General features: G+C 51.9%; 50 protein-coding genes and 2 riboswitches (2 of these 52 only partly in view). Of the genes, 31 read left to right on the top strand and 19 right to left on the bottom strand.

Going from position 1 to position 57,671, the window contains the following annotated elements; all coding sequences use genetic code 11:
• Together IB237_RS13650 and IB237_RS13645 are read right to left on the bottom strand one after the other, a co-directional pair.
• Positions 1-315, bottom strand: the 5' end (the start) of a protein-coding gene (locus IB237_RS13650) for a glycosyltransferase family 2 protein (protein ID WP_192489203.1). It extends 666 nt beyond the left edge of the window; the window shows 315 of its 981 coding nt (coding positions 1-315); it begins with the start codon at positions 313-315; its stop codon lies beyond the left edge, outside the window.
• Complete coding sequence (locus tag IB237_RS13645; RefSeq protein WP_192489202.1) at positions 302-838, bottom strand: DapH/DapD/GlmU-related protein; 537 nt, start codon at positions 836-838, stop codon at positions 302-304. Before IB237_RS13645 ends, IB237_RS13650 begins: the two co-directional genes overlap by 14 nt.
• An 834-nt stretch (positions 839-1,672) precedes the next feature.
• On the opposite strand from IB237_RS13645, the gene IB237_RS13640 reads away from it, so the two are divergent.
• The 7 genes from IB237_RS13640 (at position 1,673) to IB237_RS13610 (ending at position 11,600) form a co-directional block, all read left to right on the top strand.
• Positions 1,673-3,412 (top strand): type I secretion system permease/ATPase, encoded by a 1,740-nt coding sequence (locus IB237_RS13640; protein ID WP_371815316.1) that lies wholly within the window; start codon positions 1,673-1,675, stop codon positions 3,410-3,412.
• A gap of 4 nt (positions 3,413-3,416) precedes the next feature.
• Positions 3,417-4,736, top strand: coding sequence for an HlyD family type I secretion periplasmic adaptor subunit (locus IB237_RS13635; protein ID WP_192489201.1), 1,320 nt, complete (start codon positions 3,417-3,419; stop codon positions 4,734-4,736).
• Between the two features lie 299 nt (positions 4,737-5,035).
• On the top strand, positions 5,036-6,175 hold the full coding sequence (locus tag IB237_RS13630; RefSeq protein WP_192489200.1) for a polysaccharide pyruvyl transferase family protein: 1,140 nt from the start codon (positions 5,036-5,038) through the stop codon (positions 6,173-6,175).
• Between the two features lie 14 nt (positions 6,176-6,189).
• The gene (locus IB237_RS13625) at positions 6,190-7,146 is read left to right on the top strand and encodes a nitroreductase family protein (protein WP_192489199.1); all 957 of its coding nucleotides are present in this window, start codon (positions 6,190-6,192) and stop codon (positions 7,144-7,146) included.
• A 511-nt stretch (positions 7,147-7,657) separates the two neighbouring features.
• Positions 7,658-8,992 (top strand): glycosyltransferase, encoded by a 1,335-nt coding sequence (locus tag IB237_RS13620; protein WP_246787903.1) that lies wholly within the window; start codon positions 7,658-7,660, stop codon positions 8,990-8,992.
• Positions 8,993-9,042: 50 nt separating this feature from the next.
• The gene (locus tag IB237_RS13615) at positions 9,043-9,921 is read left to right on the top strand and encodes a glycosyltransferase family 2 protein (RefSeq protein WP_192489198.1); all 879 of its coding nucleotides are present in this window, start codon (positions 9,043-9,045) and stop codon (positions 9,919-9,921) included.
• A 158-nt stretch (positions 9,922-10,079) separates the two neighbouring features.
• Positions 10,080-11,600 (top strand): lipopolysaccharide biosynthesis protein, encoded by a 1,521-nt coding sequence (locus tag IB237_RS13610; RefSeq protein ID WP_246787899.1) that lies wholly within the window; start codon positions 10,080-10,082, stop codon positions 11,598-11,600.
• 78 nt (positions 11,601-11,678) lie between these two features.
• On the opposite strand, the gene IB237_RS13605 is transcribed toward IB237_RS13610, so the two are convergent.
• Positions 11,679-12,773 (bottom strand): endo-1,4-beta-xylanase, encoded by a 1,095-nt coding sequence (locus tag IB237_RS13605; RefSeq protein ID WP_192489197.1) that lies wholly within the window; start codon positions 12,771-12,773, stop codon positions 11,679-11,681.
• Positions 12,774-12,998: 225 nt separating this feature from the next.
• Between IB237_RS13605 and IB237_RS13600 the strand changes: the two genes are divergently transcribed.
• From IB237_RS13600 to IB237_RS13590, 3 genes are all read left to right on the top strand, one after another.
• Positions 12,999-14,177, top strand: a complete 1,179-nt coding sequence (locus tag IB237_RS13600) for a glycosyltransferase (protein ID WP_192489196.1) — start codon at positions 12,999-13,001, stop codon at positions 14,175-14,177.
• A gap of 238 nt (positions 14,178-14,415) precedes the next feature.
• Complete coding sequence (locus IB237_RS13595; protein ID WP_246787897.1) at positions 14,416-15,759, top strand: O-antigen ligase; 1,344 nt, start codon at positions 14,416-14,418, stop codon at positions 15,757-15,759.
• Positions 15,760-15,942: 183 nt separating this feature from the next.
• The gene (locus IB237_RS13590) at positions 15,943-17,502 is read left to right on the top strand and encodes a right-handed parallel beta-helix repeat-containing protein (protein ID WP_192489195.1); all 1,560 of its coding nucleotides are present in this window, start codon (positions 15,943-15,945) and stop codon (positions 17,500-17,502) included.
• A gap of 98 nt (positions 17,503-17,600) precedes the next feature.
• Here IB237_RS13590 and IB237_RS13585 read toward each other — a convergent pair whose 3' ends face one another.
• Positions 17,601-18,344 carry an Ig-like domain-containing protein gene (locus IB237_RS13585; RefSeq protein WP_192489194.1) on the bottom strand — a complete coding sequence of 248 codons (744 nt, stop codon included), beginning with the start codon at positions 18,342-18,344 and terminating at the stop codon, positions 17,601-17,603.
• Between the two features lie 761 nt (positions 18,345-19,105).
• On the opposite strand from IB237_RS13585, the gene IB237_RS13580 reads away from it, so the two are divergent.
• The 6 genes from IB237_RS13580 (at position 19,106) to IB237_RS13555 (ending at position 24,539) form a co-directional block, all read left to right on the top strand.
• Positions 19,106-19,924, top strand: coding sequence for an SDR family oxidoreductase (locus tag IB237_RS13580; RefSeq protein WP_192489193.1), 819 nt, complete (start codon positions 19,106-19,108; stop codon positions 19,922-19,924).
• The gene (locus IB237_RS13575) at positions 19,918-20,673 is read left to right on the top strand and encodes a FadR/GntR family transcriptional regulator (RefSeq protein ID WP_192489192.1); all 756 of its coding nucleotides are present in this window, start codon (positions 19,918-19,920) and stop codon (positions 20,671-20,673) included. The genes IB237_RS13580 and IB237_RS13575 overlap by 7 nt, the downstream gene beginning before the upstream one ends.
• The gene (locus tag IB237_RS13570) at positions 20,670-21,347 is read left to right on the top strand and encodes an RraA family protein (protein ID WP_192489191.1); all 678 of its coding nucleotides are present in this window, start codon (positions 20,670-20,672) and stop codon (positions 21,345-21,347) included. The genes IB237_RS13575 and IB237_RS13570 overlap by 4 nt, the downstream gene beginning before the upstream one ends.
• Positions 21,348-21,434: 87 nt before the next feature.
• On the top strand, positions 21,435-22,403 hold the full coding sequence (locus IB237_RS13565; RefSeq protein ID WP_192489190.1) for a tripartite tricarboxylate transporter substrate binding protein: 969 nt from the start codon (positions 21,435-21,437) through the stop codon (positions 22,401-22,403).
• 135 nt (positions 22,404-22,538) lie between these two features.
• Positions 22,539-23,033 (top strand): tripartite tricarboxylate transporter TctB family protein, encoded by a 495-nt coding sequence (locus tag IB237_RS13560; RefSeq protein ID WP_192489189.1) that lies wholly within the window; start codon positions 22,539-22,541, stop codon positions 23,031-23,033.
• A 3-nt stretch (positions 23,034-23,036) separates the two neighbouring features.
• Entirely contained in the window at positions 23,037-24,539 is a 1,503-nt protein-coding gene (locus IB237_RS13555) for a tripartite tricarboxylate transporter permease (RefSeq protein ID WP_192489188.1), read from the top strand.
• A 12-nt stretch (positions 24,540-24,551) separates the two neighbouring features.
• Here the strand turns inward: IB237_RS13555 and IB237_RS13550 are convergent, their stop codons facing one another.
• Entirely contained in the window at positions 24,552-25,217 is a 666-nt protein-coding gene (locus tag IB237_RS13550; protein WP_246787895.1) for an SGNH/GDSL hydrolase family protein, read from the bottom strand.
• A 258-nt stretch (positions 25,218-25,475) separates the two neighbouring features.
• On the opposite strand from IB237_RS13550, the gene IB237_RS13545 reads away from it, so the two are divergent.
• From IB237_RS13545 to IB237_RS13515, 7 genes are all read left to right on the top strand, one after another.
• A complete protein-coding gene (locus IB237_RS13545; RefSeq protein WP_192489187.1) occupies positions 25,476-26,360 on the top strand; it encodes a dihydrodipicolinate synthase family protein in 885 nt (294 codons plus the stop codon).
• 24 nt (positions 26,361-26,384) lie between these two features.
• Positions 26,385-27,044 (top strand): GntR family transcriptional regulator, encoded by a 660-nt coding sequence (locus tag IB237_RS13540; RefSeq protein ID WP_192489186.1) that lies wholly within the window; start codon positions 26,385-26,387, stop codon positions 27,042-27,044.
• Positions 27,045-27,122: 78 nt separating this feature from the next.
• Positions 27,123-28,457, top strand: a complete 1,335-nt coding sequence (locus IB237_RS13535; protein WP_192489185.1) for an ABC transporter substrate-binding protein — start codon at positions 27,123-27,125, stop codon at positions 28,455-28,457.
• A complete protein-coding gene (locus tag IB237_RS13530; protein WP_192489184.1) occupies positions 28,454-29,392 on the top strand; it encodes a carbohydrate ABC transporter permease in 939 nt (312 codons plus the stop codon). Before IB237_RS13535 ends, IB237_RS13530 begins: the two co-directional genes overlap by 4 nt.
• Positions 29,392-30,213, top strand: a complete 822-nt coding sequence (locus IB237_RS13525; protein WP_192489183.1) for a carbohydrate ABC transporter permease — start codon at positions 29,392-29,394, stop codon at positions 30,211-30,213. Before IB237_RS13530 ends, IB237_RS13525 begins: the two co-directional genes overlap by 1 nt.
• 50 nt (positions 30,214-30,263) lie before the next feature.
• On the top strand, positions 30,264-31,319 hold the full coding sequence (locus tag IB237_RS13520; protein ID WP_192489182.1) for an ABC transporter ATP-binding protein: 1,056 nt from the start codon (positions 30,264-30,266) through the stop codon (positions 31,317-31,319).
• The gene (locus IB237_RS13515) at positions 31,316-32,233 is read left to right on the top strand and encodes a sugar kinase (RefSeq protein ID WP_192489181.1); all 918 of its coding nucleotides are present in this window, start codon (positions 31,316-31,318) and stop codon (positions 32,231-32,233) included. Before IB237_RS13520 ends, IB237_RS13515 begins: the two co-directional genes overlap by 4 nt.
• Positions 32,234-32,254: 21 nt before the next feature.
• On the opposite strand, the gene IB237_RS13510 is transcribed toward IB237_RS13515, so the two are convergent.
• The 4 genes from IB237_RS13510 to IB237_RS13495 all read right to left on the bottom strand — a co-directional run bounded on the left by IB237_RS13510 (position 32,255) and on the right by IB237_RS13495 (position 36,332).
• Positions 32,255-33,565, bottom strand: a complete 1,311-nt coding sequence (locus tag IB237_RS13510; RefSeq protein WP_246787893.1) for a HAMP domain-containing sensor histidine kinase — start codon at positions 33,563-33,565, stop codon at positions 32,255-32,257.
• A 19-nt stretch (positions 33,566-33,584) separates the two neighbouring features.
• Entirely contained in the window at positions 33,585-34,238 is a 654-nt protein-coding gene (locus tag IB237_RS13505; RefSeq protein WP_192489437.1) for a response regulator, read from the bottom strand.
• 94 nt (positions 34,239-34,332) lie between these two features.
• Positions 34,333-34,716: a diacylglycerol kinase gene (locus IB237_RS13500; RefSeq protein ID WP_192489180.1), complete on the bottom strand. Its 384-nt coding sequence runs from the start codon at positions 34,714-34,716 to the stop codon at positions 34,333-34,335.
• Positions 34,713-36,332, bottom strand: a complete 1,620-nt coding sequence (locus IB237_RS13495) for a phosphoethanolamine transferase (protein WP_192489179.1) — start codon at positions 36,330-36,332, stop codon at positions 34,713-34,715. The genes IB237_RS13500 and IB237_RS13495 overlap by 4 nt, the downstream gene beginning before the upstream one ends.
• 328 nt (positions 36,333-36,660) lie before the next feature.
• Here IB237_RS13495 and IB237_RS13490 point away from each other — a divergent pair, with 328 nt between their 5' ends.
• Positions 36,661-37,377, top strand: coding sequence for a FadR/GntR family transcriptional regulator (locus tag IB237_RS13490; protein ID WP_192489178.1), 717 nt, complete (start codon positions 36,661-36,663; stop codon positions 37,375-37,377).
• Here IB237_RS13490 and IB237_RS13485 read toward each other — a convergent pair.
• Positions 37,346-38,773, bottom strand: a complete 1,428-nt coding sequence (locus IB237_RS13485) for an aspartate ammonia-lyase (protein ID WP_192489177.1) — start codon at positions 38,771-38,773, stop codon at positions 37,346-37,348. The genes IB237_RS13490 and IB237_RS13485 overlap by 32 nt on opposite strands.
• A 274-nt stretch (positions 38,774-39,047) precedes the next feature.
• On the opposite strand from IB237_RS13485, the gene IB237_RS13480 reads away from it, so the two are divergent.
• Both IB237_RS13480 and IB237_RS13475 read left to right on the top strand, forming a co-directional pair.
• Positions 39,048-40,526: an amino acid permease gene (locus tag IB237_RS13480; RefSeq protein ID WP_192489176.1), complete on the top strand. Its 1,479-nt coding sequence runs from the start codon at positions 39,048-39,050 to the stop codon at positions 40,524-40,526.
• Positions 40,523-41,467, top strand: coding sequence for an asparaginase (locus tag IB237_RS13475; protein WP_192489175.1), 945 nt, complete (start codon positions 40,523-40,525; stop codon positions 41,465-41,467). Before IB237_RS13480 ends, IB237_RS13475 begins: the two co-directional genes overlap by 4 nt.
• Before the next feature lie 97 nt (positions 41,468-41,564).
• Here the strand turns inward: IB237_RS13475 and IB237_RS13470 are convergent, their stop codons facing one another.
• Genes IB237_RS13470 through IB237_RS13440 form a run of 7 tightly spaced genes read right to left on the bottom strand, consistent with a single transcriptional unit; the run spans position 41,565 to position 48,297 of the window.
• Positions 41,565-42,563, bottom strand: a complete 999-nt coding sequence (locus tag IB237_RS13470; protein WP_192489174.1) for a TRAP transporter substrate-binding protein — start codon at positions 42,561-42,563, stop codon at positions 41,565-41,567.
• 13 nt (positions 42,564-42,576) lie between these two features.
• On the bottom strand, positions 42,577-44,388 hold the full coding sequence (locus IB237_RS13465) for a TRAP transporter large permease subunit (RefSeq protein WP_192489173.1): 1,812 nt from the start codon (positions 44,386-44,388) through the stop codon (positions 42,577-42,579).
• 2 nt (positions 44,389-44,390) lie between these two features.
• Positions 44,391-45,185, bottom strand: a complete 795-nt coding sequence (thiD, locus tag IB237_RS13460; RefSeq protein ID WP_192489172.1) for a bifunctional hydroxymethylpyrimidine kinase/phosphomethylpyrimidine kinase — start codon at positions 45,183-45,185, stop codon at positions 44,391-44,393.
• Entirely contained in the window at positions 45,185-45,844 is a 660-nt protein-coding gene (gene thiE / locus IB237_RS13455) for a thiamine phosphate synthase (protein ID WP_192489171.1), read from the bottom strand. Before thiE ends, thiD begins: the two co-directional genes overlap by 1 nt.
• Positions 45,831-46,574 carry a hydroxyethylthiazole kinase gene (locus IB237_RS13450; protein WP_192489170.1) on the bottom strand — a complete coding sequence of 248 codons (744 nt, stop codon included), beginning with the start codon at positions 46,572-46,574 and terminating at the stop codon, positions 45,831-45,833. Before IB237_RS13450 ends, thiE begins: the two co-directional genes overlap by 14 nt.
• On the bottom strand, positions 46,571-47,515 hold the full coding sequence (locus IB237_RS13445; protein ID WP_192489169.1) for an ABC transporter substrate-binding protein: 945 nt from the start codon (positions 47,513-47,515) through the stop codon (positions 46,571-46,573). The genes IB237_RS13450 and IB237_RS13445 overlap by 4 nt, the downstream gene beginning before the upstream one ends.
• Positions 47,515-48,297: an ABC transporter permease gene (locus IB237_RS13440; protein ID WP_192489168.1), complete on the bottom strand. Its 783-nt coding sequence runs from the start codon at positions 48,295-48,297 to the stop codon at positions 47,515-47,517. The genes IB237_RS13445 and IB237_RS13440 overlap by 1 nt, the downstream gene beginning before the upstream one ends.
• A gap of 139 nt (positions 48,298-48,436) precedes the next feature.
• Positions 48,437-48,539: riboswitch (TPP riboswitch) on the bottom strand.
• 297 nt (positions 48,540-48,836) lie between these two features.
• Between IB237_RS13440 and IB237_RS13435 the strand changes: the two genes are divergently transcribed.
• The 5 genes from IB237_RS13435 to IB237_RS13415 all read left to right on the top strand — a co-directional run bounded on the left by IB237_RS13435 (position 48,837) and on the right by IB237_RS13415 (position 54,955).
• Positions 48,837-50,834, top strand: a complete 1,998-nt coding sequence (locus IB237_RS13435) for a methyl-accepting chemotaxis protein (protein ID WP_192489167.1) — start codon at positions 48,837-48,839, stop codon at positions 50,832-50,834.
• A 107-nt stretch (positions 50,835-50,941) separates the two neighbouring features.
• Positions 50,942-51,180: riboswitch (cobalamin riboswitch) on the top strand.
• Between the two features lie 181 nt (positions 51,181-51,361).
• Positions 51,362-52,381 (top strand): ABC transporter substrate-binding protein, encoded by a 1,020-nt coding sequence (locus IB237_RS13430; RefSeq protein WP_192489166.1) that lies wholly within the window; start codon positions 51,362-51,364, stop codon positions 52,379-52,381.
• 5 nt (positions 52,382-52,386) lie between these two features.
• On the top strand, positions 52,387-53,418 hold the full coding sequence (locus IB237_RS13425) for an iron ABC transporter permease (RefSeq protein WP_192489436.1): 1,032 nt from the start codon (positions 52,387-52,389) through the stop codon (positions 53,416-53,418).
• Entirely contained in the window at positions 53,415-54,179 is a 765-nt protein-coding gene (locus IB237_RS13420; protein ID WP_192489165.1) for an ABC transporter ATP-binding protein, read from the top strand. Before IB237_RS13425 ends, IB237_RS13420 begins: the two co-directional genes overlap by 4 nt.
• A gap of 2 nt (positions 54,180-54,181) precedes the next feature.
• Positions 54,182-54,955: a class I SAM-dependent methyltransferase gene (locus IB237_RS13415; RefSeq protein WP_192489164.1), complete on the top strand. Its 774-nt coding sequence runs from the start codon at positions 54,182-54,184 to the stop codon at positions 54,953-54,955.
• 3 nt (positions 54,956-54,958) lie between these two features.
• Here IB237_RS13415 and IB237_RS13410 read toward each other — a convergent pair whose 3' ends face one another.
• Both IB237_RS13410 and IB237_RS13405 read right to left on the bottom strand, forming a co-directional pair.
• Positions 54,959-56,212, bottom strand: coding sequence for an FAD-binding oxidoreductase (locus tag IB237_RS13410; protein ID WP_192489163.1), 1,254 nt, complete (start codon positions 56,210-56,212; stop codon positions 54,959-54,961).
• 131 nt (positions 56,213-56,343) lie between these two features.
• Positions 56,344-57,671 carry the 3' portion of a deoxyribodipyrimidine photo-lyase gene (locus IB237_RS13405; protein ID WP_192489162.1) on the bottom strand. Its footprint extends 103 nt past the window's final position, so only the last 1,328 of its 1,431 coding nucleotides appear in the window; its start codon lies beyond the right edge, outside the window; the stop codon is at positions 56,344-56,346.

Below are 57,671 nucleotides of genomic sequence, written 5' to 3'. Positions count from 1 at the left end.
TACTTCGTCACTGGACGCAAACTCTGCATCATTATCGAGTGCGACGATATAAGGAGCCGAGCCCAATGAACTAGCCTGGTTGCGCCCGCCGGGGACGCCGCGGTTCTTATCGTTGCAGACAAGTGTCACGCTTGGATTTTGCGCAACATGTGCTTTTAAAATAGAAAGCTCGTCGTCCGGAGTGCCTTGGTCGACAACAATCACATTCGGTACAATACCTTTTTGTGACAAAGCGCTATCAATCGCCGCACAAGTATCTGGTATGCGCCCCCAGGACAGAATGATGATGTCGACAGCAGTATCAGGATTGTCCATCAATATTCTCCGTGCTGCGAGTTACGTCGTTATTTTGTAGTTTCGTTTCGTCGTCGTCACATACTTCGTCATCACGTTGCATACGCCCGTAACGCGCTATGATTTTGATGTTGCTTCTTATTATTCGTGCTGGATTTCCCGCGACCAGTGACCGTGGAGGTATGCTTTTGGTGACTACTGCACCCGACCCAATCACGCACTCGTCACCAATTTCGATGCCAGGTAAGATGATGCTGCGAGCGCCGATAAAACAACGCTTGCCAATGCGGGTATCAAGATAAAGGCCACGTGTTAGATCGTGCGTTAGAATAGCTGCGTCGAAGGCGACGTAGCTTTCTTCACCGATATGCACCCCCTTCGGATTTGTGCGATCCAACTTCGCACTCAGCGAAAAGCTAGCGGTTGGATGGATATCCATGCCCCAAATCTTCGTGAAATATAGCCACTTAACTTTCACGATAAAATTTCTGATGGGCCGTAGAGCGTTGAGACTCCGTTTTGGCTTGCGGACAGGTGTTTTCATGACTTGCGTCCCAATTCCATGCGTTTTTTTGGAGTTAAACCGCTGCCAAGCCTTGGCAATAGGGGACCTAGCCGTCGCACCGGGCGACTGCGCTTTGAGTGTTCAACGCCGTCCACTAAGGTAAGGTCCATGACTTGGAGATCGGTGTTGCGACAATGTTGCGCTGCAACCCTGTTGGTTTCACTCTTTAGATCTCTGGCTATACGCGCCACAACGTCGGCGCGGCCTACTCGCGAAAGCAGCGCATCGAAGAACCTGGTGGTAGGCAAGCTATGGCCAGTCAACGCTTTGGTAGACAGGGAATTCTTGAGATAAATATTTTGCACGCAATATTCCACGGAGACCGGTAAGTCGGCAGAGAGATGCCGTGTCGATGAATAACGTCAATAAGACTATATGAAGTGCGCCTTTTTGTGTTCGCAGGTGCCGAGTCAACATAAAGAACACGCTGACAAACTTACCTTGGTTTTAAAAAATGTAACGCAGAAATTATTTTTTAAAGAGCACTCTGATATCATCAGGGTGGCGTAAAATAAAGCAGATTTTACCACTCTTCCGGATTCTCATGGCGCTAAATGCCGATGCCGACCAATTTCTTGAGGTCAGCTTATGGTCGATATCGTGGTTATTTTCTGATTTCCGAGTTGTTGACCATAATATAAGTATTGTTGTGGCTTTAGTTATGCGTTAGGTCAAAATCCATAGAGTATTTCTCATGCAGAAGCATGTTGATTTATTTGAATAAACATATGCTTTGATGGAATTAGGCGGGTTGGCCGCCAGTATCAGGTTTATAAAAATATTTTTGTACCTTCACAGACGGGGTAGCGCATCGTGTCAAAGATCAGCCCAAAAGCTTCAAATGTTACTACGGGAGAAGCGTTGCGACGATCATGGTGGTCATTTGTGGCCGTTGGTGTCGCAAGTGCGCTGATTAATATACTTTATCTGACTGGCTCATTTTTTATGTTGCAGGTCTATGATCGGGTGCTGCCGAGTAAAAGCATCCCTACGCTTGTCTCGTTGTGCCTTCTTGCGCTCATTCTTTATCTATTCCAGGGCTGGTTCGAGGTCATACGCAGCCGCATGCTCGTGCGTATTGCCGCATCGCTTGATGAAGTGTTGAACGGTCGCGTCTTTCAGGCGATGCTCCAGATGCCGTTTAAGGCGCGCATGCCTGGTGACGGAATGCAGCCGCTTCGCGATTTTGATCACATCCGTAATTTCTTGTCAGGTATGGGGCCGCCGGCATTTTTTGACCTTCCCTGGATGCCCTTTTATGTCGCCATTTGTTTTCTCTTTCACCCATTGGTCGGCTGGTTGGCTATTTTTGGAGCCGTTGTCCTTGCCTGCCTCACATTCATGACCAATTGGAGTTCACGTAAGCATTCCAAATTGGCGAACGAGTATTCAAACGCGCGAAATGGCTATGCTCTTCTTTCTCTTCGCAATGCTGAAGTGATCCGCGCAATGGGCATGTCGGGCCGTATCACGAAGGCTTGGCAGGAGAAGAACAGTGCTCACCGAGCTCTGATGTGCACAACCTCGGATGTTGGCAATGGATACGCCGCTATATCGAAGATATTTCGTTTGGCGCTGCAATCTGCGGTGCTGGCTGTCGGGGCACTTCTGGTTATGGACGGAAGCGCGTCCGCGGGTATCATGATCGCCGCATCTATCTTAACATCACGTGCACTCGCGCCCGTAGAACTCGCTATTGGCAACTGGAAGGGTTTTATCGGTGCGCGCGATGCGTGGAGACGGACAAGTGAAGTGCTGGCTGCAACGGCTGAACAATCTCCCCCGCTTCAACTTCCTGCCCCCCGCAATGTGCTTGCTGTTGAAAAATTGGCTGGTTCCGCGCCAGCTAGCAAGAACCTTATTTTCGTTGACATCGATTTTAAGGTTCACGCAGGTAGCGCTGTCGGTATTGTTGGTATGAGTGCATCTGGCAAATCTGCACTGGCTCGTGTGCTTTTGCAGTTGTGGCCAACCGTTCGCGGGTCTGTACGCTTGGACGGCGCCGAGTTGAGCCAATGGAGTGCAGAGGATCTGGGGCGATATATTGGATATCTTCCTCAGGACGTCGAACTGTTTAACGGAACGATCGCTGAAAATATCGCACGCTTTGCAGAGGACGCTGATCCTAAAGCGATTATTGCGGCAGCCAAAGCCGCACGAATCCACGAAATGGTCATAAGGCTCGCTAACGGTTATGATACGGAGATAGGGGACGCAGGAACGCTGCTTTCGGCAGGGCAAAGGCAGCGTGTAGCCCTTGCTCGTGCTCTTTATGGAGACCCTTTCCTTGTCATACTTGATGAGCCTAACTCCAACCTTGATGCTGACGGTGAACAAGCCTTGAGTGAAGCAATTTTGGGCGTGCGTGCCCGCGGAGGTATCGTCCTCGTGATCGCTCATCGACCCAGCGTGTTATCAAGCGTTGACCTGGTTATGGTTATGAATGGTGGCAGAATGAATGCTTTCGGTTCGCGAGATGAAGTTCTTGGGCGTGTGGTGAGCAAGCCGGAGCGGCAACTTCAGGTCGTCATCGACACGAAAACTGGAAACTAATGTGATGGCAAAATCCAGAGTTCAGGAGCGCTCGTCTGACGGTTGGGCGCAGAAGTCACTGCGGCGACACTTGGCCGCCGTGTTCTCCGCGTCTTTCCTCTTGGTTGTTGGAATAGGCGGTTGGGCATTCTCGCAACAGATTGCAAGCGCAGTCATTGCGTCAGGTGTCGTCGCCGTCGATGGCAACGTAAAGAAAATTCAACATTTTACTGGCGGTAACATCAGTGAAATTCGAATAAATGAAGGACAAAAAGTCAAAGCAGGCGAAGTCTTGTTTGTTCTTAATGGCAACAAGGCACTTGCTTCTCGCGATATGATAGAGAAACTGCTGGCGCAGCTCTACATGCAGCGCGCCCGTCTTATGGCGGAAATGAAAGGCGAAACAACAGTTGTGCCTCCGCCTGAAGCTGAAGGTTTGCCCGGATTAAGTGATTTTGTCACGATGGAGCAAGACCTGTTAACAAGCCGCAGGCTGTCTCTTGCTGCGATGATTGATCAGTTGAATTCAAGACAGGTTCAACTCGACGATGAGATCGGCGGATATGAACCTCAGTTGCAAGCAAGCGACGAAGCCATATCATCGACTGAACAAGAGCTTGCTATCCAAGAAAAGCTTTTTGCGAAGAAAGCTGTTGGCTCACAGCGCATGTTACAACTAAGGCGTGAAAAAGCGAGTTACGAGAGTGATCGTGCCAAGCTTATCGCGGGGCGTGCTTCGGCACTGACACGAAAGGGCGAGGTCAAGGCCCAGTTGATAAATATGACTCAGACACGTTTGACCGAGACGTCGACGAGTTTGGCAGATACGCAACGCCTAATCCTGGAAAACGAGGAAAAACGCAGTCGAGCGCAAGACGAGATCGATCATTTAGAGATTACATCACCTGTAGATGGACGTGCGTTGCAACTCACCGTTCATACGAAAAACGGTGTGATTTCCCCCGGTCAAGATCTTGTCTTGATTGTTCCTGATGACCAGCAACTTGATGTGGAAGCCCGAATTCAAACGCGAGATGTGGACCAGATAAGGGTTGGACAGCAGGTTCGACTACGGTTTGCCGCTTTTAATCAAAGAACGACACCGGAGATTGAAGGCAAAGTCGTTAACGTTGCCGCTGATGCAATCACAGATCCGGCTACACGTCAGTTATATTATGCGGTTAAAATCCAACCGGATCCTGAGAGCATGAAGAAAGTTGCAGGTCTTGATCTGTATCCCGGCATGCCTGTCGAAGTTTTTGCTCATATCGCCGAGCGTACGGTTATTTCTTATTTGATGAAGCCACTTATGGATCAAGTGGAGCATGCATTTCGCGAGGAATGATAAATTCACAAACAGATCATGGTTGTGCGTAGATGTGCTAATTATTGAGCAAGTTCGTAGATTGATATTGCACCTTCATTAGGACTTCCGACATAGTTTCGCCCAATCTTTTTCAGAGACGATAGGGCGATAGATAGCATGTTGGAGGACGTGGACATAATTTGACACTGTTTGTTTTGCCGGGATTGGGTTATATGGTCTCGCCCTGATTAGATTGGTATTGCTCCTTTCAACTGAAGTTGAGCTAATTCGGTTTAAATGACGTATGATTTATTGCATTGATAATAATGGAGAGTTTTGTGAGTATAAAGACGCAAATTAAGTCGATGCTTCCCCATTCGGCCGTCCAAGCAGTGCGAGTCATGATGGGAAAATCCAGGCTGCGAGATCCCCTGGCGCCATTTAAACTGTCTGACGAAAATTCAGCTAACGCCAAGAGTAGGTTTGAATTTATCGACTGGCCTGCCTCTAATAACGGGCGCGTTATCTACGCACTTACTCCAACCGCTAATCTTAGAAATGTTGGCGATCAGGCTCAAGTTGTAGCAATTGAGCAGTGGATCAAGAGACATTATTCGTCCATGCCGGTTATCGAGCTCGATAAAGATGTCGTGATTGCATGCGTCGAGGATTATAAAAAATTAGTTATGCCTAATGATGTGTTTATTTTGCATAGCGGTGGTAACTTAGGGGATAGAGGACGTTGGTCTGAAGCCGCTCGTCGAACGATCATCGAGAATTTCAGAGGTAACCGAATTGTAAGTTTGCCTCAAACCATCCATTTCAGCGACACGTCACTTGGTCGGCACGAAGGAGAAATTTCTTCCAGGATTTACAATTCTCATCCGAGATTAACAGTGATGGGACGAGACGAGGAGAGTGGTAAACTTGCGCGTAGCATGTTCCCAAAATCTCAAGTGTGCATTGCCCCTGACTTTGTGCTTTCATTAAAAGCTAGTGATTTTGGCGTTACGCCGTCTGCAGAGACGCCTCAGAGGCTGATGGCTTGCCTGAGATTGGATGATGAATCAATTTTCACTGCAGAACAGCGGTTAGCAATCAGCGAACGTTTCAATGTTCCTACAACCCTATTTGATACCACTATTGACCGTGATATTCCTCCGCATCAGAGGCGTGAGATCCTAAAAGAGACACTTCAGTTGTTTATGGATCATGAGGCTGTTGTCACTGATCGTTTCCATGGCTTGATATTCTCGGTTTTATGTCGGAAACCCACTGTAGTACTCAGGACAGTTGATCATAAACTTACTTCAGCTGTTGATTGGTTTGTCGATATTCCAAATGTTCAATTTTGTTCATCAATTGACAGAATAGAAGAGACACTTTTAAAAGTAAAAAATACTAAGGTTGAGAACTATCCAGACTTTAATGAGCTATATTTTGATCGATTGCCTAAATTTATTGCTGAGATAGCCTAACCGGAGCATACCTTATGGATATCAGTGCCCGATCTTATGTTAAGAGACCTCGGTTAATTGTAAAAAAAATATCAAGCTTTCTCAGACGATTTACAGGCGTTCCAACTAAATCAGAAAAATTGAAAACCTTTCACGAAGCGAAACAAGAGCGTCTATCTACGTGTGAAGCACTTGCTTTCATGCGGCACGATGCCCACAGAATAGAGAAAGCTTTTTACAACAATATATTCGATGCAAAGCGAGAGTTTTACGAAAAACGTCGAGAGAATGTCTTTAAAGCTATACAGCTTGCTCTGGAAAATGGTGTTTCAGAACACGAACCTACGCTCGTGTGGGCGCGCGAGATTGCGTCAGAATTCGAAAAACTTCCGGAGACTTTTATTAAGAAAAATTCTATCTCAGCAAGAGAAATAGATATTGCGTCAAGTGACGGTTTGCTGAAGTTAATGTCAACTCGTCGAAGTTCGCGTGTGTGGTCGAGTGAACAGCCCTCGAATGAAGAATTAATGAAATTCGCCTTAAAAATGGTTGAGGCTGGCAAGTGGGCTCCTACGTCCGGTGATCGGCAGCCTGTCCGGTTCAAGATTCTACTAGATTTAGAGGAGAAGATCGTCCTTAAAGGCTTGAAGGAAGAGCATTGCTATAATGCTCCGTGCTTGATTTTTATTGGTACAGACAGGCGATTTTATGGGGGACTCGGGAACAATGAGGCCGCGATGCATGTAGATACTGGAGCTGCGGCGATGCAAATGGCATTGTTGGCGCATGGCGCGAATTTCGGCGTTTGCTGGAATCACTTCTCGACTGATTTGATTCAGTCTCGGTCTAGCAATGTCGAAGTGTATAGGAATTTCGTAAAAATGCATTCCATACCGGACCATATTGAGCCAGTTGCCCTTCTTGCTTTCGGTCGGGCTGCATTTTACCCGCCTGCGCCGGCACGTATGAATACGTCAGACTATTTATTGTAACCATAGTGATTGCAGGTCGTCCGACCAAATAACAGAATGTTTGGAAACGGAACGAAACGTTGCGGTTCCCTTTGAATTAAATATTTGAGTTAATGGTGTATTTGACAGAAGGGCAGTGATAGGAAGCCGCATACCTATAATATCTGGATTGTTAGTGGTCCACCGGCAATGAATGGTCATGATTGTTGCCTTGTATGCGTAGAGCGATTTGCAGAATATTGTAACAACGGGAACTATTTACTCTGTTTCCGTATTTTGTAGTGACATTTGAACAAATTAAAAAGACGAACTGCGTTTAATTGGTGCATGTTCTCGGACAAGTTCTCTGTAAAATAAAGTGGGCCAGAAACGTTGATCATTCTAAAAGCTCACTGACGTGGAGCGCCATTCTTTCCCCGGCACGTTCGATGTAAGTCGTATCTCTAATTTGGCTTACTATTTCTCATGTAATGTCATAAGTTCGGAATACATTTTTAGTCCGCTGCGTTTGGGCTCCATAGATCTGATCTGATTGAAAATTAATAAAGATAGTATGCAGGCAACACGCGAGTCTAAGATGTTTTTTTTTCGTAAAGGCGCCGATAATAGCGACGTAGATGTCGTCTATTTCTCTTTGAATTTTCCTGAGTTAAGTCAGACTTTCGTGTTTAATGAGATGCGGTCATTGAGGGATGGGGGAGCCAACCTCAGGATTGTGGCACTGAAACGTGAAATTCAGGCCCCGTCTGATCTTCCGCATCAGTACGGTTTGTCGAAAGATGTCGACTATCTCAATACAAACACAGGAATCAAGGCGAGGTTTTCGAGGCTATTCGATGTCATAAAAAGTCTAATAGTCCTTGAGAGGAGGTCATTGAATGCCCTCCTGTCAATAAGAGATCTTCGGTCCGCTGCCAGGAAGTCATCAACGTCTGTAGCTGTTCTGTTGCGTTTGGCGGCACATCTACAACCGAAAGGTTCAAATGCTGTCATTCATTGCCATTTTGGCACTACAGGGATAGTTGTTGCTGAACTTAAAAAACTTGGACTTGTTACAGCGCCTTTTACGACCGTATTCCACGGGTTCGACATCACTAAGTTTGTGGATGCTAATGGACGCGACATTTATACAAGCCTATTTGAAGTATCGGATTTTCTTTTGCCCGTGAGCGAATTGTGGCGAGGAAAATTGATTCAATTAAACGCACCGCGAGATCGCATACGTGTTCAAAGATTGGGTGTTGATTGTAGTGCTTTCGAATTTCAAGAGCGATTTCTAACGCCGACGTCAGAAATTCGCTTCGTTGTCGTTGGCCGAATGACGGAGAAGAAGGGGCATAGATATGCAATACAAGCATTTGCGGATCTCGTAGCACGTCGACCGGATCTGGAAGTCAGACTCGACGTAATTGGTGCTGGGCCCTTACTAGAGGAGCTGAATGCTTTAGCTGAAAGCTCCCCGTCAGCTGACAAAATCTGCCTGCATGGCGCGATGCCCAATTCAATGGTTAGGCAATTTTTGGACCGTTCACACGTTTTTGTCCTTCCAAGTGTCACAGCCGCAGATGGAGATATGGAAGGTATTCCGGTGGCAATAATGGAGGCAATGGCGATGGGGTTGCCAATTGTTAGCACGCTGCACAGTGGTATTCCTGAAATTGTTGCAGATGGAGTATCTGGACTTCTGGTTCCCGAAAAAGACATCGGCGCTTTAAGTGCAGCAATGGAGAATTTGGCTAGTAATCGGCACTTAATTTCCCAAATGGGTAAACAAGGTCGAGATATTGTTGAGCGAGACTATAATGAAGTGTCACAGGGAAAATCTTTGATCTCTTTAATGTCTGAGCTGCAATCACGACCTGTTTGAAGCTAGAACATTAATGCGAGTTTATAGACATCTACGTTCAGGAGACTGCATTGCCCCCCCTAATTTCGGTCGTAATACCAGCATTCAACAGAAGTAGTCTCATCGTGGGCTGTTTGGAATCCGTTTTCCAGCAGACATATAAAAACATTGAGGTGTTGGTAGTAGATGATAAGTCGACAGACGATACTTTGAATGTGCTTCACTCAATTTCTGACAAGCGCTTGAGGATTATTTCATTAACGAAAAATGGTGGCGGTAGTGTTGCCAGAAATAGCGGGATTGAAGCCGCCAGAGGCGAGTACATCGCATTTTTGGACTCCGACGATCGTTGGCTGCCAAATAAGCTTGAAGTTCAATTAAGTAAATTGATCTCATATGGTGATCGCTTGTCGGTTTCTTACACGAATGTTATAATCGATGACGGGGTAAGCTCTCAAGCATTATATAATAAGCCAAATAAAAGCAATCGTAATATTTTAGAATACTTGTTTTTGAATTGGTCAGAGGCGCATATACAGACAAGTTCTTGGCTAATGAGAACTGAGATTGCCCGGACTGTGAAGTTTGATGAAACTTTGAGGCTTCATCAAGATTGGGATTTTTTGGTTCGTGCGGAGATTCTCGGATACAATTTTTTGGAAATTCGGGAGCCTCTAACAGTTTGGCTTATGGATCACCGCCCAGATCGGGTGAGTTTGGCCTCTAATCGCTTTTCTAGATCAATGATTTGGCTTCAGAAATGGGAAGGTCATATTGGGCGCAAAGGAGTTTTGGCCTTTAAAGCCCGACGTGCACCTGAGAATGCACATGAGAATTTTCCGAGATCATTGTACTGGGTATTACAGGGTTTAGTTTCTAGGGCGGTTTCTCCGCGTCCATCACTTAAATTGTTGAGGGCTTGCTTTGGTTCCAAATTCCGCCAAAACTAGCTGGTTCAAGAGGTTGTGACCTGTACTATACACTGTCCTAATTTCGTACTGTTTGAGGAACAATTGGCGGTCATGACCGTAATGTGTTCCTATTATAGACTGTTTTGTGCATTCCATACGTGTTCTGCTGAAGGCAAATCCACGCAGGAATTTACACATTGAATTTCCCCAATGGTGAATTAGTGAAAAAAGAACATACGTCGTCAGTTGGCAGCAAGACTGTTAAATCTACCATGCTACTACTGCTTGGGGTTTTTTACAGCAGAATCATAAATTTAATAATGACCATTTTATTGGCGAGGATTTTGGTTCCGGAAGATTTCGGGCTCGTCGCTCTCGGTACAACATTGTTACTTATTGTTAATTCTATTACTGATATCTCTCTGGCAAGTGCGCTGATCCATCATAAAGAGGTCACGGAAGAAGATTTTGATACCGCTTTCACATTAAGTTTAATGCGGGGACTAATTGTTTCTGTAGTAGTTATACTTGGTGGCGCTTATATGGCTGAGATTTATAGTGATTCTCGCCTAGTCGCGATATGCTTTGGTCTGTCTCTTCGACCGCTTGTTGCCAGCCTCAGCAGTCCGCGTTATGTTTTGTATTCAAAAGAACTCCGTTTTGGTACTGTCGCGCTGCAGGAATCAATCAACTATACTGCCCAGTTCTTGATATCCGTTAGCATCGCTATTTATACTCAAAGCTATTGGGCCATTGTTTCTGGCGCTGTTTTTTCTTCTGTCATCGGTACGACATTTACATATTTTGTAGCGCCATATCGGCCAACATTTTCTCTTGCCTCGTGGCGCAGATTGTTAGGTTTTTCGTTTTGGCTGACGTTGAATGAATTTCTAACTATTGTTGGAAATCGGTTTGATAATTTTCTCGCGGGGAGTTGGTTGGGGCTGAGTGTGTTTGGCGCAATGAATGTTGGCAATAATATCGCAGGTGTTGTGACGCAATCGGCCGTTGCGCCAATGCAGAGAGTTTTATTCCCTAGCTTCGCTCAAATTGCTCATAACCGTGATCGGTTGAAAGTAGCCTTTCAAAAGAGCCAAGCTTCGCTATTTACGTTAGGACTCGCTGTGGGTGTTGGAACTGCACTCGTAGCAGAGCCCTTTGTGTACCTGACTTTAGGGCCGAATTGGCCGGTTGCTGTATTGGTAATCCAGTGCATTGCACCTGTGCTCGGCGCACAAGTAGTATTTGGCCCGGTCAACGCAATTTGCAATGCAGTCGGTGCGACCAAGGTATTGTTTTACAGGGGATTAATCCTGGTACTTTTCAGGGTTCCGATTGTTCTTGCGGGGCTGTATTTTTATGGGCTTCCCGGTATCCTTCTAGCGCGCATCGTAAGTGGGGGCGTTGTAACTTCCGCTGCAAACTTTTACTTGGTCCGTAGACTGATTAACCTAACAGTTTTCGAACAGATTTTTGTTACATGGCGTTCTTGGATTGCAGGTTTGTGCATGACGATATTCTGCCTACTTTTGGGTAGATATTTAGGCCCTATTAATAACAACACTGATGCGATCGTTCTGATTTCAATTCAAGCCTCAGCCGGCTCTATGGTGTACTGCTTGGTTCACTTTGGACTTTGGTGGGGGGCAGGGCGCACTGATATCGGGTTAGAGACTGAAGTTGTAAAAATGTTGAGCAAACTTAAGTCAAAACGATAATTCTAGTTTGTTTGATAAATGTGATTTCTCGAATTTCTACGAATACTTCGACGGCGACACTAGGTGTTTGGGCGTTATTCATGTATTGGGCAGCGCTTCAAATGCGCGAACGATCGCAGCCTGAGTGCTTCTTGCTGTATCGTTTTCGTCATATAAATTGATGCGCTTGTTGCACGAATTCGTTTTTTCGCTTGGAACAACTTGCGCGTAGCGTTCGGACAAGCCCCATACAGTTACTGCCTTTAGATGCGAGTTCTCTGCGGCAGATAGAATTAATCTTTCAAAAATAGTGCCATAGTCCTCTGATGAGAAATTTTTGTCTCTTGCGACGAACTTGCATGAAGCATCCAGTTCGGTGATGTGGACCTGCAGATTACGTTGCTTCAACTCGCGGCAAAATTTTCCAAATGCCGTTACATCCAGCGAGTCAAATCCCGGACGGAAGTGTCCCTGTATCCCAATGCCATCGAGAGGAGCCCCTTTTGCAAGTTGGCGATCAATCAATGATAGAAATGCTGCTCGTTTCTTATCGAAATTTGCACCTTGTTTTTCCAGATGGGTTTCGTTGATGAGTAGTGTGGCGTCGGGGTCTGTTGACCGAGTAATTCGTAATGCTGAGTTGATATATTCCTCACCAAGTAGTTTATGAAATATTGATGTGCGTATGAGTTCGCTATCGTATTCGAATGGTTCGTTGACTACGTCCCACGCATGCACCTTGCCAGCGAAGTGGCGAACTTGCGTCTGGATATGGCGACGCATCACGGCCTCAAGCTCTTGAGGTTTAGTGATTGCATTCATGTTGCCTGGTAAATTATGCCAGACAAGCGTGTGGCCATGTACACGAATGTTGTTGGCCTTGGCGAAGTCGACTATTTTATCCGCATCCGTAAAATCAAACTTGGCGCGCCTCTTCTCGGTCGCGGCCCATTTCATCGCATTTCTCGGCGTCAATGATGTGCAGTGATCAACATATAAAGCTTTGAGATCGTCGTGTTGCAAGTCACTGGAATCAATCGCCGAGCCGAAAAAAACACCCTTCTGTTGCGCAAGCGGTGCTATACGGTTTGCTGCTGGCACTGAAAATGCATTTGCCGGATGAATTGCAGGAGCTGATAATGTTGCCGCAGCCAAGCTCAATAGAAAATTACGTCTAGAGAGGGTAGTTGGCATAATGGTGTTATCCTTACCTGTTGCGGATCGTGGTCGGATATCGACCGAGCACTGCTTTCTACCATACCCATGGAAATAGAAAGCGCGACATGTTTTTGATGGCGTTTAAGAACAGATTTTCGCATTGCAGCAAAGATAAATTGATTTGGCGGAGTTGATAAGTTATCAAATCCTGATTAACGCTGGGTATTTTTTACATTTAGGTTTTAATTATTAGGGTGATAAATGGTTCGATCTGGGCGTAGCGGGCGGTCCGCTCGTGTGCTTTATTATCTGGAACGCTATTTGCCAGCATCTCAAGCTTTTGTTGCGCAACAGTCAAAAGCACTCAGTCGGTATGAGCCAGCGTTTCTCGCAGGGAAAACGGTAGCATCTCCTAGTCGTGAAATTTTCGAAGCTGAGGTTCACGCAATCAATGCTTCCATGAAAATGCGAAGCGCGGAGCTCGCTCTCAAGCTATTTCGTTTTCCACTGGTCGGGGCATTCCCGAGTATTCCGCAGTCAGATTTGTTGCACGCTCATTTTGGGAAAAATGGATACGTTCTCTGGCCACTCGCAGATGCCGCCCAAAAACCACTCATCACTACCTTTCATGGTTTCGATGCCACTTACAATGGCGACCCAAAAACGCCCGGCGGGTTTAATCAAGTCCGTTTTTTCTCAAAAGGGCGGTCTCAGATGGCGAAGGGTAATCTGTGGAATGTTGCTGTCTCGGACTTTGTTCGAGACCGAATGCTCTCTCTGGGCTTTCCGCCTGAGCGTGTTTTTCGACATTACGTCGGTGTTGACACAAGCCTTTTCTCGATGCGTCCGCGACGTCGTCGCAAGGGCCTCGTCGTATCCATTGCAAGGTTTGTCGAGTACAAGGGGCACCGTTTCATGATTGATGCTCTGTCGCGTGTTGCTGCACAAGGCATTCCCGTTGAATTCGTGATGATTGGCGATGGTCCGATACGTAAAGAAATTGAAATGCTCGCGCGAAAGACTTTGCCCAAAGTTACTATCCTGGAAAAACTGACTCAGCCCGAAATCCGGGATTTGTTGGCAGAAGCAGAGATATACCTTCACGGAAGTGTGACATTGGATAATGGACATGCTGAAGCATTTGGGCTTGCCAATCTTGAGGCCGAAGCGGTTGGCACACCTGTTGTTGCTTTTCAATCGGGGGGGGTAGGTGAGGCCGTTGAAGATGGTAAAACCGGAATGCTTCTTTCTGAGCGAGACGTTGTTGGTATGGCTAACGCGATCGGTGCTCTGTTAACAGATAGTAACCAGTGGACGAGTTTCAGTCGTCGAGGGCCAGAGATGGTGCGGGAGCATTTCGATATAACCTCACAAACGAGTAAACTGGAAGATTACTACGACGAGGTGATTTCGGAACACAGAAATAAACGGCCTGTATGAACCTAGTATCAAAGTGGTGATGTTAAGCGAGGTCCAGTAGCGAATCGAATTGGTATTCGTCGTGATCTTTGGTGTTTCGCCAAAATTTGGTCTCACCTATTTTTTATTTGTTTTGTCCTACAACGTTGGAAAATTTCAATCTAAGTTCATCTGCTGAGAAATCGCAGCGCTGGCTGGCAGAAGTGCCGCCTCCTTTGCAAACGCAAACACGACACTGGGCATAGTGAGGGGCTGCGACATGACAATAGACACAGATATCGGTTTTCGACAACCGCCACGTCGAATGAGCAATAGCCGTGTGAATAAGCTTCTTATTCGAAAAGAAACGGCATCTCGTTTTTTGCTAACGAGCATGTTTTATTTAATGCTCTGGCGTGCAACCGGAATGTGGTATGGCTATCCAGCCGTCTTCGGGGAGGGTTCTGAAGGAGGAGATTCACTTCTGGCAATGAAGGCCTTGCTTTACTGCCAAATCCCTCTTCTCGGTCTATACATTTGCCTCGAGCCACAACGTGTCTTGTTTTATTTTAAGTCAATTTCGCCGTTGGTTGTAGTTGTTATTGTTTCCTCTGTCTGTTCGCTTCTTGTATCAATAGATTTTGGAGCGTCGCTTCGTGGATTGGCTGCGCTAACTCTTTTCACGCTTCCTCCGCTCTTTTACCGTTTGAAATATGGAAGCGCTGAGACTTTTCGCGCTTTTAGTAAATTTATAATCGCGGCCGCATTTTTAAATCTGGCCTATATAATTGTATTTCCCAGGTTCGCTATTATGGGGGGCTCCTACGCCGGTATGGTAAAGGGGCTCTTCTACCATAAAAACATTATGGGCCAGTTTTGTGCCATTGGCGTTATAGTTTTACTGTCCTTTAGCAGGCCGAAACGTAGCCTGACATGGTCAACATTGATCAAGTTACCGACTATAGCCGTGTTGCTGCTTTTGGTGCTGCTGTCCCGTTCTTCCACTGCTGTTGTAATGGTTGCCGCCGGTATTGGGACTATTTTTGCCATTGGAATAGTACAACGTATACCAGGAACTTTTGTTAGGGGAGGCGTACTTGTTGGATCAATTTTCCTTTTGGGTTTCGTAGTTTCCTCTCTTTACTTGGGGCTTGCTGCAAGCATTGCGGAAGGTTTTGGTAAAGATCTAACGTTCTCAGGGCGTACGAATATCTGGGAGCAACTTTTACCGCTCGTGTATGAGAGACCGCTTTTGGGCCATGGCTATGGCGCTTTCCGTCAGCCGTGGGTTATGGAAGAATATGTGAATTTGGCCTTTGATGCGCGATCTGTTCACAACACATATCTGGGCATCGCTCTAGATATTGGCGTGCCCGCTATGTTGATGTGGGCATTATTTACATTTACTAGAATTTGCAAAAAAATCATCACGGAGCAACGCACCTCGAAAAGTCTCGAATGGCAGTCAAAAGAGGCTGCTATCATTCTGCTGGTGCTGACTGGCGGTATGATGGAGGCAAATATGATGCTTGCTCCTAACGTCCTGTGGCCCATAATGGTTATGGCGCTACCACTTTCATCGGAGCATGTTGTATCACGGAGAAAAGCATATCGTCGCAGATGACAATAATCGATTTTACTGATATATCATGATCAATTGAATATGTATTTTTGTTGAGTTTTTCTCGGTGCTGAAGTTTTTTCGAGTAAATAACGGCTTGTTATTTCAAATTTGAACGATCTGCTTTAGCGTCCCGAAACTCAATTCTGGGATGATCCTGCCACAACAAGAGGCAGGAGCCCGTCTATGACTACGTACTACGTCAACTCGTCAGTCGGTGCTGATGCGAACGCTGGGACGTCAGTGAATGCTCCACTCGCGTCCTTAGCTGCGGTAAGCGCTCTTAAACTGAAACCCGGCGACGTCGTGTTATTTAGCTCTGATAACGAATATCAGGGCCAACTTGACGTCAAATACTCCGGCACTGTCGAAAATCCGATAACGTTCGGAAGTTACGGCTCCGGCGAGCCGCCGGTGCTGACTGGTGGATCAGTTGGTATTTACGGTTCCAAGACTTCAAATATAGTCATTGAGAACCTCGCTATTGAAAAAACTGTCGGTAACGCAATCTACGCTGGCAGCGCAAGCAACTGGACAATTCAAAACGTGACGGTGGCGGACACAGGTACATCCGCGAAGGCTGGGTCAATAAGCTTTCAGTCTAGCAGCAACATCACAATTAGCGAATGCCACATTTCACGGACTGCCGGTGATGGGATTTGGATGTTGAATGTGAAAGGTGCGAACCTAGTCCGTAACGAAGTTTCCAATGCCTATGGGCATGACGCAGATGCGATTCAGTTGAACTCAAGCAGCAACATCTTCTTGAAAGACAATGTCCTGGATATGTCTGGCAATAATAGCAGTGCTAAAGGCGTATTGGTGCTTGTAGACGCCAAAGGCGCCCTTGTAGATGGTAACGTTATCACCGGTGGTGGTTTCGGAATCAGTGCTCAAGGTCAGGACATAACGATTACTCATAACGATATATCTGGGTATCATGGGTATAGTTGGTCTTACGGCATCGGACTTGGCCAACAGGTCGACGCTAAAAATTACATTATTAGTGATAACTACATCCACGATGGTGTATGGGGGGTGTCGGTAAGTGCCGCTGGCACTGACACTCTGACTAGAACGGGAATCAGTATAACTGGCAACCATTTCGACGATTTGAGTTCCGCCGCTCTTAAAGTCGACCGCGCGGCCTCTGGTTTGTTTGAGGGTAATGTAATTACCGAATCTGTGAGTAAGGATATTTACCTTTCACAGGCCGTAAAAGATGCCGGTACTTTTTTGACTATTCCAAGTGAGATTGCTTCTACTGGTTATCAAACTAGTCCACCTCTTGTCGTAGAGGATACCCGCGATCTTCCGTTAGTTCCGAATCCAAACGAAATGGACCTTGGTTCGCATTCTTCCCCAACTGCTATTGCCAACTACCTAAATGCTGGTTCAGACACGCTCGTGTTTACTGACGTCAATGAATTGTCTTTTTCTGGAAACGTATTGACTAATGATTATTCCGGAAACGGTGTTCTTTTGTTGCGTAATTTAAATGGATCGTCATTTAAACACTCGCCTGTGATGAATATCGAAAGTAAATATGGTGTTCTACATATCGAACGAGATGGTGACTATACATTTACCGTCGACGTGGACCAATTAGATTCATTGTCAGGAGTAGTAAAAGAGACGTTTCAGTATAAAATTTCGAATGGAGCTGAGATTGACGCGGGGTATATTTTCATTTCGATCGACGCAGACCGTATCCTTACATCCATCGTGGTAGACGACTTTCTCTAGATACTTTCGTGTAATAATACTGTGGTTCTTCGCCACAGTAAAAAACCCGGTGAATACACCGGGTTTTTGATTTTTTAATTAAAGCTCGGAGCTTAACCTTAGACAAGAAGGTCCGGTGTTGAGAGTGCTGGGATAGAAATTTTCAACACACCAACGTCAGTGGTCTGAGCATTATCGAACTCGCCAAATGCATCGTCGTAAATGCGGAACTGGAAGCGCTCAGTCGCAGCTTCAGTAAGGCCAAGTCCTGCTTCGTTGAGAGTATATGTGTACGCTCCGCTACGTTCGATATGCAGATCGCCATACAGTCCATTGATGACAGTAGAGCCGTCAGGCTGAACAAATTTGAGGATATAATCGTTATGGTTCGCAGTGGAAAAATTTTCACCGCCGAGTCGGCTAACAGAAATATGGTTCTCTGCTGTCAAATCGCCGCTTATGAAATTTCCGCTAACCTCTACCGTCTGGTTAACCGCGACAGGTTTTGTATGTTCGCCTTTAATTGTAATTGTCAAATAGTCAAAGTCTGTCCGTCCACCACCGTCAGAAACCTTGTAGCCAACGCGCTCGACCAAGCCGCCAGCCGGTACTTCTTTTATGTCAGGGTGGAGTGTGTATGTGTAGTTGCCGTTAGGGCTTACTTTAAAGGTTCCGTAAGTACCCTCAATGATCGTAATTTGTTCCAAGCCTTTCTTTGCGCCGACCGTCGAACCATTGAGCGAGCGCAAATAAATGGCTCCGCCGTCCGCTGAATCGTTCGCTGTAATATTGCCTGAAATGGAACCGTCAGGATCATTGAGGTAGATCGTGTCGAAATCAGCAACTGCAGTAGGTTTTGCCATAAAAAATACTCCCATTATTGGACTATGAAAAAAATCGGTGCGTCAATTACTTCCGATTAACTAATTATTGACCATTAATTTCTCGCAGTCGAAAGTCAATAACTTTCTCTAATTAAGAACGTTAAGGTTACTGCGATTTGCTGTTTTTTTATTGGATGTTTGATTAATTTTCTATCGGTTTAGAGTGAAACGGCGTCGAGTTTGGTGTCCCGTGCGAATATCTGCCTAATCGCTGCAGTTGTTGTTTTAGGATTTGTTGGCTTTTTTGTGTCGGGTTGTCGATACGTGTTGTCGGTGCAGGTAAATCGACTTGCGGCAAGTGCTTCCGTATTTTCGATGTGAAGTAACTGATTTCTGATTCTTTCCTTTTGGGCTTTTTTCGGGTGGTCCTCCATAAAGATGTTTTCTCGAGAGGGTAGCCGCTAGCCATAACTGCTCGAGCCGGTGCGTTACGTTTGACGCGCGATTCTTTATAATTGCAGGTCCAAGTGTAACCAGATCCGTTACTGGGCGGCCGTTGCCCTGCTGTCGGTGGCGCGGGTTGTGAGCAGGGCTAAATCTCTAGAGCAGTTATCCGCTCGCGGCGGCAAGGTTTCATGCTGCTTTTGGCGCTTATTGAGTCTTTCGGTGTCGTTGCATTGGGCTCTTGGCTCCTGATCTGTCGCTTCTTTCCACAGGCTTCCATTCACGCTCTAGCCAAATTCAATTTGACTACTCATGACATATGACATATGTCATGAGTTAAGAAGAGGAGGAGCTTTATGACTGATCTGTTTAGCGTTGAGGGAAAGGTAATTGTTGTAACCGGTGGGCTTGGCCAGCTGGGAACGGAGTTTGCCTCATCGCTCTTGAGTGCCGGTGCAAAGGTTGCGATTTATAGCCGGCGGCCGATCGATGTTGCGGCGATTGACGAAAAATTTCCGCAACATGGCGGTCGCCTAAAGGTCTATGTTGCGAGCGTCACCGACAAGGAAGCGCTTGAGGCGGCGACAGATGCTCTGTGCGCGGAATGGGGCGTGCCGCACGCCCTGGTCAATAATGCCGGCATTGACAGCAAGCCAAATGGTGCGGCGGATCAGAATGGCCCGTTTGAGAGCTATCCCCAGAAATACTGGGATGAGATCATTGATGTGAACCTGACCGGCGTAATGTTGTGCTCGCAGGTTGTCGGCGCGCGTATGGCGGAGGCTGGCCGCGGCAGCATCATCAATGTAGGCTCTATCTACGGCATGGTATCTCCTAATCAGGCGCTTTACGCTTATCGTGAAAAACGCGACGGCGTTCCCTTCATAAAGGCGGTGTCCTACGCGGCCTCGAAGTCTGGATTGCTCAATCTGACGCGCTATGTGGCCACCTATTGGGCGCCGAAAAATGTGCGCTGTAATCTCATTTCGTTTGGTGGCGTCAAGACAGGCAGCTTTGATAAGGAATTTGTCGATGCATTTCTGGAGCGCGTACCTTTGGGACGTCAGGCGGAAAAGGGCGAGTATAACGGTGTAATCCGCTTCCTGGCTTCCGATGCCTCAACTTACATGACCGGCTCAAACGTCGTGGTCGATGGTGGGTTCACTGCATGGTAAACGCAACGGCAATCTCTGCACCCGATCGCGGCAAGCTGCATATGCAGGTGGTCGCGGATATTGAAACCCGCATCCTGACCGGCGAATTGCAGGTGGGAGAGCGGCTTTCTTCGGAGGCAGAGCTCGCCCGCAACTTCGGTGTCAGCACGCGTTCTGTGCGTGAGGCGCTGCAAATCCTTGAAACGAGAGGGTTGGTACGCCGTCGCCACGGTGAGCGTGCGGAAGTAGTGCGTGACGATGTCGGGCAATTCATGGAATCGCTCGTTGCATCAGTCGGTTCGCTTTTTGCGCGCGACACGGCCTATCTCGTGCAGGCCATGGATGTTCGGCGTATGATCGAGCTTGAAGTGGTTGGACGGATTGCTGCCGGAGAAGGGCAGCTTTCGGAAGCGGTCGTAGCCTCCCTTGATGCCATGCGTAACTCTGTTCGCAACAATGACTTCTCGCAGTTCACAGAGGGTGATGCATCATTTCACCGGGCACTGGTTCAGTCGCTTGGCAATGAAATCTTATCGTCGCTTCACGGCAATCTGCACACTCTGATTGCCGGGGTCATCAAGGTGGCCAGTCGCGTACCGCGCAAAACCTTGGCCGATGGTTTGGCTGAGCACGAAAACATCTACACGCTGATCCGCAGTGGCGACGTTGAGGGCGCCCGTTCTGCAATGCGTGAACATATCGATAACAGTATGGCCTATCTCGAACAGGCCATGAGCAGATCCGGTAAACGGGAGGAAAAATCTGAATGAGTGCCTATGACTACAACAACGTGAACTGGGATGCGATCAAGCGGCTGTCTCGCTGGTACTCCGGCGATATCCATGACGTGATGGACAATCATGGTTTTTACGGCTTTCTGGATGGCATAACCCTTCACGGTGTTCTCAAGCCAGGTCAGGTGGTTTGTGGGCCGGTGTCCACGGTGCGTTACACGCCGAGTACCCGTAAGGGGCAGCCGCAGGATGTCTATCACGGCGCGATCGATGCTGTGGTGAAAGGCGGCATCATTCTGGTGGATGCTTCCTGCGCAGAGGGTTCTGGCACAGGTGAATTGATGTCTACGGGCGCAAAAACTGCTGGCGCTGCGGCAACCATCGTGCACGGCACCGTGCGTGATCTGGCCGAAGTCCGCAAGCTCGACTACCCGCTGTTTGGGCGTGGTGTCAGCCCGGTTGGTGTTTCAGGTCGCATGGAGCCGACGGAAGCGCAGGTCGAACTCGACATCAAGGGTGTGAAAGTGAGACCGGGCGATGTGATTTTTGCAGATATTTCCGGTGTGGTGGTCATTCCTCAGGAACTGGTTGCGGTCATTGCCGATGAGGCGGATCGCAATGGCGAGGGTGAAGCTCAGTGCCGAGAACGCATCCTGTCCGGTGAAAAGCTGAGGGATGTTTGGCCAGTCGGCTCAACCGGGCCGGTTTGATCAAAGTCTTAATAAAGGACTACGGGGCGCCCCGGCGCCTCGAACTTAAACGGCTGCGTGGAGGCGGCCTATTCGGGAGGAGAACCAATGTCATTTTTTAAGAAAGCCGCTCTGGCGGCATGTGCTGTCGTCGCTTTGTCCGGTCAGGCGTTTGCGGAATATCCTGAGCGCGCGATCACCATGATTATCCCATGGGCGGCTGGCGGCGGAACGGATGCCACAGGCCGTATCATTGCAACGATGCTGGAAGAGAAACTGAAGCAGCCCATCACGGTGGTCAACCGCACCGGCGGTGGCGGCATTGTTGGTCACCAGGAACTGAAAAATCTGAAATCGGATGGTTACACAATCGGCATCATCACGACCGAACTGTCCATGTACAAGTCGGTTGGCTCGTCCGATATATCCTACCAAGATTTCACACCGATCGGCCTTTATAATGCTGATCCTTCTGCAATTTTTGTACGGGCAGATTCACCCTATAAAACCATTGATGACCTGATTGCTGCCATCAAGGCGGATCCATCCACCATCAAGGCAAGCGGCGCCAATTTCGGCGGCAATAACCACATCGCCTGGGTAAGTCTGGTGCAGCTTTTGGGTGCGCCGGCAGAAAAAGCCTTTTGGGTGCCAACGGATGGTGCCACCGTGTCGCTGCAATTGCTGGCGTCTAATGCCATCAATGTAGCTGTTTCCCAGTTCCCGGAAGCCAAGGCATTGGTCGATGCGGGTGAGATTCGACCGCTTGCCTATCTCGGAAACGAGCGGAACGAGAAAAACCCGGACGTGCCGCCGATCAGCGAAGCGGCCGGTATCGAGTTTGCTGTCTCCGGCTGGCGTGGCGTTGCGGCTCCAAAGGGCATTCCCGAGGACGTCCAGACAAAGCTGGCCTCCGCATTGGAAGAGATCGTTACCAGCAATGATTTCAAAACCTTCATGGACGGTCGCAATTTCGGCGTGAACTGGAAGGGCGGGGCTGACTTCGAAACCTACCTGAAGCAGCGTGATGACGCGTTCGGCGCTGCGATCAAATCCGCCGGTATCAAAGCCAATTAATCGGGTTTACGAGCGGCCGGAAGTCGGCCGCTCATCTTCTCTTAAAACGATACGTCATGGGAACGCTGACAGTGTTCAGCATCACGCGTTGCTATGCCGACTGTCCCTGCGAACACTTGCAGAAGGAGACCGCGTATGACGACGGTCAATCGACTTGATCTTGTAATATCCGTTCTGTTTGCGCTGGTTGGTGCCTATGTGCTCGTCGGCTCCATGGAGCTGAAAGCCATGCCGGGCATGGCGGTTGGACCTGGTTTATTTCCGGCCATTACCGGTGCCGGTATGCTGTTCTTTGGCCTTGTTATGCTTGCCCAGACGTGGATGGGACGTGGCACGGATGCTTCTGATGAGCTGGCCGTGGACGAACCAGCCGAAGATGACGGTGGACCGATAACTCTCATCGACCGGCTTTATAACCCGCTGTTGTTGTTAGCGATCCTTGCATTGATCCTGCTTATGCCTGTTCTCGGGTTTCTCATCACAGCCTCCATTTTCGTTTTTGCGATGGTGATGCTGGGTGGCGGCGGATGGTTGCAGGCGATCATTTTCGCAGTGGTCATGACCGGACTGACCTATGCGCTGTTTGTTTATGGATTACGTGTGCCGGTGCCGGTCGCGATGTGGGGTTGAGCCATGAATGCATTTATTGATGCCTATTTTCTCGTCTTCAATCTTGAGACGTTGCTTGTCATCGTCGCCTCGTCGATATTCGGCCTCTTTGTCGGCGCACTTCCCGGTCTGACGGCGACAATGGCAACCGCCCTGCTGGTGCCGTTGACCTTTTACATGTCACCAATACCGGCCATTGCGGCCATTATTTCCTCAACAGCGATGGCAATCACCGCTGGCGATTTACCCGGGACGCTGCTTCGCATTCCAGGCACTCCCGCCTCTGCCGCATACGTCGAAGATTCCTATCGCATGGCCCAGAAGGGACAGGCGGGACTTGCGATTGGTATCGGCGTTATCGGCTCGGTCCTCGGCGGCCTGTTCGGCTTTGTATTCCTGATGTTCACCGCGCCAGCTTTGGCAAAGTTTGCACTTGGTTTTTCCAGCTTTGAATATTTCTGGCTGGCGGTACTCGGCCTGAGCTGTGCTGCTCTGATTTCCTCCGGTGGCGTTGCTAAAGGCGCTCTTTCATTGCTTCTCGGTCTGATGATTTCGCAAGTCGGTGTTGATCCGCTGACCGGCACGCCACGTTTTACATTTGGTGTGTCTGAACTGACAGGTGGAATCAGTTTCATTCCGGCGATGATTGGTATGTTTGCCTTGGCGGAAGTCATGCGTACTGGGCGTCGCTTCAGGCTGGACATTCCGCAGGCCAATGTGCGCAACCCGTTCAAGGGCGTTATGGCCTGCCTGTGGAAATATCGCAAAAATCAGGTTCGCGGTTCAATCATCGGTAGTCTTATCGGCGCTTTGCCGGGTGTCGGCGGCGATCTTGCTGCCTGGGTAACCTATTCACTGGCCAAGAAAACCTCCAAAAACCCCGAGCTGTTTGGTAAGGGCCATCCGGAAGGCCTTGTCGAGGCGGGTGCTACCAACAATGCGGCGCTCAGTGCCTCATGGATTCCGGCCATGGTTTTCGGTATTCCCGGTGATGCCGTGACAGCGATCGCCGTTGGTGTACTAGTCATGAAGGGCATGGAGCCAGGACCGCAGTTGCTGACCACTAATCCGCAGAACTTCTACGCGGTCATGCTGGTGTTTGTGATTGCCAATATTCTGATGTTGCCGCTTGGATATGTTGCCGCTCGTTCAGCGCGGTGGATATTCGAAGTGCCACGCGCATTGCTGAATGCGGCAATTCTGTTGTTCTGCGTGGTTGGATCCTACTCCATCAACAACACGATGTTTGGTGTAACGGTCATGCTGGTGTTGGGTGTGATGGCGTTCTTCATGGAGAAGTCCGGCTTTGCCATGGCGCCGGTTATCCTGGGTATCGTTCTTGGCCCTCTGGTCGAACAGAACTTCACGACGTCAATGATCATCACCAATGGCAATGTGTTTGGGCTTTTTGAACGACCCATCGCTGCCGTTCTGGGCGTCGCTTCCATTGCGGTCTGGGGACTGTTCATCTTTGGAGCAGCGCGGAAGACGTTTAAACCAAAGGCCTTGGCCGGTCAGGTGATGTAAGGGAAATGGCTTTTAGCCATTTCCCTTACAAAGATAAGGCGTCATGATCGACGTGACGATACGGGCAGCGGCTTCGGGTCGGGGGTGCAATCCGTCAGGAATGGCGGATTCCAGCTCATTTTTTGTCATTTTGGACCAGCCGGGATAATAGTCGACATATTCATAACCGCGGGCAAGTGCCTCGTTGCGTTGCATGTCGATGTACCACTCGAGTAATGGGCGCATCGATCCGCGCATTCCGTAAACCGGGTTCATGCGTGTCATGATCACCCGGGTCTCTGGCAGTTCTTTTTTGAAACGATCAAAAATAAGTGCGATGTTTGTGCGGCTGCGATCGCGCGTCATCAAACGGTTGATGGCAGCGTCATTGGCATAAAACTCAATCAACACAATATCTGGTGCAAGTCGGACAACATCATCGACATGCGAAACTGCCCAGTCTGATGTGCCGCCGCTTTGAGCAACCTTGAGCACTTCAACTTGCCGGTTGAGGCATGAGGCGAGCGAGGTCTGCAGCGGCACCTGCCAACCACCCTGATTGGTCAGGGATGTTCCAAATGAAACGATCCGCAGTGGCTTGGAGTTATCCTCGGCCTGTGTTGGCGCTATCATGGCGCAACCCCAAATCAATGCGGCGACAGCAAGCTTGGACAGCTTGACCGGGCTTTCCACTATCATGTGCGTTACGTCGAAATGAGGAAACCACATCAATTTAATTGCGCCTTTATGATTGGCCACAGCTCGTCTGCGCCAGAGATATTGCAGCATCGCATTAATTATCTGCGCTGAAAATAGAAACATAAACAACCGGTAACGAATAATTTCCTATTCGGAAAATGCCTGTTGTATCATTCGTCCACAGGCAAACAATTATTGTGTTTACAACTGACATGTTACCTGAATATATTGCTGCTATCAGACTGGAGGAGCATTCAATTGACAACAGCTTTCGGCCTTTCGGCGGCTCTCACGACGCCTTTTGATGAAGCAGGCAACATTGCTTTCGCAACCATGACGCAGCACGCCAAGAACTGCCTGGCTTCCGGCTGCGACAGTGTAACGCTGTTCGGCACAACGGGTGAGGGAAGTTCAATCGGCAGCCGCGAACGCGGTGCAGTCCTTAAAGCGTTTGCAGAAGCGGGCATTTCTGGCCGTCAGTTCGTAGCAGGCGTGCTGGTTGATTCTGCAGAAGATGCAGCGGATCAGTCGGCGCAGGCTCTGGATGCCGGTGCGCGCAATGTGTTGTTGGCGCCGCCATCCTACTTCAAGAACGTGTCTGACGACGGCCTGTTTGAGTGGTTCTCAATGGTATTCGAACAGCGTGGCAGCAAAGCAAGGGACGTTATCGTTTACAACATTCCATCGGTAACGATGGTGAAGCTTTCGGTCGAGCTGGTTGGCCGGTTGCGCAAGGCGTTTCCGGGCGTCGTGACCGGTGTAAAGGATTCCGGTGGTGACTGGGCACATACCGAGCGTCTTTTGAAAGAACATGCAGACCTGATCATTCTGATCGGTGATGAGCGACATCTTGCCCAGGGCACGCGCCTTGGTGGCAAGGGTGCGATTTCGGGCATGGCAAATGTCATTCCGCAGGAAATTCGCGCCATGGCCGTCGATGGCAAGGAAGATCAGCGCGTCGTTGATCTCGTTGTGGAAATTTTGAAGTATCCGGTCACGCCTGCGGTGAAAGTACTGGTTGCCCGCACGACGGGTGACGCGGTATGGCACAATGTAAGGCCGCCACTAGTAACGATTCCATCCGAGGCGCGGGAGAAGATCGCGCAGGTTTTTGATGGACTTTTTTCATCAAAAGCAGCTTGATTTACGGTAAGGTTAGAGGATTGCATGGACGAAACCGGCGAGCAGATCACTCTGAGAGAAAAGGCGTATGAGAGCTTCACGCGCCATCTGCTCGCTCGTGACGTCCGCCCGGGGCAGTTCATCTCGCAACGGCAACTTGTTGGCCTGACGGGATTGACGTTGGGAGCGATCCGCGAACTTATTCCACGGCTTGAGGCGGAAGGTTTGATAAAAACCGTTCCGCAACGTGGACTGCAGATTGCCCATATCGATATCAACCTCATCCGTGAGGCCTTCCAGTTCAGAATTCTGCTGGAGCGCGAGGCCGTGGTACTGTTTACGCATTCTGCCAGCGATGAAGCCGTTCAGAATTTGCTGAAGCTGCATCGTGATATTGCGGCGGAACTTCAGGAAAAGGGCGCGTCTGCCGAGCTGGAACAGCGAGCGCAGGCAACGGATTGGGGCATGCATAATGCCTTTGTGGATGCGATGGGCAACTCGATCATCTCGAATGCTTACCGTGTCAATTCGATCAAGATGCGCCTCATCAATCAGGAGCGTTTCCGTATCGATGGACGTGTCGGGCCGGTTATGGGGGAACATCTGGCCGTGCTTGAAGCAATAGAAAAGCGCAATGCCCAAGAGGCGGTGCAGAACCTGACCGCGCATATCAACAATGCGAGGGACCGTTCACTGGCAATATAATCAGGGCTTAACAGGCCTGTAGGGTATGAGAAGCAAGCCGTGCGGAGGAGTTGTACGGCGAATAAGAGGAGGACTGGCATGACATCGTCATTATTGAGACCAACCCGCCGTACGTTTTTGGCGGCAAGTGCTGCCTTTGGTAGTGCAGCCCTGCTTGGCGCACGCACAGCATCGGCTGCAGTGGACTGGAAGAAGTTCTCTGGCACCACGCTGGAAGTTAATCTCGTCAAAAGCCCACGCAGTGAGACGTTGATCAAGCATCTCAAGGAATTTGAAGAGCTCACCGGCATCAAGGTCAATGCTGAAGCCACACCTGAGCAACAGCAGCGCCAGAAGACGGTTATCGAGCTCAGCACAGGTAAGCCAAGCTTCGACGTTGTGCACCTCAGCTACCACGTTCAGAAGCGCCAGTTCGAAAAGGGCGGCTGGTTGGCTGATATAAGCGGTTTCCTGAAGGATCCGTCGCTGACCGATCCATCACTTGTGGAAAGCGATTTTGCTGAGGCCGGCATGTTGTTTGCCAAGGATTCCAACGGGGTCCTGCGTTCGCTGCCATTCTCGGTGGATTACTGGATTGTCTATTGGAACAAGGAATTGTTCGAGCAGAAGGGGCTTTCCTATCCGACGACCTTTGAGGAACTGGTCGATGCTGCTGAAAAGATCACTGACCCATCGACAAACACTTATGGTTTCGTTGCGCGCGGTCTGAAAAACGCCAACACGCCGGTCTGGACGTCGCTGTTGCTGGGCTACGGTTCCGGTCCTATTGATGCTGATGGAAAACTGCAGACGACCTCCAAAGAAGCGGTCGAGGCGGCAACGCTCTATCAGCGTCTGATGACCAAGGCGGCACCTCCTGGTATATCCGGCTTCAATTGGGCGGAAGCACAGTCGGCCTTCCTGCAGGGCAAGGTCGGCATGTGGTTCGACGGCGTTGGTTTTGCACCGCCAATTGAAGATCCGCAGAAGTCCCGTGTTGTTGGCAAGGTCGGTTATGGTGTCATGCCAAAGGGACCGGCGACACAGGCTGCCGGTACCTTCGGTGATGGTCTTGGCGTGACCGAGGCCAGCACCAAAAAAGAAGCAGCTTACCTGTTCTGCCAATGGGCGATTTCGCATGAAATGGGTGCCCGCCTGCTACAGGCCGGCGCCGGTGTACCGTTCCGCCAGTCCATTCTTGAAGATGCCAAGGTGCGTGAAGGCGTGAAAATGCCAAGTGCTTGGCTTGATGCTGTTTCCGGCTCGGGCAAGGTATCCAAGCTGGCTCTGCCGGTTATCATTCCGGTGACGGAATTCCGCGACATCTACGGTGTTGCGCTCACCAACATGATTGGCGGCGCTGATCCAGCAACTGAACTGAAGAACGCAACAGCCCAGTTTGAACCCGTACTGGCACGTAGCGAGGGGCAATGACAGCCGTGAGCATCGATAATACGATGACGCAAGGCAAACAGGTAAAAAAGAGCAAGCCTTCAGGGCTTGCTCCCAATTACTGGCCTTTCGTTCTTCCCGCCCTCGTGGTCGTTGCGGCCGTGATTGTTTTTCCCTGGGCCTTCACCTTGTGGATGAGCGTTAATAGCTGGACACTGGGCCAGGAACGGGTCTTTGCCGGTTTTGCCAATTATGTGCGGCTGGCCCAGGATATGCGCTTCTGGGAATCCTTGTGGCATACGACGGTCTACACCGTGCTTTCTGTCGTTTTACCGCTGTTTCTCGGCACACTTGCGGCTCTTGTATTCGATGCCAAATTCCCGCTGCGTGGGTTCCTTCGCGGTGTGTTCGTCATGCCGATGATGGCAACACCGGTTGCTGTGGCGCTGGTGTGGACAATGATGTTCCACCCACAGCTTGGTGTACTCAATTATCTTCTGTCCTTCATCGGTATTGGTGCTCAGGAATGGATCTATAACCAGTCGACGGTTATTCCTTCGCTGGTGCTTGTAGAAACATGGCAGTGGACACCGCTGGTTATGCTGATTGTGCTTGGTGGTTTGGCGGCCGTGCCGCGCGAGCCCTATGAGAGCGCTGAAATCGATGGCGCAAACGCGTGGCAGAAGTTCCGTTTTCTGACATTGCCGATGATCGCGCCGTTCCTGATTATCGCTGTTATCATCCGCTCGATCGATGCCGTGAAAAGCTTCGACATCATCTATGCAATGACGCAGGGTGGTCCGGGCACGGCGTCAGAAACGATCAACATATATCTCTACAACACGGCCTTTGCTTATTACGACATTGGTTACGGCTCTGCCATGGCAGTGGTTTTCTTCTTAGTCATTATCGCGCTTTCCTTTGTGCTTCTGATGGCACGCCAGCGTGCAAACTGGTCTAATGCGGAGGGACGCTGATGAGACGCAAAACACTCGACAGCATCGGCATGTTATTCGTGGCCGTTGTGATGGTGTCGCCTGTCATCCTGTTCTTTCTTTGGATGATATCGCTGTCACTTAAATATGAAATCGACAACGGCGCATACCCGCCCATTCTCATTCCTGAAAACATCGCCTGGTCGAACTATGCCAAGGTTTTTGAAGAGAATAACTTCCTGCTGTATTTCTGGAATTCCGTGTTGGTGACGGGTGCTGCGACAATCTTGGCACTGCTCATCGGTGTGCCTGCCGGTTACGGCATTGCCCGGTTGAAGGCGGAAAAATCGGCGGTTGTCATCATGATCGCCCGTATGACACCCGGCCTTTCGTTCCTCATTCCGCTGTTCCTGCTGTTCCAATGGCTAAACCTGCTGGGTACCCTATGGCCGCAGATCATCATTCACCTGGTGGTAACTGTGCCAATCGTGGTCTGGATCATGATTGGTTACTTCGAAACGACGCCCATGGAGTTGGAAGAGGCAGCCAGCATTGACGGCGCAAGTTCATGGCAGGTGTTCCGTCTGGTTGCCTTGCCGATTGCCAAGCCGGGTATCGTGGTGTCGTTCATTCTGGCGCTGATCTTCTCATGGAACAATTTCGTCTTCGGTATTGTCCTTGCCAGCCGTGAGACCCGTACTTTGCCGGTTGCCGTTTACAACATGCTGTCCTTTGAACAGGTCAGTTGGGGACCACTTGCAGCGGCTGCGCTGATTGTGACCCTGCCAGTTCTTCTGCTGACAATGTTTGCACAAAAGCAGATTGTCGCAGGTTTGACGGCAGGCGCGGTCAAGGGCGGTTAAGCGGGCTAAACGCCCGTTCACGAAACGATTTTCGACAGGAATATACACATATGGCACCCGTCAGTATTCAAAACGTCCAGAAACACTATGGCGCCGTCAAGGTCATTCACGGCATCAGCGTTGACATCACGGATGGAGATTTTGTTGTCCTCGTTGGCCCATCGGGCTGCGGAAAATCTACACTTCTGCGCATGATTGCCGGACTTGAAGAATTGAGCGACGGCGAAATCCACATCGGTTCTCGTGAGGTTTCGCATCTGCCGGCGCGCGATCGTGATATCGCCATGGTGTTCCAGAATTACGCGCTCTATCCGCATATGACTGTGGCCGAAAATATGGGCTTCGCACTGAAGCTGAAAAAAGCAAGCCCTGCGGAAATCAAGGAAAAGGTCCATCGGGCAGCGACCATTCTTGGCCTCGACGCATTGCTGGAAAGATACCCGCGCCAACTGTCTGGCGGCCAGCGCCAACGCGTCGCGATGGGACGTGCCATTGTGCGCGATCCCAAGGTGTTCCTGTTCGATGAACCGCTTTCCAACCTTGATGCGAAATTGCGCGTGCAGATGCGCGGTGAAATCAAGGCGATGCATCAGCGCATTGGTACGACAACCATTTATGTGACGCATGACCAGGTTGAAGCCATGACTATGGCCGACAAGATCGTGGTTCTGCATGATGGTTACATCGAACAGGTTGGCGCGCCGCTGGAACTCTATGACCGCCCGGCCAATATCTTTGTGGCAGGCTTCATCGGTTCACCATCGATGAATTTCATCGATGGTCGTATCGAGGAAGGTATTTTCCGGACGAAAAACGGATTGACCTTGCCACTGCCGAAGGACGTGGCTGCCTCGGCTCATGGCCGCGACTTGGTTTACGGCATTCGTCCCGAACACATCAGGGCTGCTGCCGGTAACATTGAAGGCACGGTCACACTGGTTGAAGGCACTGGCTCTGAAATCTATGCCAAGCTGAATTGCAACGGTGATGAAATTGCCTGCCTGTTCCGAGAACGTCTCAATATTCAATTTGGCAGCACGGTCGGCATTTCTGTAGATACGGATCATATTCACCTGTTCGACAAAGAAACTGGCAAGCGTATTTGAGCAACGTGACAAAGCGTATTCTGTGTGTCGGGGCATCCGTCCTCGACACGATCTTCCGTGTTCATGACCTGCCAAAGGGCGAAGGCAAATTATTGCCTTATGACATGCTGGAGATTGCCGAGGGCATGGCAGCCAGTGCTGCTTATGCCATCGTGCGATTGGGCGGGTGTGCCAGCCTCTGGGGTGCGGTTGGCAATGACGAAACTGGTGTCCGGATTTTGCGTGATCTCGGTGACGACGGTATCGACATGTCCGGCATGACGATTGCGGAGGGTGCCCGTTCAGCACTATCGACCATTCTGGTCGATGATCTTGGTGAACGACTGATCGTACCATTTTACGACCATCGCTTACATGATACGGCAAAGGCCTTTGATGATGCCGAGATCGCCGGATTTGATGCCGTGCTGGTGGATGTTCGCTGGCCGAAGCTTGCGCTTGCGGTGTTGCAGGCCGCAAGGCGCGTTGGTATTCCTGCCATTCTGGATGGAGACGTTGCACCCGTCGAGGTATTGGAGCGACTGGCGCCGGCTGCCAGCCACATCGTGTTTTCCGAGCCCGCCGCGACAAGTTTGACTGGTCTGGATGATGCCATCGACATGTTGCTGGCCTTGCGGAAAAAGTTGCCGGATACACTTTTGTGCATTACGGCCGGCTCAAAAGGCTGTTTCTGGCTGGAAAACGCCTCAAGCACAGTCCAGCATCAGGCGACCTTGACTATCAAGGCGGTTGATACCCTGGCTGCTGGCGATGCTTTCCATGGTGCCTTTGCATTGGCCATCGCCGAAGGTTTGCCACTGCGCGACACGATGCGACTTGCCTCTGTCACAGCTGCGCTGAAATGCGAAGTGTTTGGTGGCCGTCGTGGCATGCCGACCAGAGCGCAAGCGCACGATGCTCTGGAACGTCTGTAACGTCTCTTGCCAGTTATTTGGCTAGAAGGTCAAAATGGCTTCAAAGCCATCTTTTTTTCCTGATGCGGGCGAGGAGAGGGTGAGTTTAGCGTTCATCTTCTCGACGAGATTGCTAACGATCGCCAGGCCAAGACCAGAACCGGAGGCCTTGGTTGGTCCACGGGTGAAGCGCGCCGTCAAACCGGCGAAATCTTCTGGGGTGATCAGTTCGCATTCGTTGGCAACACGCAGGCGATTGCCGTTTTCGACAGAAATTTCCACCATGCTGTCTTGCGGGCTGTGCACCAAGGCATTTTCCAGCAGGTTGCGAATGACAATGCCGAAGGCATCCGGATTGATGTGGCGTTCAAGTTGTACGTCTTTGCCAAGGTGAAGATTGATCCGACCGTCACCAATTGACATTCTCTCGAGGTCACCAACGACGATTTTTATCACCGGCACGAGGTCTGTCAGCGTATCGGAAATACCGATGCCGGCATCGGCGCGCGACATCTGGAGAAGCTTTTCTGCCAGACGACCAAGGTGTGACAGTGACTGTTCAATCTGGTCGATGCGTGGTGAAAACTCTGTCGGCACTTCTGCTTTCAGACGCTGTGCCTGGGCAAGCGCGCCCGCAATCGGCGTGCGCAATTCATGGGCACTGTTGGAGGTAAATTCCCTTTCCGCTTCGAGGGATAACCGCAGACGTTCAAGCAACAGGTTCACTGAACGGGCGATCGGATGTAACTCGGCCGGCAGGGGGCTTGCATCAACAGGCACCATATTGCCGCTGTCTTTGCGTCCGATATCGTCCCGCAGTTCTTGGATCGGGTACAAGGTGCGACGAACCACAAAGATAACCGCAGCGATGCTGGCAGGGATCAGAATGATAAGCGGCAGGAACAACGCCACGCTTGCTTCAACAATAGCTTCGCGGCGATTGGCAAAAGCATCTGCCACCTGCAGGAAAATCGCACCGTCAGGGGATACGGCGGTATAGATGCGCTGTGTAGACGTGTCTGCAAAACCCGCAACGAGCGGCACATCAAAGGGCTCGGTCGAACTGTCATGCGAATGAACAAGAACATGTCCAAGCCGGTCACGCGCCTGATAGGTCAAATACTCCTTGCCAGCGGCTCGCTGCGTTAAGTCGAGTTGCGCGGACGATACGCCACCTTCCTGGATGTCATTCACGACAAGCGGCAACAAGCGCTCAGCCGTTTCTTCAACGGCGCTGTCGAATATCTCTGCAAACTCGTCCTGCATCACCATGATGCCAAGGCTGGAGGCAAGCAGCCATGCCACCGCAACCACAGCGGTTACGGCGTAAACGAGCTTGCGTGTCATGCTCATTTTGGCGTTCATTGTTGCCTCAACGGATTGTGTAGCCAATGCCGCGCACGGTCTCGATGCGGCCATGCCCGATTTTTTTTCGCAGACGGCTGATGTAGACTTCAACCGTATTGCTCTCGATTTCAGCGCCGAATTCGTACAAGGTTTCGCTGAGCTGGGTCTTGGAAACAAGTGCGCCGGGACGCTCGATCAATTTGTCCAGAACCGCCCATTCACGTGCGCTCAATGACACGGGCTTGCCGTGGACATCAATGCTGCGTACCGCCTGATTGATCTCGATATCCGGCAGGGTAACAACCGAGACCGACCTGCCTTCGTACCGACGTGAGACTGCCAGCATACGCGCCGTCAACTCGCCAAGATTGAAAGGTTTGACAAGGTAATCATCCGCACCGGCATTCAAGCCTTCAATTCGGTCGGAGACCTGATCATGGGCGGTCAGAATGATGACGGGTGTTGAATCATGGGCGGAGCGCAGGGTCTTGAGCAGTGTAAGCCCTTCACCATCGGGAAGGCGCAAATCCAGGAGCACCAGCCCATAATTGACTGTCTGCGTTGCTGCGATTGAATCTGCCAGGTTCTTGAACCAATCCACAGCATGGCCTGCGGCTGCTACGTGATCACGCAACGCCTCTCCAAGCACATAATCGTCTTCAACCAGAAGGACCCGCAAGACAACCCCATAAAGCGATTTGTCATTGCGTATTCTGTAAGAGGTCAAGGCGTCAAGCCATGCCTCTCGTTCGAGATCGGAACAAGCGTACTTGTCATAAAAACAAGTGGGTGACGAGAGCATATAAAAACAGCACTGCATTAGCCGTCAGCAGGCAAAAAACCGCAAAAGAACCAAGGTCTTTAGCATGGCGGCCCGTCGTCGATATCTCCGGGGAAATACGGTCGATGATCTCTTCGACTGCCGTATTCAGTGCCTCAGCCGAGACAAGCGCCAGAAACAGGATGATGGCTGCGCATAGGATCGTCAGGCTAACGCCAAGCGCGAGATAAGCGGCCATCAAGAGCCCGAAGGCAAACACTTCATGGCGGACTGCGGCTTCCTTCCACGCTCGTTTGGCACCCGCTGCGGAATACCGTGTGCCGGCCAGCAAATGCGTGATGCCAGTCAGTTTTGTATAGTCTGGCATTACACTCATGAGACCTGGTTGCTCCGGCAACGGTTGAAGATATCCAGTTTCGGATCGTAGACTGAGGTCTGAACATTCATCATGCTCAGGATGCTATGGAAAAAGTTGTCGTGGGAGTGAACACCAGCCGTTGCTTCCTTTGCCATGCAGGCCCGGTCCAAACCCATGGATCTGGCAAAATCATTATCGAACCAGACGAGGAAGGGGACGTGGGTCTGCTGGTCAGGCGCCAGAAGATACGGCGTGCCATGGAGGTAAAGCCCGTTTTCACCCAATGACTCGCCATGGTCCGACGCATAGATCATGCCCGTTGCCAGTTTGTCAGAGTGGGCTTTCAGCTTGTCGATGATCGTTGCCAGAAAATGGTCGGTGTAGAGAAGGGAGTTGTCATAGGAATTGACGATCTGCGCGTCCGTGCAATTGGCAAGCTCCGCGGTTTCGCAGTCAGGTGTGAACTTCTTGAATTCCGGCGGATAACGCAGGTAATAGGTGGGGCCATGGCTGCCCATCTGGTGCAGGACGACAACGCTGTCCTTGGTGATGGAGTCGAGCCACTTGTCGAGCCGCTCCATGAAAATCTCGTCCTTACATTCGCCTCCAGTGCAGAAACGAGGGTCATTTGTGTCAGCGAGATCGGTGAAATCGATACGATCGGCCACAGCCTTGCTGCCGGTATTATTGTCCCACCATGTGGCGCTGATACCTGCATGGGACAGAACATCCATCACGTTCTCATTGGCGAGACCCTTGGCATGGGTATATTCCGCGCGTGTGAATTTCGAGAACATGCAAGGGATCGATGTTGCGGTTGCCGTACCGCAGCTGGAAGTGTTCGGGAAGTAAACAATATCGCGCTTGGCAAGTTCGGGATTGGTGTCGCGGGCATAACCATTCAGCGAGAAGTTTGCTGCTCTGGCGGTTTCACCGGCAACGATGACGGTCACTCGAGGCTTTCTGACACCACCGGCCGATGCCATGACCTTGGCATCGAGGCCGATTGGCTCTGCAATGATTTTTGCTTCATGTCCGGCCTGCGTCAGGTAATGCACGGTACTTGAAATCGGTGTGAGCGGATTGATGCTTTTCACAATGTCCCGGTGCTGGCGTATGGCGGTCGTGAATGTTTTCGAGTTTGCAAAACCGATGAAACCAACAACTGCCACGCAGCCCAGGACTGTCGCGGTGTTGCGCATCAGTTTCTGCGGAAATGACCGGTGCCGGACGCGCACCAGGGCAAGAAAAAGTATCGGCAATCCGGCAAACATTGCCATGTAGAACACGAAACCCCATGTCAGCAAGTTACCGGCTTCCGCAGGTGTCGTTTCAAACACGTTGCGCACCATGTCGCTGTCCACGATGACGCTAAAGCGATCAATGAACCAGGATGCTGATGCGGCAACAACGATCAGCGATGCCAGAAACGGCTTGATCAGATATTTGACCGAAAAGATCGTGATCATTGCGATGAACAATGCACTCATCGCGACGTAAAGTGCAGTAATCGCAACCGGGTAGGGCGAAAGATAGATGTGTATCTTGCTCCAGAACGTTCTGTTGAGGAAAAACAGCAGATAAAGTGCGCCCAGCGCACTTAAGGTTCCGCTGCCAATAACAGGACGAAACATTTCGATCCTGTCGGTTTTCGCTGTGAGAAACGCCAATTTGCCACCCGTATTTTCGTTTTGATCATAAACCGGGCAATACTCTCCTTCAGATTTTGAAGGTCGTGGGGATGTGCATTTGCAACCGGCTCTGATGGCTAGATGTCCGGCTTTTCTGACACGAACCTGAATGGCAATGGTTGAGTGTGCCAGTCGCGTCGAAAATCGCGTAACTTACAGAAATCAATTCCGCTTTTGGTTGTGATGTTGTAGTTCGATATCTGGCTAACAGATCTGCTGCCTTCGGGTGTGGCTTCTTGACAAAGCCCGGATGTTTGTGAAGGTTGCAACTATGAGTGAACTGGCTGATTGGTTATCTGATGCAAGTCCGATCAGTCGGAAGAACGCCGCTGAATCGGTGTTCGAAGATATTCGTTCTGCAATAACGTCTGGACGTCTGTCGGTTGGTGCTCGGTTGCCATCCGAAAGCAGCCTTGCGGTTCGTTACGGGGTTAGCAGGCCGATTGTGCGTGAAGCTTTGCGCTCGCTGCAAACGCTGGGACTAACGCAAACACGTACGGGCAGCGGTACCTTCATTCTCACATCTACACCCAGCACCGAACTGAGTTACGGCAGTTATTCTGCACGAGATCTGATTGAGGCACGCCCCTTTATCGAGGTTCCTGCTGCTGGATGGGCGGCACTGCGCCGGTCTGATGAGCAGGCTACGGCTTTGCTGCATCTGTGCGACGCTATGGATCGGCAGACAGATCCCCATAAATGGGTGCTGCTGGACTCCGAATTTCATACGTTGATTGCCGAATCGTCCGGGAATGCGGTGTTTGCGAAGATTGTGACTGATGCGCGGGGCGCTATTTCCCAGCAGTCAGAATTGCTGAACATGATGGCCCATCGCCGCGAAGCGTCCAACATTGAACACCGCCGGATTGCTGAAACAATCCAGGCGGGCAATGAGCAGGACGCGATCAAGGCGATGGAGGCGCATCTTGGTCAGGTCAAGCAGGTTGTGACCAGCATTATGGCTGCGGATCGCTCCCGGCAGTCATAGGATCCTGCAAGTTGGCAAGCCGTTCCGGCTTCAGTGCTTCCAGCAACTGTTCAGCGGTCAGGTACCCGCGGTCGAGTACGATTTCAGGGACGTTGCGTCCCGTGCTGAGCGCCTCGCGCGCAATCTGCGTTGCCGCATAATAGCCGATCAGCGGGTTGAGTGCTGTTGCAAGTCCGATAGACTCTTCCAGACGCAAGGCCATGATCGCCGGATTGGCGACGATGCCCTCAACGCACCGTTCTGCCAGTGTCAGGCAGGCGGCACTCAGGTGACTGATGCTGTCGGAGAGCGACCGCACAATGACAGGCTCAAATGCGTTCAGCTGCAATTGTCCGCCTTCCGCTGCCATCGTGATCGTGATGTCGTTGCCGATGACCGTAAACGCCACCTGATTGACGACTTCCGGAATGACCGGATTGACCTTGCCCGGCATGATGCTTGATCCTGCCTGAACCGCGGGCAGGGTGATCTCTCCGATGCCGGCACGCGGACCGGAAGACAATAGTCTTAGATCGTTGCAGGTCTTGGACAGTTTGACGGCGATCCGCTTGAGAACGCCGGACAGGTGGACAAAAGCGCCAGGATCCTGCGTTGCCTCGATCAGGTCGGCTGCCGTGACAAGCGGACGACCGGTCAATTGCGAAAGATGTTCGCAGGCGCGGGCAGCATAACCAGCGGGCGCATTGAGGCCAGTGCCGATAGCCGTGGCGCCAAGATTGATTTCATGCAGGAGTGCGGCCGATTCAATCAATCTGGCTCTGTCTTCACCAAGCATCACTGCAAAAGTACGGAATTCCTGGCCGAGTGTCATCGGGACCGCATCCTGCAACTGCGTGCGGCCGACCTTCAAAATGCTATGGAATTCAACGGATTTTTTCTCAAATGCCTTCTGCAGCACGCCCATGGAATGAGAAAGGGCATCAATTGCTTCGATTAGGCCGACATTGATTGCCGTTGGATAGGCGTCATTGGTCGACTGACTGAGATTGACGTGATCATTCGGGTGAAGGCGTCTGTAGTCACCTTTTTCATGATTCAGCAGTTCAAGGGCGCGGTTGGCAATCACCTCATTGGCATTCATATTGGTTGAAGTGCCAGCGCCGCCCTGTATTGCATCAACGACAAACTGGTCGTGCAATGCGCCATCACGAATTTCACGGCAGGCTTTGACAATCGCTTCCAGTCGTTCCTGATCCAGCAGACCAAGCTCGTGATTGGCCAGTGCCGCAGCCTCCTTTACGTAGGCAAGGCCACGAATGAGGTAAGGGTAATGACCGATAGGTGTTCCGGTTATCTGGAAATTTTCTACGGCGCGTGCCGTGTGTACACCCCAATAAACATCTGTTGGAATTTCTTTTGGACCGAGCAAATCGTGCTCCGTACGCGTCGTGACCACATTGTCCTCCTATGGATCGTGACCTAATCTGTATAGCTGTAAGACAGATCGTGATTTGTGTATTCCGGTCCGTTGCAAAGGTCAACTGAACAGAATCCGGCTTGACGTCGGGCCCATGCTGCGAATATGAGAAAAATATCTGTCATACAGCATTACAGCATGCCAATTGAAATACGGTCCAGCGCAGCCTCCCACGGACGGCAAGGCGACACCGCATTCGCACTCGAAAGTGTAAATCACGATCCATTGCACACAGGGCTCAGAGGGAGGAGCTATGTCAGTCGAAAATCTTCAGAAAACATCCGATGACCGAGCGGTCTTTGCCGAGGAAGACCTCGGATACCATAAGGCGCTGAAACCGCGTCAAATCCAGATGATCGCAATCGGTGGCGCCATCGGCACCGGGCTCTTCCTTGGCGCTGGTGGGCGGTTGGCCATGGCCGGACCGGCGCTGGTATTCGTCTATGCGCTTTGCGGTTTCTTCGCATTTCTAGTGCTGCGCGCACTGGGTGAGCTTATCATGTACCGGCCAAGTTCCGGTTCCTTCGTGTCTTACGCACGCGAGTTCTACGGCGAGAAAATGGCCTTTGCCGTTGGCTGGATGTATTGGCTGAACTGGGCCATGACATCGGTGGCGGACGTTACGGCCGTTGCGCTCTACATGAACTTTTTCAAGCAATATGTTCCGTGGCTTGCTGGCATCGACCAGTGGGTCTTCGCGCTAAGTGCCCTGATCATCGTTCTTGCCATGAACCTTCTTTCAGTAAAGGTGTTTGGTGAGCTGGAATTCTGGTTCAGCCTTATCAAGGTGTTGGCGCTGGCGACATTTCTGGTGGTTGGCGTCTATTTCGTCATCTTTGGAACGCCGATTGAAGGCCACACTGTCGGTTTCAGTTTGATAACGCAGAATGGCGGCTTCTTCCCCAACGGGATATTGCCAGCATTTGTGATTATTCAAGGTGTCGTCTTTGCCTATGCATCGATTGAGCTCATTGGCACGACTGCTGGTGAAACGGAAGATCCGCGCAAGGTCATGCCACGCGCAATCCGCACTGTGGTTATCCGCCTTCTGGTGTTTTATGTCGGCTCAGTACTACTGCTTTCACTGCTGTTGCCGTACAGCGCCTATAAGGCGGGTGAGAGCCCGTTCGTGACATTCTTCGGTGCTATTGGCATTGAAGGCGCTGATGTCATCATGAACCTCGTTGTTCTGACGGCGGTGCTGTCTTCGCTGAATGCGGGCCTTTATTCCACCGGTCGTATTTTGCACTCCATGGCAATTTCCGGTTCCGCACCTGCGGCACTTGCCAAGATGAACAAGGCAGGCGTGCCCTATGGCGGCATTGCAGTGACGGCTGTTGTGACTGTGATCGGCGTCATTTTGAATGCGATTGTTCCTGCTGCAGCATTTGAAATCGCGCTTAATCTTTCGGCCCTCGGCATTATCTGTGCATGGGGTGTTATCATTCTTTGCCAGCTGAAGCTGTGGCAGCTTTCTCGTCGTGGCCAGTTGACCCGCCCTGACTTCCGCATGTTTGGCGCGCCATACACAGGTATTCTCACGCTTATCTTCCTGTTCAGCGTGCTTGTTCTCATGGCCTTTGACTACCCGGCGGGAACATGGACAATTGCTTCCATCTTGATAATCGCTCCGGCGCTTGTCATAGGGTGGTATCTGCTTCGTGATCGAATCCAGCAAATCGCTAACGAGCACAATCAATCTGACGTTCCAAGCAAGCGGGGCCTGCTGTGAAGTCGCAAAACGTTCTTCCGCTGGTGGCGGTAATCGCCACTGGTGGTACGATTGCAAGCAAAAAAAGTGAGGACGGATCGAGCAAGCCGTCCCTCACGGGCGAAAACCTGTTGTCTGTTCTGCCGGACATGCAGGCAAGGTTAAAGCCGGTCGAGCTGATGGCGAAAGATTCGTCCAGCCTGACACTCGCCGACATGCAAGACATCAGTGATGAGGTTGGTAGGCAACTGCTTGACCCTGACATCGCTGGTGTTGTCATTCTCCATGGTACGGACGCCATGGAGGAGACTGCTCTTCTGGTGCATCTTCAGCACAAACTGAACAAGCCGGTTATCTTGACCGGTGCGCAGTTTACCGCAGACCATCCTGACACCGATGGTCCGGCCAATCTGGCGGCGGCGATTGCTCTGGCTGTTGACCCTGCCAATGCAAAGCACGGTGTTCTCTTGGGCTTTGGCGGCAGTGTGTTGTCAGCATGGGGTTTATACAAATACTCCGCTGACGAAGCCGATGCGTTCCGACTTGCGCGGCCTGATATCTGTCCAACGCTGGACACCTTTGAAAAACCTGTCAGCAATATCCGCGTTGATATCGCTGCAATTTACCCGGGCTGTCATGCTACACATCTCGATGCCAGTCTCATTGCTGGTGTCGACGGTATTGTGCTGGCTGCGCTGGGCTCTGGTAACGCCAACCCGGATGTGGTCCAGGCCGTCAAACGCTGCAGCGACACTGGTATTCCTGTCGTCGTTTCCAGCCGCGTTCCGACCGGTCTACTGGTGCCTGGCTACGGTGGTGGCGGTGGCGGTTATGACATGGGGGCAGCGGGGGCCGTGCATTCCAAAACACTACGGCCCGGTCAGGCAAGAGTTCTACTTGCCGTTCTGGTTGCCAATGGTGTGACCGCAGAGGTGATCGCCAATTATTTCGGTGATCTGTAACGGCCTGCAATAGCTTTCGGCACTGCCCGAAAATGCGGCCTTTGGCCGCTTTTTCTTTTTGATCAATTGAATAGCGCGATCCGCTAAACCATTTTCGTCAGGCAGCTTCCGCTGCATCAATACGTGCCATGCCGCCAACCACATCGGCAAAGTCACGCCACACGGCAGTGGCACCGCCCCGCCATTGATCGAGTGCTTCTGGCTCAAAAACCTGTCCGCCCAAGGATGAGGCTACCTTCATTGACGCTGTTTCATCTTCAACGATCAGCTGGTTGAAGTAGTCGGAGCCAGCAGCTGTCTCCTCCGACAAAACGGTCTTTTCCTCATCCGACAGTCCGCTCCAGAACATGCTGGAGAAATACACGACACCGGATGCGCGTATATGTCCGGTCTGTGTCATGCAGGGCACGACCTCGTAAAGTTTGAAACCGGCATAGGCGGATTTCGTCAAATCCATAGCGTCAGCCACGCCAGATGCCAGTGCATTGTAGGTTTCGGTGATAGGGATGCCGACCGGTACCGCGCCAAAAGAGCTCCAGAGTTTTGTGTGCAGCGGGCCTTGAATAACTCGGATTTTCTTGCCTGCTATATCCTGCGGTGTGCGGGCCGGTTCTTTTGTCAGAAGATGGCGTGCGCCGTAATCGATAAACCCGCCAACCACAAATTGCTGCTGCAGCAGTTCTCCCTTCAGGCTTTGGCCGATATCGCTGTTGACGACACGTCTGAGATGCTCCGCATCGCGAAACAGGAAGGGCAGGTCGAGAAGCTGCAACTGCGGTACCCAACCCGAGAGGGCTGAGACCGTGGAGAGGCTGGCCTGCACGGAACCAAGCCGCATGCTTTCAGCGACTTCCTTTTCGCCGCCCAATGCGCCATTTGCAACGATGTTAAAACGGAAGCGGCCCGGCAGGCGCGTTTCCACCTGTTTTGCGATCTGGCGCCAAATCCTGGTTTCCGGTTTGTCCTCTCCCAACAGCGATGCGACGGTTATTGTCTGGGTACGGGCGAAGGCCGGTCTCATCAGGACGGGTAGAGGCAGCGTGGCTGTTGCGATGCCAAGGCTTTTCAAAAACATGCGGCGAGAAAATCTATGCACGGAAAGTATCCTTTCAGCGGAAAACAAGCGCGCAGGCGCAAAGAATGGTGAGGGAGACCAAAAGCGCGGTCAGATAGGGGAGAACGGCGCGAAACAGGGAGGACGCAGGCACTTTCGTCACGCCGCTCACCACAAAAATCAACATGCCGATGGGCGGCGTCAGCCCGTGGATCATCAGGTTCACAACCAGAATGACGCCGAAATGAATGGGATCAATGCCAGCCGCGACCGCAGCAGGCAGGAGGATGGGACCAAACAGCAGAATGGCTGCGCCAATGTCTAGCACCAGACCGGCTGCAAGCAGTACGAGATTGGCCAGGAGCAGCACGGCAAAGGCACTGCCGCCAAGCATGGCTACAAAATCCATGACGTGGCCGGCCACGCCATCGGTTGCGAGCAGGAATGCAAATGGTGCGGCTGTCCCGATCAGTAGCCCAATGGCAGCCGCCTCGGTTGCGGCTTGGCGAAACACACCATAAAGCGCTTTGCCACCTTTCCTGGCAAAAAATGCGAGGGCAAAGGTATAGGCCGCAGCGAGAGCGGAGGCTTCCGTTGTGGTGACAATGCCAAAGCGAATGCCGGCGACGACAATAACACCCAGGCCAAAGGCCGGAATGGCTGCAAATGCTGCCTGCCGACGTTCTTTTGCCGGGGCAGGGAGGCGCTTGTTTTTTTCGCGTACGGTCAGATGAATGGCGATTGCCAGACAGCATGCCATGACGCCGCCCGCAAAAAAGCCTCCGACCAGCAAGGAGCCTATCGAGAGGTTTGTTGCAGCGGCTAGAATAAGAAACGCGATCGATGGCGGGATGACGTTATCCAGCACGGAGGTTGCGGCGATAATGGCGCCTGCCTGTGCAGGTGGATATCCGTGCCGCAAAAGCTCCCGCTGGAAGGTCGATGCTCCAAACGCCGCGTTGGCGACCGAAGAACCTGACGCGCCCGAGAAAAGGACGCTGGTCAACAATACGGTTTGTGCCAGACCGGCTCGTTTGTGACCCACCAGTGTCTGGGCAACATGCACCAGTCTTTGTGCGGCGCCTGATACACCAAGCAAGCCGCCGGTCAGCAGAAAAAATGGAATGGCCAACAGTAGAAATTTCGACATGCCCGTGACCGTTGTCGAAACAATAGCCTGTTCCGGCAGGGAACTGCCAAACGAAATGGCCAGATAGGCAGCAACGAGAAATGCATGGGCAAGCGGCGCCGCCAGCAATAAACCTGCCCCTGCGATGAGTGCCAGATAGAGGCTGGCGGGAAATGGCGTGTCGATAAAGACCAGCTGAACGGCGCTGTAGAGGAGAGTTCCGAAAAGTAGCGCAGCAAGGCCTGTCCGCCATTGCCCGGCTGCCAGCCAGCGAAGCGACATTATGATCAACAACAATGCGCCGCCGATGCCGATAAAGCCGAAACGAATCCATTCCGGTAGGCCAAGCGTCGGTGAGTAGCCGCCAAGCATCGTGCTTATGTTGACAGCGCCAAAGGTCAGGACAAGCGCTGCCATGACACTGATGCTATCAGCCGCGATACGTGTCAGTGCACGCCCTCTTTCGGGCAACACGCGGACCAGCACATCAAAACGCATTGCCAATGCGCCAGTGACACTGAGCGGTGCAGCAAGCGCGATGAGGGCGATATGCAGCCAGATGCCAAGATCTTCGACGCCGACAATGCCGGTATGGAAAAAATAGCGCATGCCGGCAGTGGCAAGAACAGTGACCAGCATGATGGCAAGGACGATAACAGCAAGTGCGCCGAGCATTGCTTCTATGGCGTCGCTGAGACGCTGCGCAACACACCTGATGTTATCGTCTCGCCAGACCATATTTACCACCAGCCGTGAAAATGGTGTACGGGTCCGCGACCGTGCCCAATTGAAAGGCCGACACCCGCTTGCAGTGCCTTGTGCAGATAGTCCTTCGACTGCTCCACCGCATTGGTCAGTGAATATCCTTTGGCAAGATGCGCGGTGATTGCGGCCGCCAGAGTGCATCCGGTGCCGTGATCATTGTTGGTGTCGATACGCGGTGCGGAAAAGACTTGGACTTCGTTGCCATCGAACAGAAGATCGGTGCTGTCAGGACCGTTACCGTGTCCGCCCTTGATCAGCACCGCACGTGCCCCTGCCTTCAGGATGACGTCTGCTTGGCGCGCCATCTCACTCTGGTTTGCAGCGATGGGCAGACCAGTCAACAGCGCCGCTTCTGGCAGATTGGGCGTGACGACGGCTGCAAGCGGGACAAGGTCTTGCTTCAGTGTTTCTATTGCTTCCTGTTGTAAAAGCCGGTCGCCGGAGGTTGCAACCATCACCGGATCGAGAACCACGCTGCGTTGGTAGTGGCGCAGTCGCTCTGCAATGGCCAAAATTGTCTCCGACCGGGACACCATGCCGATCTTGACGGCGTTGACATCGAGGTCGGAAAAAATAGCATCCATTTGCGCGACAATTAAGGGTACGGAAATGTCTTCAACAGCCGTCACGCCCTTGGTGTTCTGGGCGGTGATTGCGGTCAGTACACTGGCGGCATAAGTACCAAGCGCTGAGAATGTCTTGATGTCAGCCTGAATGCCGGCCCCGCCTCCACTATCGGAACCTGCAATGGTCAAAGCAATGGCGGTCATTAGCGTTTCTCCGCCAGTGTAGCATCCACCGCGTCACGGAAGCTGCGTGTTGCCCCCGCAATGTCATTGGCTCTGAAAATTGCTGAGATAACCGCGATGCCATCGGCACCGGCCGCTACGACCTCTGGTGTTCTTGCCAAATCGATACCGGCAATGGCGCCGACCGGTAGTTCGGGTCGCTGCTGACGCAGTGCTGCCCGCAACGCACTGAAACCGTCAATGCCGACCGGCAGGTCAGGATTGATTTTCGATACGGTTTCGAACACGCCACCAATGCACGCATAGTCGACAGGGGCCGCTGCCGCGCGTGCAGCGTCCTTGGCATTTTTGACGGTAAGTCCGATGATTGCCTCGTTGCCCAAAATGCTGCGTGCCGTCTCCGCATCCATGTCGTCCTCACCCAGATGCACCCCATCTGCAGCCGCCGCCAGCGCCACATCAACGCGGTCGTTGATGACAAGCGGGACGCCGCTTGTTTTGAGCGCGGCTATAATCTCCTTGGCCCGTTCGATCATCAAACGGGTGGATGCCATCTTGTCGCGGTATTGAAGCAGTGTTGCGCCGTTTTCGGCCGCGATACGGGCGAGTTCCGGCAGCGGGGCGATATCGATCAGGGAGCCATCGACCAACGCGTTCAGGCGATAATCAACCTTCGTCATGTTCTATCCTTGCATGGGAAATAATGTCCTGACGGCCAATGGCCGACAGCATGTCGAGAAATGCCGGCTCGAATGTGCCGGGACCGTTCGCGTAGACTGCGGCCTGCTCTGCAGAAATTCCCGTCACACACAGCGCCGCACTGGCCGCCTGCAGCGCGTCTGGCTCTACCGCTAGGAACGCGGCGATTATGCCGCCGGAAAGGCAGCCTGTTCCGGTCACCTTCGCCATCCATGGATGACCGTTGGAAATACGGACCGATCGATTTGCAAGAGACAAATGGTCTTGCGGACCGGTTTGAATTCGCAAGCTGTTGCCTGTGTCGTCAAACAGCGCCATTTCAGCCGCATTGCCGCGGATGATGGTTGGCGAATGTTGCAGAAGATCCCTCGCAAAGGCCAGTCGCGACGGAGAGTAATCGCAGTGAACGGGGTCAACGATCCAAGGTTTGCCATGCGCATTGGCCACCTGCACAGCAAGCAGTATAACCTTGCGACGTTCCGCATCCAGCGTGCCGAGATTAATGGTCAACGCATCGGCTTTAAGAACAAAACTTTCGATTTCCTCCATCGACGATGTCATCGAAGGAATGGCGTCGACCGCCGTAATGCCATCGGCGGTGAATTTCTGCACGACGGTGTTCATAAGGCAATGGACGCGAGGGCGGCTTCGCCGCACCCGCTCGAGAACATCGGCTGCCTTTTCAGCTGATATTGTATGGGCCGTAGTCATTGCAATTCCACCGCAAGGTCTTCAACGGCAGGCACCTGTTTCACCAGTTCCATGTCCTGCATGAACTGGCCGAAACGTTCGTACCGTGCGCGATCCAGTGCCGAGGGGCGTTTGGCAAAACGCGGCAGGGTGTCGATGAATGCCTGGCGGTTCAGGTCATCATTGAGGTTGGGGTAGGCTTTGATGAACAGTTCCCATGCTTCCTGCGGGTGGTTTGTGATGAAGATCGAGGCTTGTTCGACGGCATCAAGGAAACGCGGAAGGCGACTGTCCGAAACAAGATCTTTGTTGGTGATGAAGATCAGTTCGTCATAAGCGGGAACACCATGCTCCTCAGGGAAGAAGGAATACCCTTTATGGCCTGCCAGCTTCATCTGGGTGAGTTCAAAGTTGCGGAAGCCGCCAAGTGTCGCATCGACCTTGCCGCTGATCAGCGAAGGTGACAGCGAGAAGTTGACATTGATAAGCTCAACATCGTCACGGCTAACACCTTCCTTCTCAAGCATGCGCTTCAGCATGGCATCTTCGAAACCGGATACAGAAAAACCGATCTTTTTGCCCTTTAGGTCCTTCAGGCTTTTGATCGGCCCATCAGCCAGAACCGTCACGGTGTTAAGCGGTGTTTCGACAAGTGTTCCAAAGCGCAGGATCGGTAGACCGGCAGCGTTATCGAGATAGAGGTTTGGCTGATAATGCACGCCAATGTCTGCCTGTTTGGCGGCGACCAGGCGCGGAACGGAAGATGGATCGGCTGGTGGTACCAGCTCGACTTCCAGCCCTTCAGCTTTGAAGATACCGCGCTCAGCGGCGATGACCATCGGCGCATGATCAGGATTGACGAACCATTCAAGCATCACTGTCAGCTTGTCGGCGGCATGTGTCACGGGTGCGGGAAGGATCGTTGCAAGTGCGATTGAAAGAGAAAGGGCAAGTTTCTTCATCAGGCATGTTTCCTTGATGGATTGAGAAATGGCAGGGAATGTTGGGTCTCGACCGCCCATGGGGTGAGCCCTGTGGTGACACGGTCGATAAAAAGGCGAGACAGCACGGTCAGAACCGCAAGAATGGCCATCGCTGCAAAAACCGTATCGGTTTGCATACGGGCATTGGCCTGCACCATGACAAAACCAAGCCCTGAGGACGCGCCGACCCATTCGCCGATGACGGCACCAAGGGGTGCGAGCGGCGCTGCGACCCGCAGGCCAGAAATCAACCCCGGCAGCGCAAGTGGCACCCGTAACCGCAGCAGGATCTGCCAGTGTGTTGCCTGTGTGAGCGCTGCGGCATCCAGGATTGCTCTTTCCGTGCGTTGCAGGCCGTCATTGAAGGCCGAGGCGACAGGAAAGAAGATGATCAGCGTCGTCATCGCTACCTTCGAGGCCATGCCGAAGCCGAGCCACAGCACAAGGATGGGAGCAAGGACGAACACGGGAAATGCCTGCAGGATCAGCAGCGTTGGCCAGACCAGCTTTCCAAGTCTCGGAAATGCTGCTGTTGCGAAAGCTGTCCCAACGCCAAACACTGTGCCCAACACAAGGCCAACCACCATTTCAGTAAGGGTGATCAGGCTGTTTTCGAGCAAGTAGATAGGCTGCCGTGACAACGCCGTAACGACGTCATAGGGTGAGGGCAGAATATAATGCGCTGGGGCGAACAGCCACGTGCCGACCTGCCAGCCAACGACCAGCAACAGCACGCCGCAAACGGCGAATGAGACACGCATTTTGGTTTATACGAAACGATAAACCAAATGAGGAGGATGGCCGCGAACGGCACCTATAGCAATCTTGAATGTCATCTACGATCTCCAGACTTGTGACAATCACGGAGATCCAGGCAAGCGGAGAAGAGAAAAGGGGGCTTTATGCCGCTGTTTCCGTTCCTACGCCGGTACGACCCGGATCAGGTTCAAGGGTCCGGCTCACCGCCATCTCAGCATCGTAGGATGCCCCCCTCGGAATAGGTGCAAATTGTCGCGTTTTTGCCCTGCTGTCAATGAGATTGCTACTTGTACATGAAAACTGTCGAACATACTGTTTTTAAGGCGTTTTTTATAACGCTTGGACTGGTTGTAACCGAAAGTTATACAAGTTTTTAATAAATTTCTTTCTATAACGATGTTGAACGACACCTTCCGGGGCTGCATGACGCTTGTTGTTTGAGCTTTTAGTCGAAGCATAGTTTTCCCACAAAAATCGATGTCGGAATGCCGCAGCCTGCGGCACAGTATTCCGCTTGTCCTTTCGTTCTAGGAAGTCCAACATGTTGAAAAACCTCAGCATCAAGTGGAAGATACTTTCCACCTTGTTCATGCTCGGCTTGGTTTCGTTTGGTGGTTTTACATTCATTACCGCCAAGTTCAGTGATGCAAACTCCAGCTACCTTGGCTTCATCGACAAGGAGGCAACCTCCGCCATGATGAGCGCCCGTGCCGCTTCCGGTATCTGGACGTCGGTTGTCTGGGCGGAGCGTATGCTGCAAATGGATGCTCAGCATCCTGGCCTGCCGGAGATGCGCGAACGCTTCGCCTCCAACTTCAAGCTTGCCAAGGATCGTCTGGCCGCCGTGCCAGCGTCGGTTCCAAGCCGCAAGGACGACATCGAGAAGTTGCTTGCTTCGACCAACGAACTGCAAACCATGTATGAAAAAATGCTGCAGTTGCATTTCGGCGGCAATGGCGCAGAACTGCCAGCCATGCAGTCAAAGCTGGAAACACTGCTGAAGCAGGTTTCGGATCAGGCCGGTGCCAACAACACCGCACTGTCGCAGCTTTTGGACAATGGCAGCAAGTCGCTTTCCGCATCGATCGGCTCGACGATTACACAGAGCTTCATCTTTATGTGTGTTGGTCTGGTGGCTGCAGTTTGTTTTGCGATTTACGTCGCTCACGCTGGCATCACAGCGCCAATGGTTCGCCTGCGCGAACGCATGCAGACACTGGCGAGTGGCGATGTGAAGGCTGAAATTGACGGCCTCGACCGCAAGGACGAAATTGGCAACATGGCGGCCGCAGTGGCCGTGTTCCGCGACAACGCCATTGAGCGTGGTCGCCTGTCACGTCAAGCTGATGAAGATCGCGTCAGCACCGAGAATGAGCGCGCTGAACGCGAGCAGCAAAAGGTCTTGGAAGCAGCGGAAATTCAGAAAGCTGTCGATACGCTGGGTGCCGCGCTTGGCAAACTGGCTGACGGCGATCTGGCCGCGCGTATCGCACAGCCATTTAACGGCCAGCTGGACACACTGCGTCAGAACTTCAATCATTCGGCAGAAAAGCTTGATCTGGCAATGCAGAGCGTTGGTACAAATGCCCGCGCCATCGATGCTGGTGCCAATGAAATCCGCTCGTCTGCTGACGACCTTTCCCGCCGCACAGAGCAGCAGGCTGCTTCTGTTGAAGAGACAGCCGCCGCTCTGGAAGAAATCACCACGACGGTCAAGGATTCCGCCAAGCGCGCAGAAGAGGCACGCCACCTGGTTTCCCGTACCCGTCAGGAAGCAGAAAAGTCTGGTGAAGTGGTCCGTGAAGCCGTCACCGCAATGGAGCAGATCGAAAAGTCCTCCAGCGAAATCGGTAACATCATCGGTGTTATCGATGACATCGCCTTCCAGACCAACCTGCTTGCTCTGAACGCGGGTGTCGAAGCGGCCCGAGCCGGTGAAGCCGGTAAGGGGTTTGCTGTTGTGGCGCAGGAAGTTCGTGAACTTGCACAGCGCTCCGCAAATGCCGCAAAGGAAATCAAGTCGCTGATCACGGCCTCGACATCGCATGTCGAAACCGGGGTTCACCTTGTCGACCAGACAGGCAAGGCGCTGGACGCGATCGTTGCTCAGGTTCAGGAAATCAACCAGCATGTTCACGCGATTGCTGAGGCAACCCGCGAACAGTCGGTTGGTCTTCAGGAAATCAACACCGCCGTCAACACCATGGATCAGGGCACACAACAGAACGCCGCCATGGTCGAAGAAACAACGGCAGCAAGCCATGGTCTTGCAACGGAAGCCACTTCCCTTAACTCGCTGCTCGGCCAGTTCAGACTGACAGGCACTGGCGGTATGGCTGGTTTCGCAAGGCCTGCTGCTCCTCGCGCCGCCGCTTCGGTTTCGCGACCTGTCTCACCGGCACCGGTGGCAGCATCGACAAAGTCCAGACCGATTGCGTCTCCAGCACGTGCACTGGGCAATAAGTTGGCGAGCGCCTTCGGCGGTGGTTCATCTGCCGCTGCGACTGCAGCCAAGGAAGCGGACTGGACAGAATTCTGAGCCTCCAAGATTTTTGAGAACGAAAAATGCCGCCGCCTCAATCTCTGGGGCGGCGGTTTTCTTTTGTTCGGTCTGTCGCAATAGCCTTGACCTTGTCTGCGCCTTGGCCATAAGTGGCATCCGACGGTTCTCCGAAGGGTTGTACCTGGAGGGGATTAATAGGGAACATGGTGCGTTTCTATCGAAGAAACAATGCCATGGCTGCCCCCGCAACTGTAAGCGGATTGCCGCTCATCCTTGTGGTGTAACTCTTACACCATGCCACTGTGACGCTGAGTGCACGGGAAGGCAGATGAACGGCGTGAATTTGTGAGCCAGGAGACCTGCCGTTATTTGTTAATCCAACGCACCGGGCGGGGTTGTCCGGAGAGGAGTAGTCATGTTATTACATAACATATACATTTGTTGCCTCCGTTCATTGCATTGTTGGGTTAACCGTGCGTCGTTTTTCTAAACGCTGCACAAACCGGGCAATTCAGGCCCGTAATCTCAACTGCATTTCAAATATTTCCAATCGGAAGGCTTCCATGCGTGCCATCATAAAAACTCTGAGTGCTGTAACCGTTTTAGTTGCCGGGTTCTCTGCTAGTGCCCACGCGGCGACCCAATATCCGTTGACGGTTACCAATTGCGGTCAGTCGATTACGTTCGAAAAAGCACCGGCAAAGATCGTTTCGATCGGACAGGGCATGACCGAAATCCTGTTTTCCCTTGGCTTGGCAGACAAGATTGCCGGTACCGCCGTTTGGGTTGGGCCGGTTTTGAAAGAATATGAAGGCGTCAATGCGCAAATTTCGCGCCTTGCAGACAATGACCCCAGCTTTGAATCAGTTGTCGGCAAAGAGCCTGATCTGGTTGCTGCGGAGTTTGAATGGCACGTCGGCACTCAGGGTTCTGTGGGCAAACGCGAACAATTCGGTTCACTTGGCATCAATACCTATGTTTCTCCTGCCGACTGTGTGGCCAAGATCAATGCCGATGGTGGCGACGGCGTACGCAAAGAGCTTTTCACGATGGATCTGATCTATCAGCAGATTAGCGAGCTCTCTGATATTTTCGATATCAAAGAACGTGGCGAAAAACTGGTCGCCGATCTGAGGGCACGTGAAGCCGCAGCGGTTGCGTCGATCGGCAACGCATCATCGGCCAATCTTCCTGTCGTTTTCTGGTTCTCCAGCAAGGAAGTGAAGGGCGACGCCTATATTGCTGGTAAAAACAGTGCTCCGGCCTATATTCTGAAAACGCTTGGTGCCAAAAATGTCGTGAGCACGGAAGAAGAGTGGCCGCTGGTCGGTTGGGAAACCATTGCCGAATCCAATCCTGCGGTCGTCGTTATCGCGACCATGGATCGTCGCCGTTATGCCGCCGATGATCCTGCGGTCAAGATCGACTTCCTGGAAAATGATCCGGTCACCAGCCACATGGATGCCGTTAAGAACAAACATTTCGTCATGATGGATGCACAGTCCATGAACCCGACCATTCGTACGATTGATGGCATTGAAATCCTGGCAAAGGGTATTCAGGGGCTCGGGATTTCCAAGTGACAGAAATGCCTGCACGTCGTTCAGCATGGTGGCTGCCTTTGGCAGTCACCGTCTTTTTTCTGGCGCTTCTCGGCTTCATGATAAGTCTTGCCGTGTCGATCGGCGAAATTTCCATTCCGCTTGATACGACGGCCAAGGCGGTTATGAAACGCGCATTTGGAATGCCGTTTGAAATCAGCCGCATCCATGAAGGCGTCATCTGGGACTATCGTCTGAGCCGCGCCTTGGTTGCGGCAAGTGCAGGGGCTGCGCTGGCGCTCTGTGGTGTGATCCTGCAAGCATTGCTGCGCAATCCTCTTGCTGAACCTTTCGTGCTGGGCATTTCTGCAGGTGCCTCGACCGGTGCCGTTTGTATTATGGTTCTGGGCATCGGTTACGGTATTTTGACACTGTCTACAGGCGCTTTTCTGGGCGCCGTCGTTGCGTTTCTTCTCGTGTCACTGCTTGCGGCCGGCGCTGGTGGCAGCAGCGACCGTATCATTCTTGCCGGCGTAGCGGGATCGCAGCTCTTTAATGCGCTGACATCCTATATCGTCACCACATCTGCAAATGCAGAACAGGCACGTGGTGTGATGTTCTGGTTACTCGGTAGCCTGTCCGGTGTGCGCTGGCCGGACGTTTATCTCGCGGCACCCGTTGCATTGTTGGGTTTTGTGTTTTGTGCGGCCCATGCCCGGGCATTGGATGCTTTCATGTTCGGTACAGATACCGCCGCCGGACTTGGTATTCCCGTTCGTCGTGTGCGCATAACCTTGCTGGGCGTGACCGCACTTATGACGGCAACCGTCGTCAGCATCGTTGGTTGCATCGGATTTGTCGGGTTGGTCATTCCCCATGCCGCACGGTTCATTGCTGGCTCCGGGCATCAGCGTCTTTTGCCCGTGTCCGCGATGATCGGTGCCATATTCATGGTGGCAGCCGATATCGTGTCGCGTATCATCATTCCACAGCAAATCCTGCCTATCGGCGTGGTAACGGCATTGTTTGGCGCGCCCGCTTTTGCCTTTATTCTCTACCGGGCACGGAGGGCCGCATGAGTATTTCGCTGGAAAAAGTGCACTGGGCTTCAGGCGGAAGTCTTATTGTCAATGGCGTAACTCTTGACGCGGCACCCGGCACGACGCTCGGCCTGCTTGGGCCAAATGGATCGGGAAAGTCCAGTTTGCTGCGGCTCATCTGTCGTATCCGCAAAGTCCAGAGTGGCGTAATCACACTTGGCGGCGAGGACATCGCAACCCTTTCTCAGGCCCAGATTGCCAAAAGCACGGCCTTTGTTGAACAACAGGCAACGACGGAAATCCAGGTCAGTGTGCTCGATGTCGTCAAGCTTGGACGAACACCGCATCGCAGCCCGATTTCAATCTGGAAATCGGAAGATGAGGCGGCAGTACAGGATGCGCTGACACATGTCGGCATGCTGGATAAAGCGTCGAGGTTTTGGCATACGCTGTCTGGTGGTGAAAAACAGCGGGTTCATATCGCCCGGGCATTGGCGCAAACGCCGTCACAGCTTTTGTTGGATGAGCCAACCAACCACCTCGATATTCAGCACCAGCTGGACATTCTGGCGTTGGTGTCCCGGTTGCCGGTAACGTGTATCGTTGCCTTGCATGATCTCAATCTTGCAGCGATGTTCTGCGATAATCTCGCGGTCATGCATGCTGGGGAGATCGTGGCTTTCGGCCCGCCAGAACAGGTTCTGACTGAAACGCTCATTCGCGACGTTTTTGGAGTTAGTGCGCATATCGAGCGATCATCTTACCATGGCCGTTGCCATATCCAGTACAAGACGGCCTGACCATGAGCATCGACAACTTCCATCTCAAGGATGATATCAGGGATTACTGGTCGAAACGGTCGGAAACATTCGATCTGGTATTCGGCCATCGTATTCCACACGGACCGGAATTTGACGCCTGGCAGCAGCCAATGCGCGACGCTCTGGGTGAGCATCCATTATCAGTGCTGGAACTGGCCTGTGGCACGGGTGAGGTGACACGGCTTATTCACGATATTGGTCATGACGTGACGGCCCTCGATTTCTCCGAGGCCATGTTGTCGGTTGCGCGGCGCAAACATGTTGGAAAACCGCGTCTGCGTTTTGTGCTTGCGGATGCCGAAAACACGATGGAGCCTGACGAGGCCTTTGATGCCATCGTGTGCCGTCATCTGGTCTGGACATTGACGCAGCCCGAACAGGCGTTTCAGGAGTGGTACCGTGTATTGAAGTCCGGCGGCCGTTTGTTGGTTTTTGACGGGGACTGGGCACAATTGACGCCGGTTGGCCGCATCGCGTCAAAGCTGATTGCGCTCTTAGGCCGGTTTTCCCCGCCCGATCCACATTACGACAGTGCCCAAAGCGCCAAACATAAACACATTATGGAGCAACTGCCGTTCGGAGACGGGCTTCGTCCTGAACGCATCATTCCACTGCTGAAAGATGTCGGGTTTTCAGATATTCGACTGCACTCGCATGAACCGATTGCGGTGGCGCAGCGTAAGCAGGCGAATTTGCGTGATCGTTTGAGAACACGGCTTTATCGACGGTTTATTCTGACCGCGACAAAGCCGTGATGCTTAACCAAAGCGGCCAGCCCGGAATGGATCGATGGAAATTGACGTGTCCCGTCCGGCGACGAGATCGCTGACAAGTTTGCCTGTTGCCGCCGACTGCGTCAGGCCAAGATGCCCGTGCCCGAACGCATAGATGATAGCGGGGCTCGCCTTGGAAGCGCCGATAACCGGCAGACAATCTGGCATGGATGGGCGGAAACCCATCCACTGTTTGCCGCCTTCGGTTGTCAGACCGGGCAAGAACTTTGCGGCTTTTCCCAAAAGTGCTTCGGAGCGTCGGTAATTCGGCGGCAGTGACAGACCGCCCAGTTCGACGGCACCACCCACTCGAATACCGGTGGAGAGCGGCGTCACGACAAAGGCGTGGTCATTGAAATAGAGCTGGCGGGTCAAGTTGAAAGCCTGGTCGGGCAGGGTTGTGTTGTAGCCACGTTCTGTCTCAAGCGGCAGGTTTTCGCCAAGGCTTGCACCAAGGTTCTTTGACCATGCGCCGCTGGCGACGACCACTTTTGCCGCGTCGAGTGTTTTGCCGCCCGTCAAGGTCACGCGCGCCTCGTCGCTACGGGGCTCAAGGCGTTGCGCTTCGCCCTCAATCAGCTTGCCGCCTCGTGCGATGACCAGTTTTGCAATCGCCTTGGTGAATTCGTATGGCTCGGAGACCTGCAGGCCGCCGGGTGTAAACATGGCGTGCTGGAATTGTGGTGCCAGACCCGGCTGCAATTCTTCGATCTCATCGCGCCCAACACGATTGAAGACAAAGCCGGCTTTTTCCTTTTCCGCCCAATCGGCGGCAGCGGCATTGAAGCTTACTTCACTGTCGTAAAGATCAAGCGTGCCAGTGTTGGTAATGAATCCGGAGAGTTCGGGCATCGCGCGGATCACGTCCATCTCCGCAGCAGACAGTTTCATCATCGAGATCTGGGTTTTCAGGCCGTGCCGGAAGGCGGATTCGGAGCTCGCGCGCCAGAAACGCCACAGCCAGGGAGCAACCTGCAGGGCGTAGGAAGGAGGCACGCTCAATGGGCCAAGTGGGTCAAAAAGCCACCGCGGCGCCTTTTTCATGAGACCCGGCGCAGGAATGGGAATGATTTCGGGGAACGCCAGAATGCCAGCATTTCCAGAGCTTGCTCCGCGTGCAATTTCTCCACGTTCTAAAAGGGTTACAGAGCGACCTTGTGATTGCAGATAAAGTGCCGACATCACTCCGATGATGCCTGTGCCAATCACAAGCACATCGTGTTTTTCCTGATCGCTCATAAAACGCTCCCGCCGATTTTGTCACTCTTCCCAACCAAGGAGGAAGTGCTTTTGGCAAGCACTAACATGATGTAATACATACTGTCGACATAAAACGTCTTCTGTGACTGGATGACGCAAAGCCTTGAGTGTCATGCGAAGAGATCGTCTTCTTCGCCCTTTTTACTGTTGCGTGCCCGACGCGATGAACTTTTCAAATCAACAATGGGTTTTGGATAGGTCTTGCCCAAGACTACTCCGGCTTTTTCCAGCACGGTGTCTGGTGCTTCGAACGGTTTGTGTATCCATTTGTTCGGCATGTCAGCCAGTTCAGGAACCCATTCACGGACATAATCGCCCGCAGCATCAAACCGTTCGCCTTGGACAACGGGATTAAATACGCGAAAGTAAGGGGCAGCATCCATGCCACAACCGGCAACCCACTGCCAGCTGCCGGGATTACTGGCAATGTCGCCATCCACCAGTGTATCCCAGAACCACTCTTCACCATGTCGCCAATCAATGAGTAGGTTTTTGGTGAGTAGGGAGGCGACCAGCATGCGGACGCGATTGTGCATCCATCCAGTCGCCCATAACTGCCGCATGCCCGCGTCGACGATTGGAAAGCCCGTCTGTCCTTTTGTCCAGGCGCTGAGCGCTTTTTTGTCCTCCTGCCATTCAATATGGGCGATGGCGTCGCGCATATCGTAACGCGCAATATCCTTGCGGTGGTAGAGCTGGTGGTAATGGAAGTCTCTCCAGATCAGCTCGGAGAGAAATTTTTCGACGCCCGACGAGACAGAAGGGTGTTGCTCGCCGTAATGAAGAGCACTGTGCCAAAGCTGTCGGACGCTGACTTCGCCAAATCGCAAATAGGGTGAGAGTTTGGACGTTCCAAGCTTGCCGGGAACGTCGCGGCTTTCGGCATAGGACTTCACGATCTCATCAAGAAAGTTGTGGAACTGCTCGTATCCGGCCTCTTCGCCAATCTGCCAGGAACCTTCCATCTTTTCAGCCCAATGCGGCGGGGATGGACGCTCATAGCTCTTATGCTTGGCAGATGATGATTGCGCTTTGGTGTCGCGCAAACGCAGGGGCGTGGGCACACCCTTCTGACGCAGTGAACGGGCAAACGGTGTGAAGACCTGATAGGGGCCGCCACTGCCTGTTTCGAGTTGCCAGGGTTCAAGGAGAAGATTGCCATGAAATGAGGTTACCGTGAAACCCGACTGGCGAAGCTCAGCCTTTATCTGCGCATCGCATTCCCGTTCAGATGGTGCATACCGACGGTTCCAGAAAACCACCTTCGGCTTTATCTCTATTGCCAGCTTTGGCAGGATGTCCGCGGATTTTCCTGTTTCAACAATGAGGGTTACGCCTAGTTTCTCAAGTCGTTTGCAAAAGTTGGCAAGACTTTGTTCCAGCCACCATTGTACCGCGGCGCCTGGCTTGCGCAGGTTAGGGTCCGTTTCATGGATAT

Origin of the sequence: Agrobacterium sp. AGB01 (assembly GCF_014851585.1) — a bacterium.
In the GTDB taxonomy this organism is placed as follows: Bacteria; Pseudomonadota; Alphaproteobacteria; order Rhizobiales; family Rhizobiaceae; genus Agrobacterium.
The sequence above is the reverse complement of the archived record's forward strand: the minus strand, read 5'-3'. Positions and strand labels throughout refer to the sequence as shown.

Bases quoted from the DNA above. Each gene is read 5' to 3' on its own strand.
- IB237_RS13605 (WP_192489197.1), bottom strand. From the start codon at position 12,773: ATGCCAACTACCCTCTCTAGACGTAATTTTCTATTGAGCTTGGCTGCG.
- IB237_RS13625 (WP_192489199.1), top strand. From the start codon at position 6,190: ATGGATATCAGTGCCCGATCTTATGTTAAGAGACCTCGGTTAATTGTA.
- IB237_RS13595 (WP_246787897.1), top strand. From the start codon at position 14,416: ATGACAATAGACACAGATATCGGTTTTCGACAACCGCCACGTCGAATG.
- IB237_RS13430 (WP_192489166.1), top strand. From the start codon at position 51,362: ATGCGTGCCATCATAAAAACTCTGAGTGCTGTAACCGTTTTAGTTGCC.
- IB237_RS13590 (WP_192489195.1), top strand. From the start codon at position 15,943: ATGACTACGTACTACGTCAACTCGTCAGTCGGTGCTGATGCGAACGCT.
- IB237_RS13445 (WP_192489169.1), bottom strand. From the start codon at position 47,515: ATGAAGAAACTTGCCCTTTCTCTTTCAATCGCACTTGCAACGATCCTT.
- IB237_RS13635 (WP_192489201.1), top strand. From the start codon at position 3,417: ATGGCAAAATCCAGAGTTCAGGAGCGCTCGTCTGACGGTTGGGCGCAG.
- IB237_RS13600 (WP_192489196.1), top strand. From the start codon at position 12,999: ATGGTTCGATCTGGGCGTAGCGGGCGGTCCGCTCGTGTGCTTTATTAT.
- IB237_RS13575 (WP_192489192.1), top strand. From the start codon at position 19,918: ATGGTAAACGCAACGGCAATCTCTGCACCCGATCGCGGCAAGCTGCAT.
- IB237_RS13555 (WP_192489188.1), top strand. From the start codon at position 23,037: ATGAATGCATTTATTGATGCCTATTTTCTCGTCTTCAATCTTGAGACG.
- IB237_RS13530 (WP_192489184.1), top strand. From the start codon at position 28,454: ATGACAGCCGTGAGCATCGATAATACGATGACGCAAGGCAAACAGGTA.
- IB237_RS13435 (WP_192489167.1), top strand. From the start codon at position 48,837: ATGTTGAAAAACCTCAGCATCAAGTGGAAGATACTTTCCACCTTGTTC.
- IB237_RS13540 (WP_192489186.1), top strand. From the start codon at position 26,385: ATGGACGAAACCGGCGAGCAGATCACTCTGAGAGAAAAGGCGTATGAG.
- IB237_RS13480 (WP_192489176.1), top strand. From the start codon at position 39,048: ATGTCAGTCGAAAATCTTCAGAAAACATCCGATGACCGAGCGGTCTTT.
- IB237_RS13550 (WP_246787895.1), bottom strand. From the start codon at position 25,217: ATGATAGTGGAAAGCCCGGTCAAGCTGTCCAAGCTTGCTGTCGCCGCA.
- IB237_RS13535 (WP_192489185.1), top strand. From the start codon at position 27,123: ATGACATCGTCATTATTGAGACCAACCCGCCGTACGTTTTTGGCGGCA.
- thiD (WP_192489172.1), bottom strand. From the start codon at position 45,185: ATGACCGCCATTGCTTTGACCATTGCAGGTTCCGATAGTGGAGGCGGG.
- IB237_RS13425 (WP_192489436.1), top strand. From the start codon at position 52,387: ATGCCTGCACGTCGTTCAGCATGGTGGCTGCCTTTGGCAGTCACCGTC.
- IB237_RS13415 (WP_192489164.1), top strand. From the start codon at position 54,182: ATGAGCATCGACAACTTCCATCTCAAGGATGATATCAGGGATTACTGG.
- IB237_RS13490 (WP_192489178.1), top strand. From the start codon at position 36,661: ATGAGTGAACTGGCTGATTGGTTATCTGATGCAAGTCCGATCAGTCGG.
- IB237_RS13560 (WP_192489189.1), top strand. From the start codon at position 22,539: ATGACGACGGTCAATCGACTTGATCTTGTAATATCCGTTCTGTTTGCG.
- IB237_RS13510 (WP_246787893.1), bottom strand. From the start codon at position 33,565: ATGAGCATGACACGCAAGCTCGTTTACGCCGTAACCGCTGTGGTTGCG.
- IB237_RS13440 (WP_192489168.1), bottom strand. From the start codon at position 48,297: ATGCGTGTCTCATTCGCCGTTTGCGGCGTGCTGTTGCTGGTCGTTGGC.
- IB237_RS13420 (WP_192489165.1), top strand. From the start codon at position 53,415: ATGAGTATTTCGCTGGAAAAAGTGCACTGGGCTTCAGGCGGAAGTCTT.
- IB237_RS13585 (WP_192489194.1), bottom strand. From the start codon at position 18,344: ATGGCAAAACCTACTGCAGTTGCTGATTTCGACACGATCTACCTCAAT.
- IB237_RS13565 (WP_192489190.1), top strand. From the start codon at position 21,435: ATGTCATTTTTTAAGAAAGCCGCTCTGGCGGCATGTGCTGTCGTCGCT.
- IB237_RS13450 (WP_192489170.1), bottom strand. From the start codon at position 46,574: ATGACTACGGCCCATACAATATCAGCTGAAAAGGCAGCCGATGTTCTC.
- IB237_RS13580 (WP_192489193.1), top strand. From the start codon at position 19,106: ATGACTGATCTGTTTAGCGTTGAGGGAAAGGTAATTGTTGTAACCGGT.
- IB237_RS13410 (WP_192489163.1), bottom strand. From the start codon at position 56,212: ATGAGCGATCAGGAAAAACACGATGTGCTTGTGATTGGCACAGGCATC.
- IB237_RS13500 (WP_192489180.1), bottom strand. From the start codon at position 34,716: ATGAGTGTAATGCCAGACTATACAAAACTGACTGGCATCACGCATTTG.
- IB237_RS13645 (WP_192489202.1), bottom strand. From the start codon at position 838: ATGAAAACACCTGTCCGCAAGCCAAAACGGAGTCTCAACGCTCTACGG.
- IB237_RS13520 (WP_192489182.1), top strand. From the start codon at position 30,264: ATGGCACCCGTCAGTATTCAAAACGTCCAGAAACACTATGGCGCCGTC.
- IB237_RS13525 (WP_192489183.1), top strand. From the start codon at position 29,392: ATGAGACGCAAAACACTCGACAGCATCGGCATGTTATTCGTGGCCGTT.
- IB237_RS13465 (WP_192489173.1), bottom strand. From the start codon at position 44,388: ATGGTCTGGCGAGACGATAACATCAGGTGTGTTGCGCAGCGTCTCAGC.
- thiE (WP_192489171.1), bottom strand. From the start codon at position 45,844: ATGACGAAGGTTGATTATCGCCTGAACGCGTTGGTCGATGGCTCCCTG.
- IB237_RS13495 (WP_192489179.1), bottom strand. From the start codon at position 36,332: ATGTTTCGTCCTGTTATTGGCAGCGGAACCTTAAGTGCGCTGGGCGCA.
- IB237_RS13570 (WP_192489191.1), top strand. From the start codon at position 20,670: ATGAGTGCCTATGACTACAACAACGTGAACTGGGATGCGATCAAGCGG.